Source organism: Enterobacter soli ATCC BAA-2102 (assembly GCF_001654845.1).
Taxonomy (GTDB): domain Bacteria; phylum Pseudomonadota; class Gammaproteobacteria; order Enterobacterales; family Enterobacteriaceae; genus Enterobacter; species Enterobacter soli.
In genome coordinates, this window is record NZ_LXES01000049.1 from 52,544 (window position 1) to 110,214 (window position 57,671).

The following is a 57,671-nucleotide window of genomic DNA, read 5'->3' on the forward strand; positions in this document are numbered from 1 at the left end:
CTTTCCCAACGGCTATCACTGTCCGTCATGACGAGGACGCGTGTACCAGGCAATCCCACCCAGAATCAGACCAACGGCACCCAGAACCAAAAACCCCAGCAATGCACCAAGCCATTTACCGCTGGTTGACCCTAAATCGCCCTCCACAACGGAACCGGAAACGGCGGGAATTTTACTGACCACCCACACATAGCGGACCATGGCCCACATGAAGTATCCGCAAAATGCATAGAACACCCACAGCGCCAGTTTGCCTCCCAGGCTACGATCGATTTTTTGTTCCATTTTCAACCCCGATTCACGGTAACCGTGTTACCACTTTCACACCGCACATTCTTTTTTGTGACTTTTATCACATTTTGTCACTAAATGCTGTCTCAGGCGACGATTTCCGCACGTCAGTTTGCGTTAAGTTGATCTCAGGCAAATTTGCCCCCGTAGTGTCCGCCGCCATGCGTAGCGATGGTGTTAATCAAGACATTAATATCGTTCGCGTTCATTTCATGGTTCCACTAAAACAACACAACATCAGGGGAAAGGTTATTTACCCACTCATCCCAAGCCTTCATTAATATGAATAATTTTTTCACCAAAACCGTCAATGAAACCACGGAATTATATAAACCTGACAAATACCAGTGAGGCCAGGTACGCATCATTCATTTACAAAATCAATAAAACCACCCTCTAAAATACAAGCAACGCCATGAAAAAAAAGCATAAATCACAATTATCATTCCTTGGCATTTATAGGCCTGAAAAATAATGAGATAAGTAGAAATATATTGAAATAAAAAATAATCATTTTATTACATTTATTTTTGAACAAATACTGCATCACATAGAATAGTATTTACCCCGTAATTACAGAGAGTGATTACGTATATTCATAGAAATTATATTTATAGGGAATATATAATGAAAAGAAAAGTTCTGGCAATTCTTGTACCCGCAATGTTAATGGCAGGCGCAGCAAATGCGGCTGAGATTTATAACAAAAATGGCAACAAAGTTGATTTATACGGCAAGGTTGACGCCCGCCATACCTTCTCCGATAACCCAGGCGATGATGGCGACGAAACCTACGTGCAGGTTGGTTTCAAAGGCGAAACCCAGATTACTAACGATCTGGTTGGTTATGGCCAGTGGGAATATAAGACCTACGCAAATGATACTGAAGGCGCGGGTGATAAATCATTCAACCGTCTGGCGTATGCTGGCCTGAAGTATGGTGAATACGGTTCATTTGATTACGGTCGTAACTACGGCGTTGTCTATGACGTTGAAGCCTGGACGGATATGCTGCCAGTATTCGGTGGTGATTCTTACACCTGGACCGACAACTTTATGGTTGGCCGTGCTAACGGTCTGGCAACTTACCGTAACGCTGATTTCTTCGGTCTGGTTGACGGTCTGAACTTCGCGTTGCAATACCAGGGCGCTAACGAAGGTCAGGATGCAACAGAAGATCAGGAAGGCACCAAAAACGGCCATAACGATGTGCGTTTCCAGAATGGTGACGGTTTCGGCATGTCTACCTCCTATGACTTCTCTGGCGCTCTGTCTGGCCTGAGCCTGGGTGCGGCATACTCTTCTTCTGACCGTACCAACAAGCAAGTTGCATTCGGCAAAAGCTTAGAAAGAACCGGTTATGCTGGCGGTGAAAAGGCAGAAGCCTGGACCGTTGGTGCGAAATACGATGCTAACAGCATCTACCTGGCAATGATGTATGCTGAAACCAGCAACATGACGCCAATCGGTAACTATGGCATCGCCAACCAGACTCAGAACTTTGAAGCGGTTGCGCAGTACCAGTTCGACTTCGGTCTGCGTCCTTCTCTGGCATGGGTTTACTCAAAAGGTAAAGATCTGGACGGTAAGGGATTCAATCAGGATCTGGTTAACTACATTGACCTAGGTATGACCTACAGTTTCAACAAAAACTTCTCCACTTATGTTGATTATAAAATCAACATGCTGGATCAGGACGAAGCTCTGTATGAAGACTACGGCATCTCTACCGATGACATCGTTGGTATCGGCATGACCTACCAGTTCTAATCCCCTAAAAACACCAAAGCCCGCTTCTGCGGGCTTTTTTGTCTCACACTTTAGTGACTAAGGCGCTTCCTGCAAGGCCACCCGAATAAATCCGTTATTCTGTGAAAGCAGTTCGTGGGCGTTCCACGCATCCAGACCGGTCAGCACCATCAACACGGCGGTTTTACAATTGTGATTGCAGCTTTCCAGCGCGGCTTTCGCTACCGCCCGGGTACAGCCCCCCGCTTCCATCACTATCGCAATTTGCCGCTCTGCCCATTTGGTACTGCTGGCTTCAAGATCCACCCGAAGATTGCTGTACACACGCCCGCTACGAACCGCCAGCCCGGTGGTGACCATATTAAGGATCATTTTTTGGGCGATCCCAGCTTTGGTATTGCTAAAACCTGCCACCACATCAGCGCCCAGCTCCGGTGCGATCACCATGCTCGCCAGCTGCGCCGCTTCACTTTGCGCATCGCTAGTGACAACCGCCAGCGGCGACCCCAGCGACCAGGCGTGGCGCATCGCTCCCCACACCCACGGCGTTTTACCGCTGACTGTCAGGGCCAGCATCATATCGTGCTCGCCAAATTTGATCGCCTGGAGATCGGCCACACCCCGCTCATAACTTCCGGCACAATCACCCGCCGTCAGGGCAATGACGGGATGCTTGCCTGGTGCATACTCTTTCGCCGCCTGCTCGGCCATCCGCCCGGAAGGGCCCGCCCCCACAATCACCAGGCGGCCGCCATGGCTCAGGGTTGCCGCAGCATTATCCACCACGCGTGCAATGGTGTTTAAAAATGGGGTAATGGCAGAGGAGATGTTTGCGTCTTCCTGGTGAATGACTTGCAGCATGTCCAGCGTGGACAATCTATCAATGTTAATCGTGCTGGAATGCCGTCTTTCCTTGACTGAACCGGTAAGCATAGTGCTCATAAACAGCCTCCTTATTATGAGTTCACGCACACTATAAAGGGTTTTATATGGATGACATGCGAGGAGGTTCACGAAAAGAGGAGCAAAGGCAAGTTTTACATAGCTTTAAGAAACGCGCGTCATCGGCGATAATTAGCCCTTTCTTATTCATCGCGGAGTGTTGATGAGCGATTTGCAGCCTTTTTCCCCGACGCGCAAGCGCCCCATGAAGCTGAACACGCTGGTCACCCTGATGGTCTGCGCCATTATCGGCTCGGTCCTGCTGGTGGTGTTCGCGCTCTATTCCGTGCAAATCACCCGGGCAACGCGCGATGATGTTAAAGATACCGCCCTGGGGATTGCCAGAACGATGGCCGACAGCCCGGAGGTCAAGCGCGGACTGATGCAACCGCCGCAGGCCGATATCATTCAGCCCATCGCTCAGGCCGTCACGCAACGTAACGATCTGCTGTTCACGGTGGTAACCGATATGCGGGGAATTCGCTACTCCCACCCGAACGAAGCGCTTTTAGGGCTGCATTTTATTGGGGATGACCTGACCCCGGCGCTGGAGGGAAAAGAGAATGTCTCCGTCAATCGGGGTGTACTCGCAGAGGCGCTGCGCGTGTTTACCCCGATCTATGATGCACAGCACGAGCAGATCGGCGTGGTCGTGGTGGGGATTTCACTCAATAAAGTTGAAGAGCAAATCACCCGCGGGCGGCAAAATGCCCTCTGGACCATCCTGTTCAGTATCCTGATGAGCTCTATTGGGATCTGGGGCCTGGTCCGCGTCCTGAAACGCATCCTGTTTGGTCTTGAACCTTATGAAATCTCCGCGCTGTTTGAGCAGCGTCAGGCGATGTTGCAGTCCTTGCGTGAAGGAGTGGTTGCCGTAGACATACACGGCCGGGTCACGATGATTAACCATGCAGCCCGGCAGATTTTGCTGCTGCCATCAGGCCAGGCCACTGATAACACCGGTGAACCGCCCCACTCCCCGCTGCTGACAAGCTTGAGAGAAGTGTCGAAAACCGGGCTTGCCCGTCAGGATCAGGAGATCAGCTGTAACGGCCGTTTGCTGCTCTGTAACATGGTGCCCGTTAAGAGCCAGAATCAGGTGATTGGGGCCATCAGCACTTTCCGTGATAAGACTGAAATCAGCCAGTTGATGCAGCGCATTGACGGTATGGTCAACTATGTCGATGCCCTGCGTTCCCATACCCACGAGTTTATGAATAAGCTGCATGTTATCCTGGGTTTGCTGCACATGAAGCGTTACGACAAACTGGAAGAGTACATTATCCAGACCGCGCAAAATTACCAGACCGACATCGGCGCTATTCAGGGCAAGATTAAGTCTCCGGTGATCGCGGGCTTTTTGCTGGGCAAAATTAATCGCGCTAAAGAGGCCGGTTTTACCCTGACCCTGGCCGATGAGTGCCAGTTGCCGGATTGTACCAACGAAGAACAGGTCGCGGTGCTCATTACCGTGCTCGGTAATTTAATTGAAAATGCCCTGGATGCGATGACGGGCCAGCGTGAAGGCGAAATTAGCCTGCTGCTGCACTATCAGAATGGCTGGCTCAGCTGTGAAGTGAGCGATGACGGCCCCGGGATTGATCCTGTACGGCTGGAAGATATTTTTAACAAAGGCTACTCAACAAAAGGTGAAAACCGTGGCGTTGGGCTGTTCCTTGCTCGCCAGCAGATCCACAACCTTGGCGGAGACATCACCGTCGAGTCGGAACCTGGCGTTTTTACCCAATTTTTTGTTCAGATCCCCTGGGATAGCGAGAGGAATATCGCGTGATAAATGTATTAATTGTCGATGATGATGCCATGGTAGCCGACCTCAACCGTCTGTATGTTAACCGCGTTGAGGGATTTAGCTGCTGTGGCGTCGCCTCCACGCTCAACCAGGCCGAGGCATATATTAACAATCCGGCTCAGACTATCGATCTGGTGCTGCTGGACGTCTACATGCAGCAGGATAACGGGCTGGACCTCCTGCCGGTCATCCGCGCATCTGGCCGCCAGATTGACGTCATCATGATCTCTTCGGCGTCTGATGCGGTCACGATCCAGACCTCCATGCATTATGGCGTGGTGGATTACCTCATTAAGCCGTTCCAGTTCCCGCGTTTTGAAGAAGCGCTGAACGGCTGGAAGGCGAAACACAGCCTGATGGGATCGCACCAGTATTATGAACAGGCGGATGTCGACAGGCTGCTGCATGGCGGCGCGCCAGAGCTGGCAGACAGCAAGCGTCTGCCGAAAGGTTTAACCCCACAGACGCTGCGCACTATTTGCCAGTGGATCGACGCACACCCGGATGTGGAGTTTTCAACCGATGACCTGGCAAACGCGGTGAATATTTCGCGTGTGTCGTGCCGTAAATATCTTATCTGGCTGGCGCAAATCACCATTCTGTTCACCAGTATTCACTACGGCGCAACGGGGCGTCCGGTGTATCGCTACCGGCTCCAGCCGGAACAGATTGGCCTGCTCAGGCAGTACTGTCAGTAACGCGGTAACCGTTATCCAGTAACGTAAAGTGGAAGAGGTGTGAAGATGAGAAAACCACCTCTTTCGCTTTCGTGACGAAGATGGCTTCAATGTCTGGCCGCGCACGCAGCGCCGCACAGCCCTTCTCAACACCCATGCCAAACATCAGCGTGGTCCAGATATCACCGTCGATAGAGTTCTTTGAAACAATCGTCACGCTATCCAGCTCATTGTCCAGCGGATAACCGGTGCGCGGGTCAAGAATATGGTGATAGCGTTTACCGTCTTGCTCAAAGTAACGCTCATAGGTACCGGAAGTGACAACGGACATATTTTCCACGTCCATCGTGCCAATCAGTTCATCCGCAGCGAACGGTTTTTTCAGCCCCACGCTCCAGCCGCCTTCCGGCGATCCCAGCGTCTGGATGTTGCCGCCCAGGTTTACCAGCCCAAGGTCTGCGCCCTCTTTACGCAGGTAATCGCGCACCCTGTCGGCGATATAGCCTTTGGCGATGGCGCCCAGGTCAATCTCCATTCCCGCTTTGGCCAGCAATACGCTGCTGTTGGCTTCATCTAGCAGGACATCTTCGGGCCGGGTTATCGAAAGCAGTGAAGCAATGTCCTCGGCGGGCGGCACAGTGTCGCCCTTAAAACCGATTTTCCAGCGTTTCACCAGCGGGCCGATCGCCAGATTAAAAGCACTTCCCGGATACAGGCTGGCGGCTTTTGCGCAGCGAATAAGTTCGAATACTGGCTGGCTGACGGTAACCGGGTGACATCCGGCCGCATGGTTAATATCCATCACCTGAGATTGGGCGCGGTTTACGGTGAGTAAATCTTCATACTGTTTGATTAAACGGAAAACTCGGGAGGCAAGCGCCTCGTCGTGGGAAAAGAGTTTCAGAAGGATGGGCGAACCCATCAGCACGGCGGAATAACTGTAGACACGACTGGCAGAAGGCATGGACAGGGCTCCTTGGTTGACATGCCGGATGCGCTACGCTTATCCGGCCTACGGGTCAGGTGCCATTTGTACGTTTCATGCCCGGTAAGCGCAGAGCTACCGGGCATGAGGCCATTACATTTTCGAACGCATCGCTGCCTGATGTCCGGCAAGCGTACCAAAAATAATGATATCTGCCACTGCGTTACCGCCAATGCGGTTACCACCGTGGATACCGCCAACCACTTCACCTGCGGCGAACGCCCCCGGGATGACCTGGTGGTCGTTATCCAGCACACAGGTTTCGGTGTTGATGGTTACGCCACCCATTGTATGGTGCACGCCCGGTGCAATTTGAATGGCATGGAATGGCCCTTCGTTGATTGGCGCTCGCAGTGCGGTGGTGCGACCGAAGTCATCATCATGCTGTTTTTCAACAAAGCCGTTGTAACGCTCGAGCGTTGCCAGGAAAGCGTGATAATCCATTCCTAAGGTTTCAGCCAGGGCTTTCGGTGAGCTGGCACTGGTGACGAAACCTTTGGCGATATACTCATCCGCCGCTTTGTTTTTCGCACGGACATGCTCATCAAAGACGATGTATGCGTATTTTTCAGGTAGCGCAATAATCTGGGCTGAGACTTTATCGCGGGTCTCCATTTCATTGAAGAAGCGGTTCCCCTGCTGGTTCACCAGAATCGCACCGCCACCGCGGATAGACTCGGAAATCAGGTAAGAGGTTTTCTGCTCAACGGTTGGGTGGATCTGAATTTCGCCCATATCAACAGTGCCCGCGCCGATACGCTCCAGCAGCGCGATACCGCCGCCAGTTGCACCTTTATGGTTAGTGGTCACGAAACCGGCCAGGTCAGGGCGGTATTTCACTACCATCTGGCTGTTGGCGCTGAAGCCACCTGTCGCGACAATCACGCTTTTGGTTGCCACAGTGACAGTCTCATTCTCTTCGGTTGTCAGGCGTACACCGGTCACTTCGCCGTTTTCGAAAATGATGTCACTGACGGAGGTATCCAGCATTACGTCGATGTTGCGTTTGGTGACGTTACGGACCAGGCCGCTGATCAGATATCCCCCCACTGCGGAGCCATCTTTCGGACGGTGGGTACGGTCAATGCTCATCCCACCGGTGGTGGTGATGTCGGTCAGCATGATGCCGCGGGTTGCCAGCCATTCAATCGCCTCTGGCGCGTTTTCCACAAAGCGACGCAGCAGTTCCGGATTGTTCTTGTTGCCGCCGCCTTTGAGACTTTCCTGGTAGAACAACTCTTTGCTGTCCTGAATGCCTTTCACACGCTGGAAGCGGGTTTCGGCTGCATTCATCCCGGCAGACGCTTTAATGGTGTTACCGCCGATGGTTGGCATTTTTTCGACAATCAGTACGCTCGCGCCTTCGTCATGCGCCTGAATCGCCGCCGCAAGGCCAGCGCCACCACTGCCGATAACCACCACATCAACAGATTTGGTTTCGTTTGGATCGGCCCCTTCTTCCGCTGCCAGGGCTTTGCTGGATTTCAGCATTGCTTTGGAAACGGCTTTTTTCACCGCTTCGCTCTGGCTGGTGGCGCCGGTGATGGCATCCACGTGCGGAGTGTTGGCATCCAGAATGCGGGTACGGATCTCTTCAAAACTGGTCACAAATTCCACGTCCTGGCTCGGGCCAGACGCCAGTTCGATGTCCGCAATGCGGTCAGTTTCGAGGCTGACGTTAATCACCAGTTCGTTGACATCGTCCTGCACTTTTTCAGCGAAGATGCCCGGTTTGAATTTCGATTCGCCCATGCTCATATCGCGGATCATCGCTTCCACCAGCGAGAAGCGCCACAGCGGTTCAGGAATGCTCAGCGCTTCGCGTTGGGTGCTGTCCATAAACAGCTCAAGGGTCTCACCGGCAGCAATGCGGTCGGTCCAGTCAGGATAGGCGATGGTTGCACGGCCAACGGCAATCAGATCGTAACCGCTGTCTATCGCCTTGTTGGCATCAGCGGCATTCACCACACCGCCCACGCCCATGACAGGGATTTGCGCCAGGGTATCGGAACGCATTGCACAGTATTTTTCGATAAGCGGGGTCGGGTCTTGCGTGTCGACTATTGACGGGCGCAGCGTTGCCCCCACGGAGAAGTGCAAATAATCTACGCCACGGGCCGCCAGTTTTTCCAGCAGGTACATGGTGTCATCAAAACGGATGCCAGGGACTTCCATCTCTTCCGGTGAGAAACGGTAGCCAATGATGAACGCATCATCTGCGTACTGGCGTACCATTTTATGAGTGATGTCCAGTACCGCCAGCGGGAACTTCGCGCGGTTATCGCGGCTGCCGCCCCACTCGTCGGTGCGCTGGTTAGAGTTCGGGGAGTAGAACTGCTGGATCAGGTAAGTATTTGCGCCGTGGATTTCGACACCATCGAAACCCGCCTGAATAGCACGACGTACGCCTTCACCAAACTTGCCGATCATGCCTTCCACTTCTTCAGTGGTCAGGGCAACCGGGGTGGCGGCACCTTCACGCGGTGCGGCTACTGCGCTCGGCCCAACCGGTGTGCGACCGCCGATCAATTTTGGGTCGACCATACGGCCGCCGTGGTAAATCTGAAGAAGTGCTTTAGAGCCTTTGGATTTGATCGCCTCGGCGATTTTTGCCAGGCCTGCGATCTTTTCGTCGTTATCGATACCGATAGCGCCCGGGAAGGCAAGCCCCAGATCGTCGATAAAGCAGCATTCAACAATGATGGTACCGATGCTGCCGGAGCGGGCCCGATAGTACTCCACCAGCTCGCTGGTCACCGTACCGTCGTAATAGCCGGTACAGGTTGTCATCGGCGCCATTAATAAGCGGTTTTTAAGTTCAGTACCGTTTGGCAGAGTGAAAGGGCTTAGGATGCGTTCGTTAGTACTCATAATAGAAACTCCAAACTTTAAAATTTAAGAATTCGTTATCGGGCTTAGTTTTATTTCGATTTTTTATGCCGATGTCATGATATTAATATAATGATTTTTTTAGTTTCTAAAGTTATTACGTTAGTTAAATAACTATTTAATCCCTTCGGTAACATTAATAACACATTGGTGTTAGTAATATAAATTACTTCATTCACAATAATTTAAACACCGTTAACCTTTCACTTACCTGTTAGCGCCTAAACAAACCCAACAAAATTCAATAAAATCAATAATATAAAAAAATACCGACCTACCAAATGTTATCAAAAAGAAACAATTTAAATAATAAAACCAATAATATCCACATAGCTCTACAGGGTTATTTATTAAAGATTAAAAATACTCCCGTGATTCTATTTTATTGATCGCGATCAACAGATCTGGCATCCAAAGGCGCAATATATAAACATCATCATTTTTTAATTTAACGCATCCAGAAATGCGTTGAGTCGTTATTAATGAAATTACAAAAACGCACCTTTAATAACTAAAAAAAGAAAAGAAACTAAAGAAAGCGAATTTGTCATTTCAGTGTAAACCGAATTTTAGACAACTTAAGACGTGAAACTATGAATACAAAAACTGCTGTAACGCCCCCGGTGGCGAGTAAGGCATCTGACGGAAACGCAAAACGTCTGCTGATGATGGCTCTGCCCATTATCGTTGCCGTACTGCTTCTGTTTGTTCCTGTGCCGGAAGGATTGCCTCCTTATGCATGGCACTACTTCGCTATCTTTGTGGGTGTAATCGTTGGGTTAATCTTCGAACCCCTGCCAGGCGCCGTTATCGGCCTGACCGGTGTTGTGGCCATCGCCCTGTGCAGCCAGTGGGTGCTTTTCAGCCCTGAACAGCTGGCCGACCCTAAATTCAAACTGGCGGGCGCCTCCTTCAAATGGGCGGTGAGTGGTTTCGGTAACTCTACCGTCTGGCTGATTTTCGGTGCGTTCATGTTCGCGGCAGGTTACGACAAAACCCGCTTCGGTCGCCGTCTGGCGCTGATTCTGGTGAAGTATCTTGGCCGTCGCAGCCTGACGCTCGGTTACGCTATTACCTTCGCGGATCTGCTGCTGGCACCGTTTACGCCATCCAACACCGCACGTAGCGGTGGGACAATCTACCCGATCATCGCTAACCTGCCGCCGCTGTATGGTTCAAAACCTAACGACCCAAGCGCGCGTAAAATCGGTTCCTACCTGATGTGGGTAGCAATCACCGCGGCCTGTATCACCAGTTCTATGTTCCTTTCTGCTCTGGCGCCTAACCTGCTGGCGCTGGCGCTGGTGAAAAGCATCGTCGGGATTAACATCTCCTGGGGTACCTGGTTTATCGCCTTCCTGCCGCTGGGCGTGCTGTTGATACTGGTAATGCCGCTGCTGGCCTACTGGTTCTACCCACCCGAAGTCAAAGTGAACGACGAAGTGCCGCTGTGGGCAAGCCGTGAACTGGAAAAACTGGGCAAACTGTCCCGCAATGAAATCCTGCTGCTGGTGTTCGTGTGCTGTGCGCTGCTGATGTGGATCTTCGCCGCCGCGTGGATCGAACCGGCAATGGCTGCTCTGTTAATCGTGGGCCTGATGCTGTGGACTGGCGTACTGGAATGGAATGACATCACCGGCAACAAAGCCGCGTGGAACACCTTCGTCTGGTTCGCCACCCTGGTTGCGCTGGCCGATGGTCTTTCCTCTACCGGTTTTATCAGCTGGCTGGGGAAAGAAGGTGGCCTGCTGATGAGCGGCATCTCTCCGGGTGTTGCGACTATCGTTCTGCTGCTGGCGTTCTACCTGCTGCACTATCTGTTTGCCAGCACCACCGCGCACACCACGGCACTGCTGCCAGCGATGCTGACCATCGCCGCCACTATTCCGGGCATGAACATGGAAGTGTTTGTCCTGCTGATGGTGACCTCGCTGGGTATCATGGGGATCATCACCCCATACGGTACTGGCCCAAGCCCGATTTATTACGGTAGTGGCTACCTGCCAACCAAAGACTACTGGCGCCTGGGCACTATCTTCGGTGCCATCTTCCTGGCGGCCCTGCTGCTGATTGGTTATCCGTGGATGTCCATGATGTTCTGATTTCTGACCGCCGGACTCATCCTCCGGCGGTTTTATTTTTTGTGGAGCAAGTTATGTCAAACAAACCGTTTTACTACCAGAACCCCTTCCCTCTCGCGCATGACGACACCGAATACTATCTGCTGACCAAAGAGCATGTTTCTGTTACTGAGTTCGATGGCCAGGAAGTCCTGAAAGTGGAGCCGGAAGCGCTGACTCTGCTGGCACAGCAGGCCTTCCACGATGCAGCCTTTATGCTGCGCCCTTCTCACCAGAAGCAGGTCGCCGCCATTCTGAACGATCCGCAAGCAAGCGAAAACGACAAGTACGTTGCGCTGCAATTCCTGCGTAACTCTGAGATCGCCGCCAAAGGCGTACTGCCAACCTGCCAGGACACCGGCACGGCAATCATTATGGGTAAAAAAGGACAGCGCGTCTGGACCGGCGGCGGTGATGAAGCTGCATTAAGCCAGGGCGTGTACAACACCTATATCGAAGACAACCTGCGTTATTCACAGAATGCCGCGCTGGATATGTATAAAGAGGTGAATACCGGCACCAACTTGCCAGCGCAGATCGATCTTTATAGCGTCGACGGTGACGAGTACAAATTCCTGTGCATGGCAAAAGGCGGCGGTTCAGCCAACAAAACTTATCTGTACCAGGAAACCAAAGCGCTGATCACCCCGGCGAAGCTGAAAAACTACCTGGTTGAGAAGATGCGTACTCTGGGAACAGCGGCCTGCCCGCCTTACCATATTGCCTTCGTTATCGGCGGTACCTCTGCTGAAAGCACCCTGAAAACCGTGAAGCTGGCGTCGACCCGTTACTACGATGGTTTGCCAACGGAAGGTAACGAACACGGTCAGGCGTTCCGCGATGTTCAGCTCGAACAGGAACTGTTGCAGGAAGCGCAAAATCTGGGGCTGGGCGCGCAGTTTGGCGGCAAGTATTTCGCGCACGATATCCGCGTGATCCGTCTGCCTCGTCACGGCGCGTCCTGCCCAATTGGCATGGGCGTCTCTTGCTCCGCTGACCGCAACATCAAAGCGAAAATCAACCGAGACGGTATCTGGATTGAAAAACTGGAACATAACCCAGGCCAGTACATTCCGGATGCACTGCGTCAGCAGGGTGAAGGCGAGGTGGTCAGCATTAACCTGGACAAGCCAATGCACGAGATTCTGGCGCAGCTTTCTGCTCATCCGGTATCTACCCGCTTGTCACTGAACGGTACCATCATCGTGGCGCGCGATATCGCTCACGCCAAACTGAAAGAGTTGCTCGACAACGGCGAAGAACTCCCGCAGTACGTAAAAGATCATCCGATCTACTACGCAGGCCCGGCCAAAACGCCAGAAGGCTATGCCTCTGGTTCGTTAGGCCCAACCACCGCAGGCCGTATGGACTCCTACGTGGATTTACTGCAATCGCATGGCGCGAGCATGATCATGCTGGCTAAAGGTAACCGCAGCCAGCAGGTGACCGATGCCTGCCACAAACACGGCGGCTTCTACCTTGGCAGCATTGGCGGCCCGGCGGCGGTACTGGCGCAAAACAGTATTAAGAGCCTGGAGTGCGTGGCATACCCTGAGCTGGGCATGGAAGCTATCTGGAAAATCGAAGTAGAAGACTTCCCGGCGTTCATTCTGGTGGATGACAAAGGTAATGACTTCTTCCAGCAGATCCAGAACAAACAGTGCGCGGGTTGTGCCCAGCGTTAAGCACCATCGCGTAACCTGGTAAAACAGACTGTATTTTCTCAAAGCCTGCTCCCGCAGGCTTTTTTATTCCCATCGCTTTCATATAAAAGTCCCCCTTCGCTTGTTGCTAATTGTGTGAACTCAAAGGGATAAAATTGGGTGCCAACCAGCAGATGACATGATAAAAAGGCATCGTAAAGTGAGACAGACTCAGGCTGGCAGGTTTGGAGCAACGCTGGCAGTGAGAGGGGAATTTATCCTTCCGGTAGAGTAACCTTTACTCTGGTTATCAACACAAGTCCGTTCAGACGCTCCGGCAACCCTGTTTTGGTGGTTGCCTTCATGCCGGATTGTTTGGCATGTTAACAGACCTGACCTTTCAATTTTGTTCAAGTAACGAGTTTGCGAGCAAAGCGATGATTAAGTGGCCCTGGAAATCGAATGAAGCAGGCCGAAATACGGCGCTGCCCTGGGATGAAGCGCTGGCTATCCCTGTACTGGCTAATCTCCCGCCGGATGACCAGGCAAGACTGGTTCAGCTTGCCGATCGTTTTTTGCAGCAAAAGCGCCTGGTTGCACTACAGGGATTTGAACTGGATGAGCTGAAAAGTTCGCGTATCGCCCTGCTCTTTTGCTTACCGGTTCTGGAACTCGGCATCGAGTGGCTCGATGGATTCCACGAGGTGCTGATTTACCCGGCGCCGTTTGTTGTGGATGACGAATGGCAGGATGATATCGGGCTGGTACATAACCAGCGTGTCGTCCAGTCTGGGCAAAGCTGGCAGCAAGGGCCGATTATCCTCAACTGGCTGGATATCCAGGACTCTTTCGATGCGTCCGGCTTTAACCTTATTGTGCATGAAGTGGCGCATAAGCTTGATACCCGTAACGGCGACCGGGCCAGCGGCGTACCGCTAATCCCCTTGCGCGAAGTGGCGGGATGGGAACACGACCTGCACGCGGCGATGGATAATATCCAGGATGAGATTGATCTGGTTGGTGAGAGTGCTGCCAGCATCGATGCCTATGCAGCGACCGATCCTGCGGAGTGTTTCGCCGTACTGTCGGAGTATTTCTTCAGCGCCCCCGAACTTTTTGCACCGCGTTTCCCGGCTTTGTGGCAACGATTCTGCCATTTTTACCAGCAAGATCCGCTACAGCGTTTACGTAAAAATGGCGAGCATGGTGGGAATTTATCCACTCAAGTACACTAAAACGACAGTTTGAAGCTTAATTAATCATTTGAATCAGCATGTTAATTTTAGTGTTGACACAAATTCGCGAGGCCATTAACATGCGCCTCGTTCACACGATTCCTCTGTAGTTCAGTCGGTAGAACGGCGGACTGTTAATCCGTATGTCACTGGTTCGAGTCCAGTCAGAGGAGCCAAATTTGAAAAGCCTGCTTAGGAAACTAAGCAGGCTTTTTGCTTTTCTGCGTCAGTAAATCACATCGAAAGCTTCAGCTCAGAATGGCTTCCAGTCTGGCCAGCACTTCATTCACAACAGCGTCGGGTATGCGTTCGAGCCGCTTACCACTCCGGGCTTCCATATCAATGGTTCTGGGTTGATCGCAGCGAATAACACCCGTTGTTTTTGTTACTGCGCTGTCCAGTGAGACGGCAAAGCCAGCTTCGCGGGCAAAGTTTCCGCCGCTGGTGACAGGAACAACAACGGGTAACCTGGTGAACACGTTAAATGATGCCGGAGAAACAATGAGTACAGGACGTTTTCCGCTTTGTTCGTGACCGCTGGTAGGATCCAGTGAAACAAGCCAGATTTCCCCTCGGTCCATTTACAGGATCTCCTTGCCCACCGCAGGCGCATCAATCCACCCCCGATCCTCTTCGCTTATTTCGGCGTGTGGATCGCACTGCGCCAGCAGTTCTTCGAGCGAATAACGAGGTCGTTTCTGGGGTTCAATAATCAGGCAGCCATTATCAATGGTCATGCCCACTTCGCTGTTTGTCGACAATCCCAGCGTTTTCAGTACAGCGGGAGGGACCGCCAGCATGACGGATCCGCCAACCTTTTTCAGACGAGTGGTAAACATAGAACACCTCCGAATATTATATTTTAATATAACATTAGCGGAAGACGATGCACAATTATTAATCAGATTCATTGTGATTTCCTTAGCGAAATAAAACGAGAAGAAAGCCTTAATCCATCGGAAGACAGATCCGGAAGTGTTAAAAGTCGTCATTGCCGGTAAAACGGCGATCCTCCTGATACTTCATGCGCTTCTTTCATGTCATGACGCATTTCGTGCAGGCGGGCGATTAATTCGTGGTAAGAAGGCCGATAATAGAAAACTGTTTTTGCGGTTCAAAGGATTATGACGGATCGGATAAACGAAATGCGGCGCGGCTTCCGCCAGACGAGAAAGAGCTGATTGCGAAGTGTCGCGTTTTTTCAACCCGGTGATAATGTCGGCAGGATCCCAGTCAGAGGAGCCAAATTTAAAAAGCCTGCTTTTAAAGCAGGCTTTTTGCTTTTCTGCGTACTGACAATTGCCAGGTGACGGCTTTTTGCCTTACCCGGCCTGTTGAAACCTAATCTGGCTAAATCTGATAATCAATCGCCACTTCTTCTGGCTCCATCACCTGACGTTTGATCTCATCCACCGACAATCCCGCATTGCATAGCTCGATAAACCGCCACACATAGTTTCGCTGTAGCTGACCACGTTTCAGGCCCAGCCAGACGGTGTTGGCATCGAACAGATGTCGGGTATCGAGACGAACAAGATTTCCCACCTCACGCTCGCCACCGGACTGTTCCGCCACAAGGCCGATCCCCAGCCCCAGCTCAACATAGGTTTTAATCACGTCGGAGTCCTGCGCACTCAGCACCACGTCAGGCGTCAGCCCTTTGCGGTTAAACGCCTCATCAATACGTGAACGCCCGGTAATCCCTTGTCGATAGGTGATAAGCGGCCATTTGCCGATCTCTTCCAGGGTTAGCGGCGACACCTGGTTCAGCGGATGGTCTACGGGAAGCAATAAGCTGTGGTGCCAGCGGAACCATGGGAACGCCACCAGCAGCGGATCGTTGCTGAGACGTTCGCTGGCGATACCAATATCCGCCCCACCGTTTTGCAGCAAGACTTCGATTTCCTGCGGCGTACCCTGGATAAGCTCCAGACGCACATCAGGGAAAAGTTCGCGAAACGCTTTAATCACCGGCGGCAAACTGTAACGCGCCTGGGTGTGGGTGGTAGCGATGGTCAGCACACCGGAAGCATCGTTGGTGAAGAGATCCGCCAGGCGGCGCACGTTACTGGCCTCGTTGAGAATACGCTCAGCGATGGTCAGTAACGCTTTACCGGGCTCCGTCATGCCAAGCAGGCGCTTACCACGACGAATGAAGATCTCAATCCCAAGTTCCTCTTCCAGCTCGCGGATGTGGCGGCTGACGCCAGACTGAGAGGTATAAAGCATGTTGGCGACTTCGGTGAGGTTGTAATCCCGCCGCGCGGCCTCACGGATAATTTTAAGTTGCTGGAAATTCACGATTCACTCCGGCGCATCTGACATAGCTCTATTGTTAGAGTTAGCTGACCCGCAGAACAAATAATAAAAACCAGCATCTTATGCTTTTATGGAATATCAGCTCACGAGTTGCAGCTCGCGGTTTTCCAGCGACGGTTTGCTCACCAGAGACATCAGGATCTCTTTTACTGCCTGCGCCTGTGGCGACAGAGAGCCGCGCGCGGACATATTCAGCGACAGCGGTAAGCTCATGGATGGCGTCGTGATCCGCGCCATCCAGCCATTCGCCGCGCTGCACAGTGAGCGAGCCGCTGACTCTGGCAGCACGGTGACACCCATTCCGCTGGCAATAGCGGCCGTCAGCGTGGAGATAGAGTCGATTTCACCGATGATTTTTGCCGTCAGACGGCGCAGTGAAAACGCTTCATCCACGCGCACACGCACGGCGCTGTAATCACGTGGCAGGAAGAGATTCATCTCTGCAACGGCGGTCAGGTCAATGCTCTGTCCCGGGCAATCGCGGGTTCCCACCAGATACAGATCTTCTTTCAGCAGCGGCTGGCTGGTGATGCCGGCAACCGGAGAGCGGTCATACAGCACAGCCATATCCAGCTGCCCGCCCAGTAGTTTTTCGTTCAGCACTGAACCGCTGTTTTCGTGCAGATAAACCAGCACGTCGGGTAATTCAGAGCGGACTGCCTGCAACAGTGGCATGGTAATAGAAGAAGCGGCAGTACCTGGCGCCAGCCCGATAGAGACATGTCCGCTCAGCGTCTGGCCAACATTATTCACGGCCAGCTGTGCTTGTTCACACTGGCGCAGAATGGTACGAGCGTGGGTATAGAGGATCTTGCCTGCTTCGGTTGGCGTCACACCACGCTTTGTACGGATCAACAACTGCTGATCCATCTCACCTTCCAGAGTGGCCACCTGCTGACTCAGCGCAGGCTGCGCGATATGCAACACTTCCGCGGCCTGGGTCAGGCTGCCGATATCGACGATTTTTACGAAGTATTTCAGTCGTCTTAAGTTCATTTTGCCCCCTGTTCGAAAATGCAGTGCCGGAACCGGCTCTAATTGTTGAAGAGGTTTTTGCAATATGAATGCCAGTTTTTATAAGAGGTCTGATATGTCTGCTAACCGCCTGAAAATAAGGAAATCTAATCGTCAGTGCCCGTTTTATTACCGAAACAGCGGTTTAGGATCTGCCCCATAAGGGGTATACCCGCACCAGAACGGTGCAATCCGTTGTCAAAAACACCACTTTGCTGATTTTGTCAGCAAACGATCAAAAGGTGGCGATCCACCCTTTGACAAGGGTAACTGACATCGATAATATGCGCCCCGTTCACACGATTCCTCTGTAGTTCAGTCGGTAGAACGGCGGACTGTTAATCCGTATGTCACTGGTTCGAGTCCAGTCAGAGGAGCCAAATTTGAAAAGCCTGCTTTTAAAGCAGGCTTTTTGCTTTTATGCGTTCTGTAAAACTGCCGGGTGGCGGCTTCACCTTACCCGGCCTACAGGAACTATCTGCCAATCTTCACCGGCATCCCCGAGCGGCGTTCCAGCACGCTGGCAGCCCCCTCATTGTTAAGCTCTGCACGCATTGCAGCGGAGATAGGCAGCGGCACTTTATTGGTTGATTCAAACTCCGCACGATTACGCGACAACGGCTCGTGCACTTCCAGCCAGCGACTGCCATCCGGTTCAGTGGTCATTTTGACCGGCTGATCGATTATCTGAACGCGCGTCCCGACCGGAACCTGGTCGAACAGGTATTTGATATCGTTATTACGCAGACGAATACAACCCTGACTCACGCGCAGCCCGATCCCAAAATTGGCGTTTGTGCCGTGTATGGCATACATCTGGCCAATATAAATGGCATACAGCCCCATCGGATTATCAGGGCCGGCAGGCACAAAGGCTGGCAGGGTTTTGCCTTCCTGAGCATAGGCCCGGCGCGTATTCGGTGTCGGTGACCAGGTCGGCCCCACCTGTTTGCGTTGCACGGATGTCACCCAGTTACGTGGCGTTTCACGCCCGGCCTGACCAATGCCAATGGGTAGCACCTCAACGGTGTTACCGCCAGGCGGGTAGTAGTACAGGCGCATCTCCGCCACATTCACCACAATCCCTTGCCGTACCGTATCAGGCAGGATCAGCTGCTGGGGGATAATGAGTTGTGAGCCGCCTCTGGGTAAAAAAGGATCGGCATCCGGGTTGGCCTCCAGCATATTGCTGAGCCCCTGATCGTATTGCGCAGCAAACGCTTCAAGCGGCAAGGTACTGCCATGTGGAACGGTAATAACCTGCGTGCTCCCCACCAGCCGGCTTCCTTCTGGGGGCAACGGGTAACTTAGCGCCAGCACGCTCTGGCTGACCATTAAGGCAGCAATACAACCAAACAAACTTACACGACGCATAATCCCTTCCTCAGTCGTTCCACGTATCAGATAAGTATAGTCTTTTTTGTTGTTCTTACCGTCCCGTACTGCCTCATTATGGGCACTTTTTGTGAATCATCAGGAAATAAAATCAGTTTCCTCATGCCCCCTGTCGCGGTAGTCTCATACGTTCCGCCAATATGACGGATGCAATGTGAGTGACCTTTTCTTATACCAATAATTAAAAATCAGTACAGACAGGACTACTATGGACTCCACCCTCACCTCCGCACGCCCTAATGAGGAGACACCTTCGCTCAATCGTGCCCGCCGCGCCGCTCTCGGTAGCTTCGCAGGGGCCGTCGTCGACTGGTATGATTTTCTGCTCTACGGCATCACTGCCGCCCTGGTATTTAACCGTGAATTCTTCCCCCAGATCAGCCCCGCGATGGGCACGCTCGCCGCGTTTGCCACCTTCGGCGTGGGATTTCTGTTCCGCCCACTCGGTGGCGTGATCTTTGGTCACTTTGGCGATCGCCTTGGGCGCAAGCGAATGCTGATGCTCACCGTGTGGATGATGGGCGGTGCCACCGCGCTTATCGGTATCCTGCCGTCATTTTCCTCTATTGGCTGGTGGGCGCCCGTTCTGCTGGTCACCCTGCGTGCGATACAGGGCTTCGCCGTTGGCGGTGAATGGGGTGGTGCTGCGCTATTGTCAGTGGAAAGTGCGCCTAAGAATAAGAAAGCGTTTTACAGCAGCGGTGTGCAGGTGGGGTATGGCGTTGGCCTGCTGCTCTCTACCGGGCTGGTATCGCTGATTAGTCAGCTGACGACCGACGAGCAGTTCCTGAGCTGGGGATGGCGCATTCCCTTTATCTTCAGCATCGTGCTGGTTATCGCCGCGCTGTGGGTGCGTAACGGCATGGAGGAATCTGCGGAATTTGAGAAGCAGCAGCAAGAAAAACCGGAAGTCAAAAAACGACTGCCCGTGATGGAAGCGCTTATCCAGCACCCTGGCGCTTTTCTGAAAATTATTGCCCTGCGTCTGTGCGAACTGCTGACCATGTATATCGTCACCGCTTTCGCCCTTAATTATTCGACGCAGAATCTGGGGTTACCGCGCGAGCTATTCCTCAATATCGGTCTGCTGGTGGGTGGCATAAGCTGTCTGACTATCCCCTGCTTTGCCTGGCTGGCCGACCGGTTTGGCCGCCGCCGCGTCTATATCACCGGCGCGCTGATTGGCACGCTTAGCGCATGGCCATTCTTTATGGCACTGGAAGCGCAGTCGGTCTTCTGGATCGTCTTTTTTGCCATCATGCTGGCCAATATCGCGCATGACATGGTGGTGTGCGTGCAGCAGCCGATGTTTACGGAACTGTTCGGCGCACGCTATCGCTACAGCGGTGCTGGTGTGGGTTATCAGGTTGCGAGTGTAGTGGGCGGCGGGTTTACCCCGTTTATTGCCGCCGCGCTGGTCACCTTCTCCGGGGGTAACTGGCACAGCGTGGCAATTTATCTGCTGGGTGGCTGCCTGCTCTCAGCGGCAACTGCCCTGTTGATGAAAGAGACCTCTCACTCTTGATCCTCTGGCGGAGGCCGTTGCTTCCGCCGCGGTTTTACGTGTCAGGGCTGTCGCGGCAGCCTTTTGTCATATCCCTGAATACCGACTTTTGTTTCACACTCCTGTGACATACTATCGGGTGTAGCCGCACACCTGTGGAACAAGGAGACAGAGATGAATAATAAGGGCTCCAGCCTGACCCCGGCTCAGGCACTGGAAAAACTCGATGCGCTGTACGAACAATCCGTGAATGCGTTGCGCAGCGCCATAAGTGAGTACATCGAAAACGGAAAACTTCCCGACGATAAGGCCAGAAGCAATGGCCTTTTTGTTTATCCATCACTCTCCGTCACCTGGGACGGAAGCGCCACCAACACGCCAAAAACCCGTGCCTACGCGCGCTTTACGCACTCAGGCTGCTACACCACCACCGTCACCCGCCCTGCTCTGTTCCGCCCTTACCTTGAAGAACAGCTCACGCTGCTGTTTCAGGATTACGGTGCACACATCAGTGTTGAACCCTCCCGGCATGAGATCCCGTATCCCTACGTGATTGACGGCTCGGCGCTGACGCTTGACCGTTCAATGAGTGCAGGGCTAACGCGCCACTTCCCGACCACAGAGCTGTCGCAGATTGGCGATGAAACCGCGGACGGTATTTATCACCCGGCTGAATATTCCCCGCTTTCGCATTTTGATGCCCGTCGAGTGGATTTCTCTCTGGCCCGCCTGCGCCACTACACCGGCACGCCAGCGGAGCATTTCCAGCCTTTCGTGCTGTTTACCAACTACACCCGCTATGTGGATGAGTTTGTCCGCTGGGGTTGCAGCCAGATCCTCGACCCGGATAGCCCGTACATCGCGCTCTCCTGCGCGGGGGGAATTTGGATCACAGCCGAAACCGAAGCGCCCGAGCAGGCGATTTCCGACCTGGCATGGAAAAAGCACCAGATGCCTGCCTGGCACCTGATCACCGCTGACGGTCAGGGGATCACCCTGATCAACATCGGCGTTGGCCCCTCAAACGCCAAAACTATCTGCGACCATCTGGCGGTGCTGCGCCCGGACGTGTGGCTGATGATTGGTCACTGCGGCGGCCTGCGTGAAAGCCAGTTGATTGGCGATTACGTCCTGGCTCACGCCTATCTGCGTGACGATCACGTGCTGGATGCAGTGCTGCCGCCCGATATCCCGATCCCAAGCATTGCCGAAGTCCAGCGTGCGCTGTATGACGCCACCAAAGAGGTCAGCGGGATGCCGGGCGAAGAGGTTAAACAGCGCCTGCGTACCGGCACGGTTGTCACCACCGATGATCGCAACTGGGAGCTGCGCTACTCTGCCTCTGCACTGCGTTTCAACTTAAGCCGCGCGGTGGCTATCGATATGGAAAGCGCCACTATTGCCGCGCAGGGTTACCGGTTCCGCGTCCCTTACGGCACGCTGCTTTGCGTGTCTGATAAACCGCTACACGGGGAAATCAAACTTCCCGGCCAGGCAAACCGTTTCTATGAAGGCGCGATTTCCGAACACCTGCAAATCGGTATTCGTGCCATCGACTTACTGCGTGCGGAAGGCGATAAACTGCATTCCCGGAAATTGCGTACCTTTAACGAGCCACCGTTCCGCTAATAACTAAAAGGAAAAACAATGCACACCACATCATCGCTCGCTGCACTGCGTCAGTGGCTGGAAGCAAACCATCTCGACGGGATGATCGTCCCGCGAGCCGATGCCTGGCAAAGCGAGTACTGCGCGCCATACGACGAAAAACTGGCCTGGCTGACGGGTTTTGACGGCTCAGCCGGGCTGGCGCTGGTACTGAAAGACAAGGCGCTGCTGTTCGTCGATGGCCGCTATCAGGTCCAGGCGCGCGTTCAGGTCAATCTGGACGACGTTGAGATCCACCATCTGCACAATGAACCGCTGGCGCAGTGGCTTTCGCAAAACGTTAATGAAGGGACGCGCATCGGTTTTGAGGCGCTGCTGATGACGAATGCGGACTTTCAACAACTGTCAGCCACGCCGTGCGAGCTGGTGCCGTTGAACACTTCCCCGTTCGATACGCTGTGGGCGGGTCGTCCTGCGGCACCGGCGGGGCTTATCCGCGAAATGCCGGTTGAAGTCAGCGGCGAGAGCAGCGCTGATAAACGCCAGCGTGTTGCGAAGATCCTCGCTGAGAATAATGCGGATTATCTGGCCATTACGCTGCCGGACAACATTGCCTGGCTGCTGAACGTGCGTGGTTCTGATATCCCGACCAGCCCGGTTCCCCTCTCGTTTGCCCTGCTCAATCGTGACGGATCCGTTGAGTGGTTTGTTAACGACAACAAACTGAGCGAACTCTCCGACACGGTAAAAGAGGCATTCACGCTTTCACCGCAGGATGCTTTTATCGGGCGTTGTCAGCAGATTTCACAGGGTAAACGCGTGATGGTCGACGCCGATTCTGCGCCTGTGGCCTTGCGTTTTGCCATTGAGCCGCAGGGGGAAATTGTCTGGCAGACCGATCCTATTACCCTGATGAAAGCGGGTAAAAACCCGACTGAGCTTGCCGGATACCGTGAATGCCATCACCAGGACGGCGCGGCGTGGGTGAATTTCCTTGCCTGGCTGTCACGCGAAGTGCCACAACGCGCTGCCGCGGGCAAACCGCTGACGGAACTGGAGGTTCAGGCACGGCAACTGGCGTTCCGCGAGCGGCAGCCAGGTTTTATCGAACAGAGTTTTGCCACCATTTCCGCTTCGTCCAGCAATGCGGCGATGTGCCATTACCACTCAAGCGAAGCCAGCAACAAGCCTATTGGTCATGATCATTTTTACCTGAATGATTCCGGCGGTCAGTACCACAACGGCACCACGGACGCTACGCGCACGCTGGCATGGGGCAAGGTTGAGCCGCAGCAGCGTTTGCACTACACCGCCGTGCTGAAAGGCTTTTTATCGCTGATTACGCTGCAATTCCCGTCCGGGACTCAGGGGCACCAGCTGGATGCGTTTGCGCGCCGCCCGCTGTGGGAACTGGGTCTGGATTACGATCACGGTACCGGACATGGGGTGGGCCATCAGCTGCTCATCCACGAAAACCCGCACCGTTTAGCGAAGAAGGTTAACCCCTGGCCGTTGGTGGCAGGCAATATCATGACCATTGAACCCGGCTATTATCTGGCTGACAGCCACGGTATTCGTATTGAAAACCAGGTTGAAATTGTCGAGAGCCGCCCGGGTTTCTGTAAGTTTGCCTCTCTGACCTTGATCCCGATTGACCTGAGCCAGGTTGAGCTGCATTTGTTGAACGAGCAGGAAAAACAGTGGCTGGACGATTACCACCAGCAGGTCCGCGATGTGTTGTCGCCGCTGGTAGACAGCGATGCACGGCCGTGGCTGTTTGAAGCGACGGCACCGATTCGTGTTAACCGGTAGAGTGTAGTGCCGTTTTGATGCCGGGTGGCGGCTTCGCCTCACCCGGCCTACTTTCCCGTAGGCCCGCGTCACCGGGCAGTTTTACAGAACGCAGAAAAGCAAAAAGCCTGCTTTAAAAGCAGGCTTTTTAAATTTGGCTCCTCTGACTGGACTCGAACCAGTGACATACGGATTAACAGTCCGCCGTTCTACCGACTGAACTACAGAGGAATCGTGTGAACGGGGCGCATATTATCGATGCTCCCCGATGATGTCAAAGGCAGAATGCAGATTTCCGATCGTTTGCCGAATTATTCTCCACTTCGTGCATTTGGCAGGCATTCTTTGGATTCTGTCTCGACACTTTCGGCTTTTTGGCGGGGATATTTCCATAGCCAGCGCCCGCTCACCATTCTCCAGTAGAACAGCACTCCGCGCACTGCCCAGTCGAGGAACATCCCCAGCCAGACACCGACTACGCCCATTCCCAGCATAATCCCGAGCGTATACCCCGCCACCACGCGACAACCCCACATTCCCAGCATCGATACCCACATGGCAAAGCGGGCATCACGTGCACCTTTTAGCCCGGCAGGAAGCACCCAGGAGGCCGCCCAGATCGGCATAAATGCAGCGTTAAGCCAAATCAGGATCTTAACGACCTCTTTTACATCGTCTTCATGGGTGTAGAACGATGCCATCAGCCCGGCAAAAGGCGCACTGCCCCACGCAATTGCAGTCAGCCCGATGGTCGAGAGCCAAAAAACGTGGCGCAGCTGGCGTTCAGCCTGCCCTATCTGCCCTTTCCCAAGCCTTTTGCCGGTGATAATTGTCGAAGCAGAGCCAAGGGCGTTACCCGGCAGGTTGATGAGCGAGGCGATAGAGAAGGCAATAAAATTCCCCGCGATAACATCGGTCCCCATTCCTGCCACGAACATCTGCGTGAGCAGCTTACCGCCGTTAAACAACACCGATTCGATACTGGCCGGGATCCCAATCCCCATGACTTCCCAGATAATGGCGAAATTGAGCGGCCGGAAGTAGCTTTTCAGCGTGAGGCGCAGTGATGGCGTCATACCGGTCATCAGTACCCCAATAATGGCCGCCGCGCCGATATAACGTGAAATCGTCAGCCCAAGCCCTGCCCCGGCAAAACCCAGCCCATTCCACGAGAACACACCGTAAATCAAAATACTGCTGATGATGATGTTCAGGATGTTCATGCCGCCGTTAATCAGCAGCGGAATTTTGGTATTCCCTGCCCCGCGTAACGCCCCGCTACCAATAAGCGCTATCGCCGCCGCCGGATAACTCAATACCGTCATTTCCAGATAGGTCAGCGCCAGCGCTTTAACTTCTTCCGTTGCCTCTCCCGCCACAACATCGATGATCTCCTTGCCGAAATAGTGGATCACCGCCGCCAGAATGATGGAGAAAAGGGTCATGATCATCAGCGACTGTCTGGCTGCCTCACGAGCGCGTTTGGGATCCAGTTTCCCCAGACTGAACGCAACGACAACCGTTGTCCCCAGGTCAATCGCGGCAAAGAAAGACATCACCACCATGTTAAAACTGTCTGCCAGCCCTACGCCGGCCATCGCCTCTTTGCCCAGCCAACTCACCAGGAAGGTGCTCAATACCCCCATCAGCAGGACACAGGTATTCTCCAGAAAAATGGGTACAGCAAGAGGGGTGATTTCACGCCAGAAGAGAACACGATAACTTTTACGTTTTGCGTACCAAGGCGTGCGCATAATCGCCTGGCGTATGGGAGCGGTGACGTTCAAAATGGACCTTAGCGAGAAAGTTGAAACTCCATTTCAAATGATGATGGAGAAATGCTCATCCTGCAAAGTATTTTCCATAAAAATATGTTTGGAATTACAACAAACTGACGACAGATTCAGCAATTGAACATTTTTACCTAAGATCAGGTTTGACAAAACTTTTTTCGCCGCTAAGATAAGCCTCCACAACGATTCCTCTGTAGTTCAGTCGGTAGAACGGCGGACTGTTAATCCGTATGTCACTGGTTCGAGTCCAGTCAGAGGAGCCACATTCTGAAAAGCCTGCTTTTAAAGCAGGCTTTTTGCTTTTCTCCGCCAGGCTACACGCCCCTCCTCCATCGAAGCGATTGCAGCCCCTGCAGTTCCCCCTTATGTTAAGCAATTCTCTTGTTGAATGGTGATGAAGCATGAACCCTTTGTTTGTCTACGGCACGCTGCAACCAGGCCACTCAAACGCGCATATTCTGGAAAACATTGGTGGTGAATGGCTGCCTGGATACGTGAAAGGCACCTTTTACGCGCGCGGATGGGGTGCGGCGGCCGATTTCCCGGGGATTGTCCTGGATGAACACGGCGCGCGCGTTGACGGTTATCTGTTTGTCTCCAACAACCTTGAAACGCACTGGGCGATGCTGGACGAGTTTGAAGAGGGTTACGACCGGGTAGAAGTCAGTGCCACTACGGTGGAAGGTCAGCAGGTTACGGCGTGGATTTATCAATTACAGCAGCGTGCTGCGCGTTAAAACTAAAAAGGCTCTCTGTTACCAGAGAGCCTTTCTCACGTTCAGCAACGATTACTCGCTTTTTGCTTCACCGTTTTTGATTTCGCCCATTACTTTCAGCTTTTTGGAGATGTCGCGACGTTCTTTGGACAGCTCAGCATTTTTGATGATGTAGTCATCAACGCGGTCTTCATAGTCGCTCTTCATGCTGGCGATAATGCCCTGAATAGCTTCAACGCTCATACCTGGCTTGATGTAGTCGCTCAGGTTATCCAGCAGCAGAACACGTTTCTGGTTGTCACGGATCTTCTTCTCAACGTCCTGGATTTCACGCTGCAATTTGTTTTTGCGGCGGAACAGGCGGACGAATTCCAGAACATCCTGGAACGAAGGCTTGGTAGTTTCCATTTTTACACCCCTGATAATGTGAGATTCGGATTCGTTAAAGCAACCGTTGTAACAGTAACCTTACTGACAGCGCTCGCGAATGACAATGAGTATATCGTTTAAAGCTATCATAACCCCAATTGCTGCTGAATCGAAGCAGCAGGCGTCACATAAGGCGATGGCTGCTTTTTATTTGCGCAGCGCCCGGCAGATCAGATGCGACAAAAGTTCCAGCTGGCGTGCCAGCTCCATGCTCAACCAGACATAGCCGTGGATCGGCGTTTCAGCCACATTGTCGCTCTGGCGTTCGTTGATAAGCTGCTTCAGCTCGGCAACGATTTCAGTCAGGCGCTCGCTGTTCGCCAGAATAGGCTGCGGGTTCCCTTCATAGAGTGCGTGAGCAATGGTTAACAACGTCTGTTGCGTCATCTGCTGCGTCTCTTTCAGCGTGTGTGCGTTAAGCATCAGCAGATGGCTGGGTCGAGAAGCCCAGTGCGCGTTGATTTGCAATTCAAGCATACAGACAAGATTACGACTCACCGTCTGAATCGCTTCGAAAACAGATTTCTGGATGTGCGTTTCCTTGCTGGCCGGGGTAATCAGCCCCCGCATCTTAACCACGTCATTGAGGATTTTTTGCAGATGCTTTTCAAGGCGCGGGCGCTCAACCAGATTAGGGGAAAAACCGGTCTGATAGACCCGGTTAAAGGCCATGACGTAGTTTGCCATCTGAATACGCCAGTGCAGGAAAGCGCGCTGCGGCCAAATGCCGGTGAACAGCATAGCCAGCAGCGAGCCAAGAATAACGTCTCCGCTTCGCCAGAGCGCGGTGGTCATATCCCCCGCGGGGGCACCCACCACCACCGAAAGCGTGATGCCAATCAGCAGTGCCTGATACGGTTTTTTCCCCAGCGCCAGCCAGCCGCAGAGGAACATAGCGCCGGCGCACCACGCCAGCATGACCGGAAACGAGATAAGTTCCAGTTTCAGGGCAATAAGACCCAGTGCAGAGCCTAAAACAGTGCCACCGATACGCTCAAAAGCCCGCGGGACGACATTTCCCCAGAACGAGATTGGCCCCATGATGACCACCAGCGTGATCAGCGGCCACGTCCCTTCCGGGACATTCAGCAAGCGCACCAGTACAAAAGTTAGTACAAAGGCCAGCGCGATGCGGCAACCATGCACAACGCGGTAGTGTTGATACAACCGAATTTCAAACGGCGTTAATGATTTGTCGGGACGCACACCCGCTCTCCAGCAGCTCGGCAAACCACAATTGTACTGTGTTTTCAGCCGGGCGGATCACACCCGGCTGAAAAACCCTGCGTTTACCAGGATTAACCCGCTTTGTGCTCAACGGCAACGTACATTTCAATGTCCCAGTAACCGTCTGCATTACCATCGTTCAGATAGCGTTCAAAGCAGGGCTTAGGAGCACACTGATAGTGGTGGTCCTGCAATAGAGAGTTGAAGAATTGATACCAGGGCGTCGCAAAATCAAAATTCTCAACCCTGGCAGTAGCAACAGCGTAATCGCCGGCGGCGATTTCAGTCATCATCACCCCTTCGCTGTTCTCGGGAATGGCAAAATCTTCCGGCACCGTTACCGCCGTGTCACAGCGCAATTTCTCTGCCGGGACGACATCCGGGTTATCGTAATAAACAGCAACCCATTCCAGTGGCTGGATCTGACGCCCGTCAACCCACATGACCAGTTGTTCAAAGCCCTGTTTTACCGTTTTTTCCCACGGCCCGACCAGGTGAAAGCCCGCGATTTTACGTTTCTGTTGCTGCCTGATGCTGTAGTCCATGCTGCCTCCGTTTATTACTGTATATTTATACACTATAAATCAGATTTTATATGCACAACAAATGAGGAGTGTTTATTATGTGAGCAGACTCGCATCCCTGCCAGTCTACTGAAAGCGGTTAACCCACGCGGTTAGATTTTGTGGTGCAGGTAGTCGCCAAGACGTGAGAATAAGCCCCCTTTATCAACGCTTTCCAGCGTGACCAGCGGCCAGTGCGCCACAACCTTATCCCGGTCGTAGAGCTGAATTTCCCCTACTCGCTGATGCGCTGCAATCGGCGCTTCCAGCTCTTTTTTATCCAGCACATATTTCGCTTTGATGTTTGGTACTTCTGCTTTAGGCAAAGCCAGCCAGAAATCCTGATCCGTGCCGAGCGTTACCTGCTCTTTATCGCCGTACCAGATACGCTCTGTACCCACTTTTTTACCATTATGCAGGATCTGCACCGTATCGAAATTCTGTTGCCCCCAGTGCAGCAGCTTACGTGCCTGATCTTCACGGCCTTTCGGGCTATCGGCCCCCATCACCACCGCAATTAAGCGGCGCTGACCGTCTACGGCAGAGGCAATCAGGTTAAAGCCTGCCCCGGATGTGTGCCCTGTTTTCAACCCGTCCACGTTCATGGTTTTATCCCACAGCAGGCCGTTACGGTTCTGCTGGGTGATCCCATTCCAGGTCAGGCTCTTTTCGCTATACATATGGTAAAAATCAGGTTCGCCATGAATGATTGCCCGGGACAGAACCGCCAGGTCATAAGCGGAGCTGTGCTGTCCCGGCGCATCCAGACCATGAACCGTTTCGAAGTGCGTGTCGCGCAGATTCAGCTTTTGCACGTAGTCGTTCATCATGTTGACGAACTGCGGCTGGCCGCCCGCCACATGGTCTGCCAGCGCCACACAGGCGTCGTTACCGGAATCGACAATTAAGCCCCGGCTCAGGTCACGGACGGACACACGATCGCCTGGTTTCAGGAACATCAGAGATGAGCCATCAAACACCGGGTTCCCTTTCGCCCACGCATCGCGACCTACGGTGACGATATCGTCCGGGGAAATTCGGTGGCCATCAATGGCACGATCGACAACATATCCCGTCATCAGCTTTGTCAGGCTCGCCGGATTGCGTTGCTGATGTTCGTTGCCCGCCGTTAAAATTTGACCAGTGGTGTAATCCATCAGTACCCAGGATCCTGCCTGGATAGCGGGTGGCTGCGGTGAAAAATCCAGCGGATCGGCAGCCAGCGCAGATGAGATACTCGAAGCGAGTAAAGAAACAGCAATAAACAGACGGCGTTTCAACGGTATATCCTCAGGTCATTAAAAATCGTTGACCTTTTTACGGGACTTCTGATGTCGTTACCTGCCTTAATTGCAAAAAAATGTGACAAGCAACATGTTTTACCTGAAGCCATCTCGCAAATTTCGCGCCTCAGGGCGCTTTTTATTCGGCCTGTACACCACGATCGTTTACCATAGTGGCGTCAATTTTTAACAGGATGGTATTACTGGTGTCTGACTCTTCCGCGCGCCCAACATTTTTATTCCACGATTATGAAACCTTTGGCACCCACCCGGCGCTGGACAGGCCATCCCAGTTTGCCGCCATCCGTACCGATGAAGATTTCAATATCATTGGCGAGCCGGAAGTTTTTTACTGCAAGCCCGCTGATGACTACCTGCCGCAGCCCGGTGCTGTGATGGTGACCGGCATTACGCCGCAGGAAGCGCGGGATAAAGGGGTTAACGAGGCCGGCTTTGCTCGCCGCATCCACGATCTGTTCACCGTTCCGAATACCTGTGTGGTGGGTTACAACAACATCCGCTTTGATGATGAAGTGACGCGCAACATCTTCTACCGTAATTTTTACGATCCGTACGCCTGGAGCTGGCAGAACCGCAATTCGCGCTGGGATTTGCTCGATATCATGCGCGCCTGCTATGCGCTGCGCCCGGAGGGGATCAACTGGCCGGAAAACGACGATGGCTTGCCCAGTTTCAGACTGGAACACCTCACTCGCGCCAACGGCATTGAACACAGCAATGCCCACGATGCGATGGCGGACGTTTACGCCACTATCGCCATGGCAAAACTGGTGAAGGCTGCGCAGCCGCGCCTGTTTGAGTACCTGTTAAGCCATCGCAGCAAACACAAGCTCACCACGCTGATTGATGTCCCGCAGATGAAACCGCTGGTGCATATTTCCGGGATGTTTGGTGCCTGGCGCGGGAATACCAGCTGGGTTGCCCCGCTGGCCTGGCACCCTGACAATCGCAATGCGGTGATTATGGTCGATCTGGCGGGCGATATTTCACCCCTGCTGGAGCTCGACAGCGATACGCTGCGCGAGCGGCTGTATACCCCAAAAAACGAACTCGGCGATCTGCCCGCGGTTCCGGTCAAACTGGTGCACATCAACAAATGTCCGGTACTGGCGCAGGCTAATACACTGCGCCCGGAAGATGCCGACCGGCTGGGGATAAACCGTCAGCACTGCCTGGATAACCTCAAAGTGCTGCGTGAAAACCCAGAGGTGCGCGAAAAAGTGGTCGCTATTTTTGCCGAAGCAGAGCCATTTGTGGCATCTGAAAACGTCGATGCACAACTGTATAACGGCTTTTTCAGCGATGCGGACCGCACCGCCATGAACATCATCCTGAACACCGAACCGCGTAACTTGCCGGCGCTGGATATCACCTTCGCTGACAAACGCATCGAGAAACTGATGTTTAATTACCGGGCGCGCAACTATCCCGGTACGCTGGATGAGGTGGAGCAAGAACGCTGGCTCCAGCATCGCCGTAACGTCTTTACACCAGAGTACCTTCAGCACTACGCCCAGGAACTTGAGTCGTTATATAACCAGTACGAAGGCAATGCTGAAAAACAGGCTCTGTTGAAAGCCCTGTTCCAGTACGCACAAGAGATAGTCTGAATGACAGGTATAAAAAAGCCGGAGGCGATGTCTCCGGCTTTTTTTTGCCCGCTGACGCGGGCCTAAAGATTTACTGGCAAGTCGTTATGCAACGTCTTCGTACTGAGGAACCGGGTTGCGGAAGCTTTTGGTTACGCAAGCCAGATAAATCAGACCAATAGCGCCCCAGATCAGACCCAGAACCATTGAGCTTTCTTCCAGGTTAATCCACAGCGCACCAACGGTCAGCGCACCACATACCGGCAGGAACAGGTAGTTGAAGTGGTCTTTCAGCGTTTTGTTGCGCTTCTCACGGATCCAGAACTGAGAGATCACGGAGAGGTTAACGAAGGTAAATGCCACCAGCGCACCGAAGTTAATCAGCGCAGTTGCGGTTACCAGGTCAAAGTTGATGGCCAGAAGTGCTATAGCACCCACCAGCAGCACGTTCCAGGCCGGAGTACGCCATTTCGGATGAACGTAGCCGAAGAAACGGGTCGGGAACACACCGTCACGGCCCATCACGTACATCAGACGAGAGACACCTGCGTGCGCCGCCATACCGGAAGCCAGAACGGTGACGCTTGAGAAGATCAGCACGCCCCACTGGAAGGTCTTGCCTGCAACGTACAGCATGATTTCAGGCTGTGACGCATCCGGATCTTTAAAGCGAGAGATATCCGGGAAGTACAGCTGCAGGAAGTAAGAAGCACCAATGAAAATGATGCCGCCAATCAGCGCGGTCAGGAAGATGGCGCGAGGGATCACACGCTCTGCATCTTTCGTCTCTTCAGACAGAGAAGAGATACCGTCGAAGCCCAGGAACGAGAAGCACAGGATAGTCGCACCGGTAATCATCGGCACAACGTGCGCACCTTCAGACCAGAACGGACGCGTGCTGGCCAGCGTACCTGCGCCTTCACCGTGGGACACACCGTAGATGATCATGCCAACAATGACGGAAACAATGCCCATTTGCAGGATAACAATCAGGGTGTTGAAGTTCGCAACGGTCTTGATGCTGCGCAGGTTAGAGATGGTCATAAAGGCCACCAGCGCAACAACGAAGATCCACGATGGTACGGAAGGCACCAGCGCTTCGAAGTAAATTTTTGCCAGCAGAATGTTGATCATCGGCATGAACAGGTAGTCCAGCAGAGATGACCAGCCCACCATAAAGCCAACCGCCGGGCTAATGGATTTCTGAGCGTAGGTGTAGGCAGAGCCAGCAGACGGGAAACGGCGAACCAGTTTACCGTAGCTCAGCGCTGTAAACAGAATGGCGACCAGCGCAAAGGCGTACGCCGTTGCAACGTGACCGTCAGTAAGGCCTGATACGATACCGAATGTATCGAACAGCGTCATTGGTTGCATATAGGCTAGGCCCATCATAACAACCGGAATCAACGTAAGTGTTTTACGTAATTCCACGCGAGAGGTTTTTGGAGTTGCGTTAAGCGACATGGTTAATCTCCTTTACGGTGATAACCGCCACGTAAGCGAAAAATTGCCCCATTTTCTGTATTCCTCAGCGACAACAACTGTCGGATTTTAGTAAATATCTATCCGGTACGAAGCCCGGCCTCTTGGTTTTTAGTTTCGTTTCGTACATGCAAAAAAAAATAACCGACGCCTTTTATATCGTCGATTATTCATTTGTTTGCAGCGGCCGCATTTTGCCCTATTCCAGATACAAAAGGCAATACATTGAGAAGCACAACAATAATTTCTTTTCACTAACCGGTTGATTTCTCAACATCAGGTGGAGTGTAAACCGTAGCAATAGCACTATTTGCTAAAATTTCGGCTCGCCACCAGGCGCTTGCAAGCCCGGCGGTTTGTTCATTCCAGCCTACCCACACAGATTCATTATTACTTTGCGCGACGACCTGTTTCTCAACCAGTGCACCGCTTTCAATATATCGTTGCGCCAAATAACGCGGAAGGTAGCCGCATCCGAGCCCGCTTATTTGCAGCTCAAGCTTGGTTTTAAAATCGAATACCGTAATCGCTTCCTGGCAATCAAGCTGCTGCGAAGGCGTCGTATATTCAGGGTGTGAGCTGTCCCCCACCACAATTGCCCTAAAGCCTCTGATGGTACGCCGATTAATCGGCTCAGGCTCTTGCGCTAACGGATGATGAGGCGCAACGGCAAATACCTGCTCCAGGATGCCCAGCCGCGCAAAACCGAAATCGCTCAGTTGAGGTGGCTCATGCAACGCGCCAACAATGATATCCGCCCTCCCCTGGGTTAACGCATCCCAAGAGCCACCAAGGACGCCATTAATAAAGATTAACCGGGTTACGCTATGGCGCTGATAAAACGCTTCGATAAGCGGCGTCAGAAGAGAGAAAGGGAACGTATCATCAACACCTATCACCAGCTCATTTTCCCAGCCCTGATGAAGCTTGATGGCTTGTTTTTCCAGTTCACGCACCGTGTGAAGAACTTCCCGCCCTTTTTCCAGCAGCATCTGTCCGGTACGGGTAAAACGCGCACGATGCCCGGAGCGATCGAGAAGCTGGATATTCAGATCGCTTTCCAGTTTATGTACGGTGTAACTCAGCGCGGAAGGCGTTTTGTAGAGCTTCGCCGATGCAGCGGCGAAGCTCCCCTCTTTTTCCAGCGCATCCAGGATAATAAGAACATCCAGCAACGGTTTCATGTTCGCCCCCAAGCGGCGTGCGCCCCCCGCTGATGGCATTATTCCATGGGCATCACCAGCGGATCGGGATACTGATACTCAAATCCCAGTTCATGACAAATACGATTGCCATCAATGACTTTGCCTTTACTTTCACCCTGCGCATCACCAAAAACAGGTGGTGCAAGACCCAACTGACGCGCCATCAGCGGATAAAATGTGCGTCGCGAAGGATGAGAGGGTGCACATATATTATAGATGTGCCCACCCTTCGGAGCCTGTAACAACAGCTCAATTGCACCGATGACATCCTCAAGATGCACAAGATTGACGCCATGTTGCCCGTCAGGCGCCGATTTCCCGGCAAAGAAACGCCCAGGATGACGCCCCGGCCCCACCAGCCCCGCCAGACGCAAAATATCCACCTGAGTACCGGGCAGATTATGCAGCCAGTCTTCCAGTTCTTTCAGTACCCGGCCACTGGCGGTAACCGGCTGGCGCGCAGTGCTCTCTTTCACGGTGCCATCGATATCACCGTACACCGATGTCGAGCTGGTAAAAATTATGCGCGGAACATGGTGTGCAAGTGCGCTATCGACAATCTCTTGTACCGCCTGTAAGTAGAAGGACTCACCGGGGCCACTGCGTCTTGCCGGGAGCGTTATAACCAGCGCATCAACGCCCATTAACACATCCAGATCGTCAGCGTCACACACCAGCTCCGGTTCCAGGCGCAGTTCGATACCATCGATACCGCACATCCGCGCCGCTTCGACCCCGTCCGCAGTGGTTTTACTCCCGGTCACTTGCCAGCCTTTCGCTGCTAATGACATTGCCAGTGGCATTCCTAGCCACCCTAAACCGACAATCGCGACCTTTTTCATGTGAATTCTCCTGACTCTCAATCGTCTGTATTAAGGCTACGCCAGCCCCGCAGAACACACAATTCATAGCATCAATATGAAATGAATTAATGATCAAAAAAAGCCCTTGCATTCTGCGGTGCAACTGGTTTAGGTTAAAAGGCATCAAATGAATAAGCATTCATCGAGAAAATTTATGACACGCGTTCAATTTAAACACCACCATCATCACCATCATCCTGACTAGTCTTTCAGGCGATGTGTGCTGGAAGACGTTTGGATCTTCCAGTGGTGCATGAACGCAAGAGAAAGCCCCCGGAAGATCTTCTTCCGGGGGCTTTTTTTTGGACTGAATTCAGACAGGTTAAAACAGGTTAACGAGGAATAAAGAATGTTAGATAACTCACGTTTACGCATAGCTATGCAAAAATCCGGCCGTCTTAGTGATGATTCACGCGAATTGCTGGCTCGCTGCGGGATTAAAATCAACCTGCACACTCAGCGCCTGATTGCCCTGGCTGAGAATATGCCAATCGATATTCTGCGCGTGCGTGATGACGATATCCCGGGCCTGGTGATGGATGGCGTGGTTGATCTTGGGATCATCGGCGAAAACGTGCTGGAAGAAGAGTTACTGACCCGCCGCGCACAGGGTGAAGACCCGCGCTACTTCACCCTGCGTCGTCTGGACTTCGGCGGTTGCCGTCTGTCTCTTGCCACCCCCGCGGATGAAGCATGGGATGGCCCGGCGGCACTGAATGGCAAACGTATTGCAACCTCTTACCCTCACCTGCTGAAGCGTTACCTGGATCAAAAAGGCGTGCAGTTCAAATCCTGTCTGCTGAACGGCTCTGTTGAAGTTGCTCCGCGCGCTGGCCTCGCCGATGCCATTTGCGACCTGGTGTCTACCGGCGCAACGCTGGAAGCAAACGGCCTGCGTGAAGTGGAAGTGATTTACCGCTCCAAAGCCTGCCTTATCCAGCGTGATGGCGAAATGGACAGCGCCAAGCAGCAGCTTATCGACAGACTGCTGACCCGTATTCAGGGTGTGATTCAGGCTCGCGAATCAAAATACATCATGATGCACGCGCCAACCGAACGCCTGGATGAAGTGATTGCCCTGCTGCCGGGTGCTGAGCGCCCAACCATTCTGCCGCTGGCGGGCGATCAGCAGCGTGTAGCAATGCACATGGTAAGCAGCGAAACCCTGTTTTGGGAAACCATGGAAAAACTGAAAGCACTGGGCGCAAGCTCTATTCTGGTGCTACCAATTGAGAAGATGATGGAGTAATTGCCATGAGCTTTAACACAATCATCGACTGGAATACGTGTACTGAAGAGCAACAGCGTGACCTGCTGATGCGCCCGGCGATTTCCGCCTCCGAGAGTATCACCCGTACCGTGGCGGAGATCCTGAACAACGTCAAATCCCGCGGCGATGATGCGCTGCGTGAATACAGCGCAAAGTTCGATAAAACCGAGGTTGGCGCGCTGAAAGTCACCGAACAAGAAATTGCGGATGCCAACAGCCGTCTGGGTGACGAGATCAAGCAGGCGATGGCCGTGGCGGTGAAAAACATCGATACCTTCCACACCGCGCAAAAGCTGCAAATTGTTGATGTGGAAACCCTGCCAGGCGTGCGCTGCCAGCAGGTAACGCGCCCGGTAGCCTCTGTGGGGCTCTATATTCCTGGCGGTTCGGCGCCGCTGTTTTCAACCGTATTAATGCTGGCCACCCCGGCGCGTATTGCCGGATGCCAGAAAGTCGTCCTTTGTTCCCCACCGCCGATTGCTGATGAAATTCTGTATGCCGCTAAGCTCTGTGGCGTGCAGGAGATCTTTAAAGTGGGCGGCGCGCAGGCGATTTCTGCTCTGGCCTTCGGCACCGAATCCGTCCCGAAAGTCGACAAGATTTTTGGGCCGGGCAATGCGTACGTAACTGAAGCCAAGCGCCAGGTCAGCCAGCGTCTGGACGGCGCGGCAATCGATATGCCTGCCGGCCCGTCCGAAGTGCTGGTGATTGCCGACAGCGGTGCAACGCCTGATTTTGTGGCGTCCGACCTGTTATCTCAGGCTGAACACGGCCCCGATTCTCAGGTGATTTTGCTGACGCCGGATGCCGACATGGCCAGACGCACAGGCGAAGCCGTGGAACGCCAGCTCGCTGATTTGCCCCGTGCCGACACCGCCCGCCAGGCACTGTCCGCCAGCCGTCTGATTGTGGCGAGCAGTATTGAGCAGTGTATTGCCATCTCTAACCAGTATGGCCCGGAGCACCTGATTATTCAGACCCGCAACGCACGTGAACTGGTTGATGGTATCACCAGCGCGGGCTCTGTCTTCCTGGGCGACTGGTCGCCTGAATCGGCTGGCGATTACGCCTCCGGAACAAACCACGTGCTGCCCACTTATGGCTACACGTCCACCTGTTCCAGCCTGGGGCTGGCGGATTTCCAGAAACGCATGACAGTGCAGGAACTCTCCCGCGAAGGTTTTGCATCCCTGGCATCCACCATTGAAACCCTGGCCGCAGCAGAACGTCTGACCGCCCACAAAAATGCCGTTACGCTGCGCGTTGCAGCCCTGAAGGAGCAAGCATGAACATTGAAGAATTAGCTCGCGAAAATGTCCGTCGACTGACTCCGTATCAGTCTGCGCGCCGCCTGGGCGGTAACGGTGATGTGTGGCTGAATGCCAACGAATTTCCGACGGCGGTGAAGTTTGAGCTGTCTCAGCAAACGCTTAACCGCTACCCGGAGTGCCAGCCAAAAGCCGTTATTGAGAACTATGCCGCCTATGCTGGCGTAAAGCCTGAGCAGGTGCTGGTCAGCCGCGGCGCCGACGAAGGCATTGAGTTGCTTATTCGTGCCTTCTGCGAGCCTGGCAAAGATGCCGTCATGTATTGCCAGCCAACCTATGGCATGTACAGCGTGAGCGCGGAAACCTTCGGTGTGGCCTGTCGTAACGTGCAGGCGCTGGACGACTGGCAGCTGGATCTTGAGAAGATTGCGAAAAACCTCGATGGCGTGAAAGTGGTGTTTGTCTGTAGCCCAAACAACCCGACCGGGCAGATTATCAATCCACAGGACATCCGCACGCTGCTGGAAATGACCCGTGGCAAAGCCCTGGTTGTTGCGGATGAGGCTTACATTGAATTTTGCCCGCAGGCGTCTCTTGCCGGCTGGCTCGAAGAGTACCCGCACCTGGTCGTGCTGCGCACGCTGTCGAAAGCCTTTGCTCTTGCTGGCCTGCGCTGCGGTTTTACGCTGGCCAATAAAGAGGTTATCGACCTGCTGTTGAAAGTGATCGCACCATACCCGCTTTCTACCCCGGTTGCAGATATTGCCGCTCAGGCACTGACACCGCAAGGGCTTGAGGCAATGCGCGGCCGCGTCGCACAAATCCTGAATGAGCGTCAATATCTGGTCAATGCGCTAAGAGAGATAGCCTGCGTTGAACAGGTTTTCGACTCTGAAACAAATTACATCCTGGTGCGTTTTATCGCCTCCAGCGCGGTATTTAAATCCTTGTGGGATCAGGGCATTATCTTACGAGATCAAAACAAACAACCTTCCCTGAGCGGCTGCCTGCGTATTACCGTCGGGACCCGTGAAGAGAGCCAGCGCGTTATTGACGCCCTGAATGCGGAGAAAGTATGAGCCAGAAGTACCTTTTCATCGATCGTGACGGCACTATTATTGCCGAGCCGCCAACTGATTTTCAGGTCGATCGTCTCGACAAACTGGCTTTTGAAGCTGACGTCATCCCGGTATTGCTCAAATTGCAAAAAGCCGGGTTTAAGCTGGTGATGATCACCAATCAGGATGGTCTGGGCACCAGCAGCTTCCCGCAGGCGGATTTTGACGGCCCGCATAATCTGATGATGCAAATTCTGACCTCTCAGGGTGTGGAATTTGAAGAGGTGCTGATCTGCCCGCACCTTCCGGCGGATAACTGTGATTGCCGTAAGCCGAAGACAAAACTGGTAGAGCGCTACCTGGCAGAAGCCGTGCTGGATAAAGCCAACAGCTATGTCATCGGCGATCGCGCCACGGATATCACTCTGGCTGAGAACATGGGTATTTCTGGCCTGCGCTACAACCGCAGCGAGCTCAACTGGGCGCAGATTGGCGAGCAGCTGACTAAACGCGATCGTTACTCGCACGTTGAGCGTAATACCAAAGAGACGCAGATCGACGTGAAGGTCTGGCTGGATCGTGAAGGCGGCAGCAAGATCCACACCGGCGTCGGGTTCTTCGATCACATGCTGGATCAAATTGCCACCCACGGTGGGTTCCGCATGGAAATTGCGGTAAAAGGCGATCTGTACATCGACGATCACCACACCGTTGAAGACACCGGTCTGGCGCTGGGGGAAGCGCTCAAGCTGGCGCTGGGTGACAAGCGCGGTATCAACCGTTTTGGCTTTGTTCTGCCAATGGACGAGTGCCTTGCGCGCTGTGCGCTGGATATTTCTGGCCGTCCGCATCTGGAATACAAAGCTGATTTCACCTACCAGCGCGTAGGCGATCTCAGCACTGAAATGGTTGAACACTTCTTCCGTTCGCTTTCCTACACCATGGGTCTGACACTGCACCTGAAAACCAAAGGCAAGAACGACCATCACCGTGTAGAGAGCCTGTTCAAAGCGTTTGGTCGCACCCTTCGTCAGGCAATTCGTGTGGAAGGTGATGCCCTGCCCTCGTCTAAAGGAGTGTTGTAATGAACGTGGTCATTCTGGATACCGGATGCGCCAACCTGAATTCCGTGAAATCGGCTATTTCGCGCCACGGCTATGAGCCTGTGGTCAGCCGTGACCCGGACGTGGTGTTACGCGCCGACAAACTCTTTTTACCCGGCGTGGGCACGGCGCAGACAGCCATGGATCAGATCCACCAACGTGAGCTGGTTGACCTGATTAAAGCCTGTACCCAGCCCGTGCTGGGGATCTGCCTGGGAATGCAGATTCTGGGTCGTCATAGCGCAGAGAACAACGGCGTCGACCTGCTGGGAATTATCGATCAGGATGTGCCGAAAATGACCGACCACGGTCTGCCACTCCCACATATGGGCTGGAACCGTGTGTACCCGAAAGCAGGAGACAGACTGTTTCGCGGCATTGAAGACGGTGCTTATTTCTACTTTGTGCACAGCTACGCCATGCCGGTGAACCCGTACACCATTGCCCAGTGCAACTACGGCGAGCCATTTACCGCTGCGGTTCAGAAAGACAATTTCTACGGCGTGCAGTTTCACCCGGAACGCTCTGGTGCCGCAGGCGCGCAGTTGCTGAAAAACTTCCTGGAGATGTGATGATTATTCCCGCATTAGATTTAATTGACGGCACGGTCGTCCGGCTCCACCAGGGTGATTACGCGCAGCAACGTGATTACGGCAATGATCCGCTGCCGCGTTTGCAGGATTACGCCGCGCAGGGTGCAGAAGTGCTGCACCTGGTGGATCTCACCGGTGCGAAAGACCCGGCTAAACGCCAGATCCCTCTGCTCAAAAAACTGGTCGCGGGCGTGAATGTGCCCGTTCAGGTGGGCGGTGGCGTGCGTACTGAAGAGGACGTTGCGGCCCTGCTTGAAGCGGGTGTGGCGCGCGTTGTCGTTGGCTCTACCGCCGTAAAAGATCCCGAAATGGTTAAAGGCTGGTTCCGCCGTTTCGGTGCGGATGCGCTGGTGCTGGCGCTGGACGTGCGTATTGACGAACAGGGCACCAAACAGGTGGCCGTCAGCGGCTGGCAGGAAAACTCCGGCATGACGCTCGAGGAGCTGGTTGATATTTATCTGCCGGTGGGCCTGAAACATGTGCTTTGCACGGATATCTCTCGCGACGGGACGCTGGCAGGCTCGAATGTTTCTTTGTACGACGAAGTCTGCGCACGTTATCCGCAGGTGGCGTTCCAGTCCTCTGGTGGCATCGGGGATTTGGCCGACATCGCCGCTCTGCGCGGTACGGGTGTTCGCGGCGTGATTGTTGGACGCGCCTTACTGGAAGGAAAATTTACTGTGACGGAGGCGATTCAATGCTGGCAAAACGGATAATCCCTTGCCTGGACGTACGTGACGGCCAGGTGGTGAAAGGCGTGCAGTTCCGCAACCACGAAATCATTGGTGACATCGTCCCGCTGGCAAAACGTTATGCCGATGAAGGTGCAGACGAGCTGGTATTTTACGATATCACCGCATCAAGCGATGGCCGCGTTGTGGACAAAAGCTGGGTCGCGCGCGTGGCGGAAGTGATTGATATTCCCTTCTGCGTGGCGGGCGGGATAAAGTCTGCGGAAGATGCAGCCAAAATTCTCTCCTTCGGGGCGGATAAAATCTCCATCAACTCACCGGCTCTGGCCGACCCTGAATTAATCACCCGTCTGGCAGACCGCTTTGGCGTGCAGTGCATTGTGGTGGGCATTGATACCTGGTTTGACGACGCAACGGGCAAGTATCACGTTAACCAGTATACCGGCGACGAAAGCCGTACCCGAGTAACCCAGTGGGAGACGCTGGATTGGGTGCAGGAAGTCCAGAAACGTGGCGCAGGTGAAATCGTACTGAATATGATGAACCAGGACGGCGTACGTAACGGCTACGACCTGGAGCAGTTGAAAAAAGTGCGTTCGGTGTGCCATGTGCCGCTGATCGCCTCCGGTGGCGCGGGAACCATGGAGCACTTCCTGGAAGCCTTCCGCGATGCATCCGTAGACGGTGCGCTTGCCGCATCCGTGTTCCATAAGCAAATTATCAATATTGGTGAGTTAAAAACGTACCTGGCAAATCAGGGCGTGGAGATAAGGGTATGTTAACAGAGCAACAACAGGCGCAGCTGGATTGGGAAAAAACTGACGGATTATTGCCAGTCGTTGTACAACATGCCGTATCAGGCGAAGTCCTGATGCTGGGATATGTGAACCAGGAAGCGCTGGCTAAAACGGTCGACAGCGGTAAAGTCACGTTCTTCTCGCGCACTAAACAGCGCCTGTGGACCAAAGGTGAAACCTCGGGGCATTTCCTGAACGTGGTCAGCATTACGCCAGACTGCGATAACGACACCCTGCTTATCCTGGCAAACCCGATTGGCCCGACCTGCCATAAAGGCACCAACAGTTGCTTTGGTGACGCCAGCCACCAGTGGCTGTTCCTGTATCAGCTTGAGCAGCTGTTAGCGGAGCGCAAAACGGCGGACCCACAAAGCTCTTATACTGCGAAACTGTATGCCAGCGGCACGAAACGCATTGCGCAGAAGGTCGGTGAAGAAGGGGTAGAAACGGCTCTGGCGGCGACCGTAAATGACCGCGAAGAGTTGACCAACGAAGCCTCAGATTTGATGTATCACCTGCTGGTGCTACTGCAAGACCAGGATCTCGACTTAACCGCGGTTATCGAGAATCTGCGTAAACGCCACAAATAAAAAAAGACCGGGGAAACCCGGTCTTTTTTTGTCAGCTTATCAGGCTTTTGGTGTGTAGCTGCGTAACGCGTTACGAACCAACACCACACAGGAACCGATAATCCCACCCAGCAGCACTGCCAGAATCAGCAGAATGGCTTTTTTCGGGCTGTCGCGCGTCACCGGCAGGTCTGGCTGCATGACATAGCGGTAAGCATGGATAGTGGACGGATCAACGTGAAGTTTCTCGATATCCAGTAAGTTCTGTTTGGTCTGGTAATACGCTGGCGAGAATACCAATGGGCGCGTCGATTCGTGGTCAATCATCGATTGCAGCGCTTCGCTTCCCAGCAGGAACATGGTTTCCTGGGTGACATCCTGAGTCTGCTGGATCTGCGGGGTCACAACCTTGGCGGCTTGCGCAAATTTTAACGCTTCGGAGATCTGCTGAATACGCAGGTCTTTTTGTTCCTGAGCTACTTTCTCCTGGTTTCCGAGAGAGTCGTTCAGCGCTGAAATCTGCTGTGTAATGTTATCTTTCAGGTCAACGCCCAGCTCTTTTGCTGTCTGTTCATCGACCTGGCGAATATATTGATTCAGCTGCTTCTGCGCCCCTTCTGCCGTACTACTGACATAAGTGATGACCAACGGCAGCGCCTGCCCTTTCACCGCAGGTTCAATGGATAATTTTTCAGGAACCAGCTGGTTATCAAGCGCCTGAGAAAGCGCTGAAATTGACGCGTTGAAACGACCGATAACGCGCGACTGAACATCCGATAACGATGGCGCAGCATTGCCATACAGAATGTTAAGTGCACCGTTGTATGTCGCGACTTGTGCAGCATCTGGCTGGGTGATAATCGCCGTGGAGGTCCATTTCTCTTTTGCGACAAAGATGTAAATAACCGCCAGAACGATGGCAACAACGACGCAGGTGACGATTGTCTTTTTGCCGTGCCAAAGTTGCATTACTAAATCAAGTAAATCAAATTGCTCCGGGTCATTGCTTCTACTGACCGCGTTATTGTTGTTATGCGTCATACAATCCTTAACAGGTAAAAAGCACAAAAAAATATTATTTGTATAGTTTATCCTGTACTGACGATTTTTCTATAGGAATCCTATGAGTTATCCGCTAACTGGTGAAGTTTTGCTAACCTGGCACTTAGCGGTATGATGCACACCATCATTTGCGCATAGCGCATCGCGATATTTGTTACTGAAGAGGATTGGTATGAAATTTTTGGTCACCGGAGCCGCTGGTTTTATTGGCTTTCACGTCAGCGAACGACTTCTGAAGGCGGGCCATCAGGTTGTGGGTATTGATAACCTGAACAGCTACTACGATGTGAGCCTGAAGCAAGCCCGACTGGATCTTTTGGCGTCTGAGAATTTTACGTTCCGCAAACTCGACCTCGCCGACCGTGAAGGGATGACTGCACTCTTTGCTGAAGAGAAGTTTGACCGGGTGATTCACCTGGCCGCTCAGGCTGGCGTGCGTTATTCGCTGGAAAACCCTCATGTTTATGCAGAATCAAACCTGATTGGTCACCTGAACGTTCTGGAAGGCTGTCGCCATAACCAGGTTCAGCATTTAGTCTATGCTTCTTCCAGCTCCGTGTATGGCCTGAACAGCAAAATGCCATTCTCTACCGATGATTCAGTGGATCACCCTGTGTCTCTGTACGCGGCCACCAAGAAAGCAAATGAGCTGATGGCGCACACCTATTCGCATCTTTACGGTCTGCCAACCACCGGGCTGCGCTTCTTTACCGTTTACGGCCCGTGGGGTCGCCCGGACATGGCTCTGTTTAAGTTCACCAAAGCGATGCTCGAAGGTAACAGCATCGATGTGTACAACTACGGCAAGATGAAGCGCGACTTTACCTACATCGATGATATCGTCGAAGGTATCATCCGCCTTCAGGACGTTATCCCACAACCGAACCCAGAGTGGACGGTTGAAACGGGTTCTCCTGCGTCAAGTTCCGCGCCGTACCATATCTACAATATCGGCAACAGCGCCCCTGTTGAGCTGATGGATTACATCACTGCTCTCGAAGAAGCCCTGGGCACCGAAGCGAAAAAGAATATGATGCCTGTACAGCCAGGTGATGTGCTGGAAACCAGCGCAGATACCAAACCACTTCAGGATGTGGTTGGCTTTAAACCACAAACTTCTGTGAAAGAAGGGGTTAAGAACTTTGTGGACTGGTATCGCAATTTCTACAACGTCTAAAAACAACAATGCCCGGCAATGCCGGGCATTTTTTTACGCGTTATCTGCAACTGCTATCAGTCACTGCCAAACAGATCGCGGGTGTACACTTTATCCGCCACATCGGCCAATTCATCCGCCATACGGTTAGAGATAATCACATCCGCTTCTTTTTTAAAGGTATCCAGATCGCGAACCACGCGGGAGTGGAAGAACTCATCTTCTTTCATTGCTGGCTCGTAAATCACAACCTGCACACCCTTCGCCTTGATACGCTTCATGATCCCCTGAATAGAAGAGGCGCGGAAGTTATCAGAGCCGCTCTTCATGATCAGACGGTATACGCCCACCACTTTCGGGTGACGCGCAAGGATAGAATCAGAGATGAAGTCTTTACGCGTGCGGTTGGCATCAACAATCGCTGAAATCAGGTTGTTTGGCACAGCCTGATAGTTCGCCAGCAGCTGTTTCGTATCTTTCGGCAGGCAATAACCACCGTAACCAAACGACGGGTTGTTGTAGTGGTTGCCAATACGCGGATCCAGGCAGACACCCTCGATAATCTGACGCGTATTCAGACCCAGGCTTTCTGCATAGCTGTCCAGCTCATTGAAGTACGCAACACGCATCGCCAGATAGGTGTTCGCGAAGAGTTTAATCGCTTCGGCTTCGGTGGAATCGGTAAACAGTACCGCGATATCTTTCTTAATCGCCCCTTCCTGAAGCAGTGCAGCAAAACGCTCAGCACGCTCAGAACGCTCGCCAATCACAATACGGGACGGATGCAGGTTATCGTATAACGCCCTTCCCTCACGCAGGAACTCTGGCGAGAAGAAGACATTATCAATACCCAGCTTTTCCTTAATGGATTTGGTGAAGCCCACAGGAATGGTCGATTTGATGATCATCACCGCGTTCGGGTTGATCGCCGTAACATCTTTAATCACCGCTTCGACGCTGGAGGTGTTGAAGTAGTTGGTTTTCGGATCGTAATCGGTTGGCGTTGCGATGATGACGTAGTCCGCGTTGCGGTATGCGTCTTCTTTATCCGTCGTTGCGCGGAAATTCAGAGGTTTATTGGAAAGATAATCCTGGATCTCCTTATCAACAATCGGGGAGACTTTCTGATTAAGCATATCCACTTTGGCCTGCACGATATCCAGCGCGACCACTTCGTGATTCTGCGCAATCAGAATACCGTTTGAAAGACCAACATAGCCTGTTCCGGAGATTGTTATTTTCATCGTTCAACTTCTTCAAGTATGAGTGTCAGGAAGCGCGTTCGCACCACCGCAATAAACAACTGTTGAGGTTTTTACCTCTTATGTTGATCGGCTGTCAAGGCGAATGCCTTACTACAGGAGAGAGAAAATACAGAGGTTTATTCTGCGTTAAGAGAGCCTTGTTGCACGAAGCAAGTCAACAAGGGGGCGGAGCGTTAAAAAAAGCCCGGTGAATTTCACCGGGCCTGGCTATCAGACTGGTTTAAATCAGATTAATCCAGCCATTCGGTGTGGAACACACCTTCTTTATCAGTGCGTTTGTAAGTATGCGCACCGAAGTAGTCACGCTGCGCCTGAATCAGGTTGGCAGGCAGAACGGCAGCACGGTAGCTGTCGTAGTACGCCACAGCGGCAGAGAAGGTTGGAACCGGAATACCGTTTTGTACCGCATAAGCCACTACGTCACGCAGGGCCTGCTGATATTCGTCAGCAATTTTCTTGAAGTACGGTGCCAGCAGCAGGTTCGCGATACCCGCATTTTCAGCATAGGCATCGGTGATTTTTTGCAGGAACTGTGCGCGAATGATGCAACCAGCACGGAAGATCTTCGCGATTTCACCGTAGTTCAGATCCCAGTTGTTCTCGTCAGACGCTGCGCGCAACTGAGAGAAACCTTGCGCATAAGAGACGATTTTACCCAGGTACAGTGCACGACGCACTTTCTCGACGAACTCAGCTTTCTCGCCTGCTGGTTTAGCCTGCGGGCCAGACAGCACTTTAGAAGCCGCAACGCGCTGCTCTTTCAGAGAAGAGATGTAGCGTGCAAATACGGATTCAGTGATCAGAGACAGCGGTTCGCCCAGGTCCAGAGAGCTCTGGCTGGTCCATTTACCGGTGCCTTTGTTCGCAGCTTCATCCAGAATCACATCAACCAGGTATTTACCTTCTTCATCTTTCTTGGTGAAGATATCCTTGGTGATGTCGATCAGGTAGCTGTTCAGCTCACCTTTGTTCCAGTTGGTGAAGGTCTCAGCCAGCTCTTCGTTCGACAGGTTCAGGCCGCCTTTCAGCAGGGAATATGCTTCTGCAATAAGCTGCATATCGCCGTATTCGATACCGTTGTGCACCATCTTCACATAGTGACCCGCACCGTCTGGACCGATATAGGTCACGCACGGCTCACCATCTTCAGCGATAGCTGCGATTTTAGTGAGGATTGGGGCAACCAGTTCGTAAGCTTCTTTCTGGCCGCCAGGCATGATAGATGGGCCTTTCAGCGCGCCTTCTTCACCACCGGAAACACCGGTACCGATGAAGTTAAAGCCTTCAGCAGACAGTTCACGATTACGACGAATGGTGTCCTGGAAGAAGGTGTTACCGCCATCAATAATGATGTCGCCCTTTTCCAGATATGGCTTCAGGGAATCGATGGCTGCGTCTGTGCCAGCGCCTGCTTTAACCATTAACAGGATACGACGAGGCGTTTCCAGCGATTCAACAAACTCCTGAACCGTGTAGAACGGAACCAGTTTCTTGCCTGGGTTTTCGGCAATCACTTCTTCGGTCTTTTCACGGGAGCGGTTGAAAACGGACACGGTATAACCACGGCTTTCGATGTTGAGCGCCAGGTTGCGCCCCATCACTGCCATACCGACAACGCCGATCTGTTGCTTGGACATTACATACTCCTGTCTTGGGGATAATCACTGCGGTGCGATGCAGTTTGAATGTGTCTATGATGTTAACTCAAGCCTGTTACTTATGGATAGCCTTTGGTGTGCTAACGCTATCAACAGTAGAAAATGGGGTAAATAAGTGAACAGGTAGCCGTTACTCTTTAATCAACATTGCCAGATATTGACCATATGACGTCTTCTTGAGTTTTTCCGCCTGAACAGCGATGTCATCCACCGTCAGCCATTTTTTGCGAAACGCAATTTCTTCAAGACAAGCCACCTTCATTCCCTGGCGCTTTTCAATGGTGTGAATATATTGAGACGCTTCGATAAGGCTATCGTGATTCCCGGTGTCAAGCCACGCGAATCCGCGCCCAAGAAGCCTCACTTCCAGCTCTCCGCGATCGAGGTACATCTGATTCAGGGTCGTGATTTCCAGCTCACCTCTGGCAGAAGGTTTCACCTCTTTCGCCATATCTAGCACGTTATTATCATAGAAATAGAGACCAGTCACCGCCCAGTTCGATTTTGGCTTCAGCGGTTTTTCTTCAATGGAGATGGCTTTGTAATGCTCATCAAACTCCACCACGCCAAAACGTTCAGGATCCTGGACCTGATACCCAAATACCGTGGCGCCTTTAGTTTTGCTGGCCGCATCTTCCAGCTTCTTACTGAAGCCGTGGCCAAAGAAGATATTGTCGCCTAGCACCAGGGCGCAGGTGTCGTTACCGACAAACTTATCACCGATGATAAACGCCTGAGCAAGGCCGTCTGGGGAGGGTTGCACTGCATAGGTGAAATTCACGCCAAACTGGGAGCCGTCTTTCATCAAACGCTGAAAAGCGGGCATATCTTCTGGCGTGGTGATGATTAAAATATCGCGGATCCCGGCCAGCATCAGGACTGACACGGGATAGAAAATCATCGGTTTGTCGTAAATCGGGAGTAACTGTTTCGACACACCTTGTGTAATTGGATACAGACGGGTCCCTGACCCACCCGCTAATACAATTCCTTTCATCGCGCTATACCTCGATTATTTGCTCAGACCAAGACGCTCGCCAGCATAGGAGCCATCGAGCACCCGCTGCCACCATCCTTCGTGGGTGAGATACCAGTTGATCGTTTTCTCTATGCCACTTTCGAACGTTTCCAGCGGCACCCATCCGAGTTCGCGTTTAATTTTGCTGGCATCGATGGCGTAGCGGAGATCATGTCCAGGACGATCGGCCACAAAGGTAATCAGCTCTGCGAAACTAAGAACATTCGCGGGCTTTTTATCAATAATTTTATCGAGAATGGCGCAAATGGTTTTTACCACTTCGATGTTTTTGCGCTCGTTGTGACCACCAATACAGTATGTCTCCCCCTCTTTGCCTTCCGTTGCGACTTTGTATAGTGCGCGGGCATGATCCTCGACATATAACCAGTCACGGACCTGTTCGCCATTGCCATACACCGGCAGAGGTTTACCCGCCAGCGCATTGAGGATGATCAGAGGGATCAGTTTTTCAGGGAAATGATACGGGCCATAATTATTGGAACAGTTGGTGATCACCACCGGCAAACCATAGGTACGGTTCCATGCGCGCACTAAATGGTCGCTGCCTGCTTTTGATGCGGAATACGGGCTGCTCGGCGCATAAGCCGTTTGCTCAGTAAACAGGCCTTCAGCATCATGCAGATCGCCAAATACTTCATCAGTTGAAATATGGTGGAAACGGAAAGTGTCTTTCTGTTTACCGTCCAGTGATGCGTAATGGTTACGCGCCGCTTCAAGCAGCGTAAAAGTGCCAATCACGTTGGTCTGGATAAAAGCTGCCGGACCATCAATAGAGCGATCGACATGACTTTCTGCGGCCAGATGCATGACGATATCAGGCAGGAACTCGCTGAAAAGTGTGCCAATACCTTTAGCATCGGTGATGTCCGTACGCGAAAATGAATAACGAGGATTATTTTCTACGGATGCCAGGGACTCAAGGTTGCCAGCGTAGGTTAAGCAATCTACAACGCAAACCGTATCCTGAGTATTGTTAATAATATGACGAACAACGGCAGACCCAATAAACCCTGCGCCACCGGTTACGAGTATTTTCATATTTCATTCACTTTCAGTCATTTAACCAAAGGAGACATCGACGCAAAAGCAAGCAACCAGAGGTTACTCGCCCAGCCCTCAGAGTCTCTCTTCAAAAGGTACCTTGTAAGTGGCCGATACAAACACCGCCATTTTCAACGGCTATATTGCGTTGAAAATTAATAAGCCCCTTTTCTGAACAGAACCACGTTTACGGTTTTGAATAAGATGACGATATCATTCCACAATGACCAGTTTTTCACGTACCAGGAGTCGAAGTACACGCGGGTGGTGTAATCAACATCGTTACGCCCACTGACCTGCCATAGCCCGGTCATTCCCGGCTTCACCATCAGGTAGTAGTCAACATCATCAGCATAGCGTTCCAGCTCTTCATGAATAACCGGACGCGGGCCAACCAGGCTCATCTCGCCTTTGAGCACGTTAAATAGCTGCGGTAATTCGTCGAGGCTTGTTTTACGAATAAAGCGGCCGATAGACGTAATGCGTGGGTCATCCTTAAGTTTGAAATCTTTTTCCCACTCGGCCCTGGCTTCAGCATCGTTTTCAAGCAGCTTCTCGAGGATCTCTTTAGAGTTGATATCCATTGAGCGGAATTTGTAGCAATCGAATTTCTCACCACGACGGCCAATCCTGGTATGGGCGTAGATTGCCGGGCCACCATCACGAGAAACTTTGTACCAGAGGTAGACAAACAGTGGCGATGAAACAAGAAGAATACCTAACGTACAGACGATATCGAAGGTTCGTTTGATAAAACGCGAGGTCGCTTTAGAGAGGTTATTATGAACCTGCAACAGTAATACTTCATGGCTAAAGATGAAGGACATACTGGTACCGTAAAGCGGGAATCCACGCAGCGAAGGAATGATAATAACGTTACGGCATTTATGTTTGGCTAAGAAGCGTAACCAGTTTTCAAATTTATCCTTTTCATCAAAATCGCAAGCGACGACGAACTGGGTCGAAAAAGCATTGTACTGGGTGAGAAGAGTGGCTTCATCTTTAATGACTGGGCACTCTTCCATCATATCTGCCGTTGCATCAAAATCGCAAAACGCATCGATTTTGAAGCCAGAGACTTCATGACTTTGCAAGGCATAATAAGCTTCCCGGGCATTACGACCTGCACCTAAAATCACGGTACGTTTTTTCCAGTAGCCCAGTTTATCCAACAAAACTTTGGTGATTTCCCGTGATACCGGCACCATAATGATGGCATAGATCCAGCAATAGGCCCAGATATAGCGTGAGAAGTGCCACTTGGAGAACGCAACCAACGCCAGGTCAAATACTGAAAAAATGACAATAGTACGCAGTGTTTCTTTCAGCTCAGACCAGAAAGGTTTTTTCTGCGCATAATGACGCAGACGAACACCAAACCAAAAGACACATAACGCAGTCAGGATCAGATGCGACAGCAGTCGGACATCAATCTGACGAATTGGCATAAAAGTATTTAAATCGCCAATAAAAAACATGATAGTTAAAAAAGACAGGCCTAACGAAATATTAAGCCAGAAAAAATCGGACGCAATTAATGCGGCCCGACATATAAACTCTCTCTTTTGATCTTTAAATACGCTACTTTTCATTATTCATTCCCTGGCATAAATCATCTGATTTATGCCCGTGGTCATTATTTCTCGGGGTGAGTATAGCCGTTCTGCACTCTGGCAGCCTGAGTGTTAATCAATGACTCAGAGTATTGAGCCCAGGCATTATCAACATAGCTGCTAATCTCATCACGGAAACGTTGCTCAGAGAAGCTCAACGCATGTTCGCGGCAATCTTCCGGCTTAATTTCACTCGCGTATTTCTCAAAAGTATTCACAGCGTCGCAAATGGACTCCGCCGTTTGTTCGAAGAAGAACAGACCCGTTGGTTTTTCGCTACCCAGTGGCTTAACGGTTTCAAGGCATCCGCCTTTGCCATAGGTGATAACCGGGGTACCGCTAGCCTGCGCCTCTACAGGAGAGATACCAAAGTCCTCTTCAGCAGCGAAGACATAGGCTTTCGCACGCTTCATGTAGTCCACAAGCGCCGCATCGTCCTGATAACCCAGTAAGGTGATGTTGCTGGTCGCCAGTTGTTTAATCTTGTCCATTTCTGAACCATCGCCGATAACGATGAGTTTTTTATCCGGCATTTTCGCAAACGCACTGACGATAAGATCGACACGCTTATAAGGAACCATACGACATGCGGCCAGATAAAAGTCTTCTTTGCTGTCGCTGAACTCAAACTTATCCGTATTCACTGGCGGATAAATGACGTCTGCTTGTCTGCCATAAACTTTATTGATACGACGGGCAATAAACTGCGAGTTACCGATGAAATGGTTGACACCTGCCGCTGTACGGTAGTCCCAGATACGGATTTTGTGCAGCAGATACTTGGCAAGCCAACCCTTAAGGCCTTTGTTTAAGCCTGACTCACGCAGATACTGGTGCTGGAAATCCCACGCATAGCGTATTGGCGAGTGAACATAAGAAACATGGATCTGGTCCGGCCCCGTGATCACCCCTTTAGACACCGCATGACTACTTGAAATCACCACATCATAGGCGGACATATCAAGTTGTTCGATTGCCAGTGGCATCAATGGCAGGTAGGACTGGAATTTTTTAGCGGCAAAAGGTAAACGCTGGATGAAGGTCGTCGCGACTTTTTTATTATTCAGAAAATGTCTGTCTTTTGGTTTTAAAAAATCACATACGGCAAATACATCCGCTTCTGGATAGCAACGCAGAATTTGCTCAACTACTTTTTCAGAACCGGCATAGGAACTGAACCACTCATGAACGATTGCTACTTTCATTACGCTTCTCATCAATTAACTTAAACATTTTTTCAGTGCGGGACTGGTAGGTATACTGTTGGGCAAGTTCCTGGCATTTCTCAACAGAAATCCGGTTACCTGACGTAATATCTTCCAGTGCTGAAATAAAATCTGTTGGCGTGTGAGCAATACGAACATAGTCTTTAAAGTCACATAATGACGCTAAGTCCACGCTCACAACGGCCTTCCCCGCAGCCAGATATTCAAAGAACTTCATTGGGAACATCGAGGCGGTGTATTCATTCAAATTGTTCGGCAACAACGTTGCCGTGAACCCTTTCAGATACCCCGGTAACTGCTGGTACGATCTTGGGCCAATCAGATGAATATTCTTATGACGGGTTAACTGAGTCGCATCGGTATTCGGGTCACCCTCGCCGACATCGCCGATCATCACGATAGACCATTCCGGATGCGCCTTCGCTATCTCTTCCAGCAGCGAGAAATTAACCTTATAGCCACTGATTGCACCGATGAAACCAATTCTTGGCTCCGGGATCTGGCTCAGGTCTGCGGGTACAGGCAAAGTCTCGTCAAGCGCGGTAGAAAAGTGGTTATAGTCGGCCACATTCGAAAAGTAATAAACCTCATCGCTCCATTTCTGTCTTGATTTAAGCAGCGTCAGGGAAGTCACGAAGGTGATATCCGCGCGACGTACCAGCTCTTCTTCCGCATCCTGGAGGATGTCTACCGGCATTCCCGGCTGCGCTTTAATTTCATCCACGCAATGATAAACAACGTAACCAAAATCACTCGGCTCAAGAAAACGAGTGGTTAGTGGGTTGTAGGTCCAAAGTGTTTCATCTTTGAACTTCAATCGCCAGCACCAGAACTTGAGTGCACTGCTGAGAATCAGCTTGTTGAGCTTACGGACAAACGCATAGTTATTGAATGGGATCGATATTGGCGACCAGACCCAGATATTGTCACGCACCTGACGAGGGGCTTTAATCGCTTTTAATACGCGACGGAAGATACGCGAGAGATCTTTCTTGTTCACGCTTGGGCGGCGCAGCCCCAGAGATTCAATATACAGCACGCGATGCCCGCGGTTTGCCAGCTCTACGGCAACATGCTGTTTGTTTGTCCAGAAAGGGTTGTCCCAGTCTGCTGTCGATAAGACGACGATGTCGTTAATGTCTGTAGTATTTTTCATAAGATTAATATGTTATCTCAGTCCCTTTTTGATGAAAATCCCTTTAATACCCTCGCGGTACATGGGGAACAACATTGCCCATAACAGACTAAACATTACGAATAATGTGCCATTCACCAGCAATCTGACCATCACATTACCAGGTTCAGTAATGACGTTTCCTAAAGCCAGCATCAGTAAGGCGTATATCACTAACCCAGGGACAATCTTCAACGCCGCAGGGATGAGATCTTTTGCGATTTTAAGATACCATGCACTGCAAACGAACATGACCAGCCCATAAATAGAGTTACCGATCCCAAGACCGAATGCACCCCAAATCTTGTATGTGGCCAGGTTAACCAGTGCATTACTCAACAGCGCCACGATCATCACAATCAGGACCTGCTTATTATTGAGATGTGCGCTGAGCGCTTTAATGAAAATGTAACCGATAACCTGTGCCCACAGGCCGATACACATCCCCTGGATGATGTCCGTTGTTACTGTTACTGAGTGTTCATTGAACTGCCCACGCATAAAGAGCAGAACCACAATGTCCCTGGCATACACAAAGATGAAAAAGGACATATTCATCGAGAGCAGTGCCAGCCAGTTATAAATCGTGGTGACTTTTTCCCGGACAACTTCAGGAGATTGCGAAGACCAGACAGGCAAACCCGCAAAAGCAATAGGAACCGACAGGATGAAGGTGACGGTATCGGTAATAAAGCGGGCGTAATCCAGACCGGATACCACATCAATACTGAGCAAAGAAGCCAGCGCCCTTTCGAGCGTGATGTTTCCCTGAAGGATTAAGGGCAGCAGCAGTAATGGCCGTAATGTTATCCAGAAGCTATGCATCACCAGCTTAACTTCCGTCATTTCAAACCGTTCCGGCAGGTTAAGAATATTGCCTTTTTTGGCTCTGATCACCGCCCAGAAGCTAAAGACGATGTAACTGCCTGTAAAGCCCCACGCCAACAGCAAATAATTATTATAATAATAGGCAGCAACAACCCCTAACAGCATCCCCACGTTCTGAATGGAGGCACGCATGGACATGGGTTTATAGTCCCCATGCGCCATTGATATGTAGTTTATCAAGCCAGAACAGAGATAGAATGGGCAGCAAATCGCCATTATCTTGAACAGTTCATTGGTCATTTCACGGGCATTACCATTAATACCCGGCGCCATAACGCCGACCCAATAATCTGACAAGAAGAACAGAACAAAAAATAGCAGCAGCGAAATCACAGCAAAGAACATGAACATGCACAACTTGAACGTTGAAGCACGAAACTCGTTTTCTGTGAGATACTTTTTATATAACGGAATAAATGCTGAATTCAGGCTGTCGCTTGTCATGAAGTTGATGGGTACTAAGGTGCCGGTCTGGGCAATTCGGTAAGCCCCGTTGATATCACCTGTACCAAAAAATTTCGCCATCAAAACTTCTCGTATCAATCCGAGAACTTTTGAGAGCATGTTTCCGCCAAGCAACTGGCTAATGGCTTTTTTCATTTAGAGATTCTTTGAAATAATGAAATATATTCACCCACGGCGTAACTCAGTGTGTTTTTAACCGGAATATATGATTCTCTTTCCATGTTGCTAACCGATTCAATATAAGCAAGCACTTGTCCTGTAGGGATTTCATTTGGGTTGCATTTGAAAATCTTTTCACCTTCGCTAAATGTCAGGTGTTCGGAGATAATTAATGGCAATCCTGCACTCATCGCTTCAAGTACGTTTAAGGGTAATCCTTCCACTCTTTTCGTCAGGAACAAAAAGATATCGGCGCATTGCATAAGCGTCGCTAATTCGTTTCGTGTTTTCGCGCCCATGAACAGCACGTTCTGGCTCAATGCAAGCTCGTCAACCTTCTTCCGCAACTGCGGTTCATAGGATCCATTGCCGCAAATCAGCAGTTTTGCATCAGGCTTGATTTTTTTGACCTGAGCAAACAGCTCAATATTTTTATCTACCCCTTTTTGCTCATGCAACCGCGAAGCAGACATAAATACCAACGCATCAGGCGCGATGCCTAATTGCTCCCGCAAGGCAACTTTTTGCGATGTCTCATCGGAGAAAAGCTGTTCATCAATGCCATTCTCGATCTTCGCCACTTTGCTCTTGCCACAGATAAGACGAGTCGGGAAATTCGTTAAATCAGCCCGGACAGCTTCACCCACCGCCACAATCCAGTCGAAGTGGGAATAGTGCTTAGCATCTGAGTAAAAACCGAGTACGTTTTTTACACTGGACAAGACTTTTTTAATCTGCCGGGTTTTCAGTTTGGAAACGAATTCACCGACCGATGTCCCGTGGGCCTGCATGATGAATTTCGCTTCAGGGAACAGCTTTTTATGCTTTAGCGTACTAAATGCGCCAGCACTGATACTTATCACCGCGCAGACATTTTCTTTATGGCTCCAGCGCGCTGCTAATTTTTCTGTTTCAGACCACCATCCTTTCGAATACGCAGCCCTCGGAATATTTTTAATCTTAATAATTTCAGGAAGATGCTCTGAAGCAGGAACCTCTGCATCAAAATCTGTCGTCACAACCTTAACATCGAACCCTTTTACCTTTAACTGCACAGCAAGATCCCATGCCACCACTTCCATGCCACCAAGATGGTGGAATGGAAGGGAGCGAGCAAAAATAATAACTTCTTCAGCCATGAATCAGTTCCTGATAAATTTTTTCTAACTTTAAGGTTTGCGTCGATAAATTGAATTTTTCGCTGATAAAGTGGCGTGCATTCCTGCCCATTTCAGCGCGTTTTTGTTCGTCATTCAGCAGGAATGAAATTCTGTCCGCCAACTGCTTGTCATCACGCTCAGTGACCAAAAAGCCGGTGTGCTCATCGATGATGGCTTCCGGAATACCACCATGATGGGTACCAATCACAGGAACACCCGTTACTGCCGCTTCCAGCAGTACCATGCCCAGCCCTTCTGCATCCCCTGTTTTAGCTGTGATGCTGGGTAAAACCAGCATACTGGCTTTGCGCATCCATGCCATAACATCTGGGTGTGGCAACGCGCCGGTAAAGGTCACGTTCTGCTCCAGCCCTAATGATGCAACCTGCGCCTTCAGTCCTGCCATTAACGGCCCGTCACCGATGATGACCAGTTTCGCATCCGCGTACTGCGCTTTAACATGCTTAATGGCATTTATTAAAACGGCCGTCCCTTTTTTCTCAACCAGTCTCGCCACATGCAGAATAACGCCCTGATCGTCCTCTTTTTCACGAGGCTGGTATTTATCAACATCAATACCGATATAGTGCTGGACTAACTTATTTTCAGGGAAGCCATGACGCAGGGCTTGCTGAGCGATGAAATCAGAAACGCAGATGAACTTATCGCCCTGACTTTTCACTTTGTTCTGGTGAATGAGATAGTTAATCCATGCCGGTGAGCGCGATGCCAGCAGATCTTTGTTGCTGACGGTCACATCAAACCCGTGAAGGGTTGTCACCAGAGGGATATTTTTCTGTTGCGCCAGTTTTAACGCATAAAGCCCGTCTATCGCAAAGTGTGTATGAATGAGATCTAAAGATTGCTCTCTCAGGACAGCGTTATAAGGCCGTGCTGATGTGGTTATCGCATTCAGCATCTCAGCAATTTTACCTTGCAAATCGCCGTGTTCATTTAATACACAGGCGATCGCGCCTTCAGGTTTTTTACCAATGACACGCCTGCCGATATAACGCTTTTCGAAATGCTGAATAGCCTCAGCCTGCTGCTGGATAAAAACCTCTGAACCTTTAAATAGCTGATTCCTGAAAATACCGACAGTTTTCATTCTTATCCCTTATTTTTTCGAGTTATCGGTACGTTCCCTGCCATACATAACCCCAGCATGACTGCCAATACCACCATCTGATGCTGTTCACCGATCAGGCCGAAGTTTTCACCGAAACCGTGCGCAAACTGCCAGGAGAGCACCATTAATAACGAGAAGCCGAG

General features: G+C 51.8%; 51 protein-coding genes, 4 tRNA genes, 1 pseudogene and 1 other annotated feature (1 of these 57 cut by a window edge). Of the genes and pseudogenes, 24 read left to right on the forward strand and 32 right to left on the reverse strand.

What is annotated here, in order from left to right; all coding sequences use genetic code 11:
- Nucleotides 1-15: 15 nt before the first annotated feature.
- The gene (drpB, locus tag M987_RS19935; RefSeq protein ID WP_014070873.1) at nucleotides 16-285 is read right to left on the reverse strand and encodes a cell division protein DrpB; all 270 of its coding nucleotides are present in this window, start codon (nucleotides 283-285) and stop codon (nucleotides 16-18) included.
- Between the two features lie 633 nt (nucleotides 286-918).
- Here drpB and ompC point away from each other — a divergent pair.
- On the forward strand, nucleotides 919-2,061 hold the full coding sequence (gene ompC, locus M987_RS19940; RefSeq protein ID WP_014070874.1) for a porin OmpC: 1,143 nt from the start codon (nucleotides 919-921) through the stop codon (nucleotides 2,059-2,061).
- 57 nt (nucleotides 2,062-2,118) lie between these two features.
- Here ompC and M987_RS19945 read toward each other — a convergent pair whose 3' ends face one another.
- Nucleotides 2,119-2,982, reverse strand: coding sequence for an N-acetylmuramic acid 6-phosphate etherase (locus M987_RS19945; RefSeq protein WP_014070875.1), 864 nt, complete (start codon nucleotides 2,980-2,982; stop codon nucleotides 2,119-2,121).
- A gap of 163 nt (nucleotides 2,983-3,145) precedes the next feature.
- Here M987_RS19945 and M987_RS19950 point away from each other — a divergent pair, with 163 nt between their 5' ends.
- Both M987_RS19950 and dcuR read left to right on the forward strand, forming a co-directional pair.
- Nucleotides 3,146-4,774, forward strand: a complete 1,629-nt coding sequence (locus tag M987_RS19950; RefSeq protein WP_014070876.1) for a sensor histidine kinase — start codon at nucleotides 3,146-3,148, stop codon at nucleotides 4,772-4,774.
- Nucleotides 4,771-5,490: a two-component system response regulator DcuR gene (gene dcuR / locus M987_RS19955; protein ID WP_014070877.1), complete on the forward strand. Its 720-nt coding sequence runs from the start codon at nucleotides 4,771-4,773 to the stop codon at nucleotides 5,488-5,490. The genes M987_RS19950 and dcuR overlap by 4 nt, the downstream gene beginning before the upstream one ends.
- Here the strand turns inward: dcuR and M987_RS19960 are convergent.
- Both M987_RS19960 and M987_RS19965 read right to left on the reverse strand, forming a co-directional pair.
- Nucleotides 5,471-6,433 carry an FAD:protein FMN transferase gene (locus M987_RS19960; RefSeq protein ID WP_014070878.1) on the reverse strand — a complete coding sequence of 321 codons (963 nt, stop codon included), beginning with the start codon at nucleotides 6,431-6,433 and terminating at the stop codon, nucleotides 5,471-5,473. The genes dcuR and M987_RS19960 overlap by 20 nt on opposite strands.
- A gap of 114 nt (nucleotides 6,434-6,547) precedes the next feature.
- Nucleotides 6,548-9,325 (reverse strand): flavocytochrome c, encoded by a 2,778-nt coding sequence (locus M987_RS19965; protein ID WP_014070879.1) that lies wholly within the window; start codon nucleotides 9,323-9,325, stop codon nucleotides 6,548-6,550.
- Between the two features lie 611 nt (nucleotides 9,326-9,936).
- Here M987_RS19965 and M987_RS19970 point away from each other — a divergent pair.
- The 4 genes from M987_RS19970 (at nucleotide 9,937) to M987_RS19985 (ending at nucleotide 14,517) form a co-directional block, all read left to right on the forward strand.
- Nucleotides 9,937-11,445, forward strand: coding sequence for an anion permease (locus M987_RS19970; protein WP_014070880.1), 1,509 nt, complete (start codon nucleotides 9,937-9,939; stop codon nucleotides 11,443-11,445).
- Nucleotides 11,446-11,498: 53 nt separating this feature from the next.
- A complete protein-coding gene (fumA, locus tag M987_RS19975; RefSeq protein WP_014070881.1) occupies nucleotides 11,499-13,148 on the forward strand; it encodes a class I fumarate hydratase FumA in 1,650 nt (549 codons plus the stop codon).
- A gap of 395 nt (nucleotides 13,149-13,543) precedes the next feature.
- Nucleotides 13,544-14,341, forward strand: a complete 798-nt coding sequence (gene mtfA, locus M987_RS19980) for a DgsA anti-repressor MtfA (RefSeq protein ID WP_041162249.1) — start codon at nucleotides 13,544-13,546, stop codon at nucleotides 14,339-14,341.
- A 100-nt stretch (nucleotides 14,342-14,441) separates the two neighbouring features.
- Nucleotides 14,442-14,517 (forward strand) — tRNA-Asn (locus tag M987_RS19985).
- Nucleotides 14,518-14,589: 72 nt separating this feature from the next.
- Here M987_RS19985 and M987_RS19990 read toward each other — a convergent pair.
- From M987_RS19990 to nac, 5 genes are all read right to left on the reverse strand, one after another.
- Nucleotides 14,590-14,922, reverse strand: coding sequence for a type II toxin-antitoxin system PemK/MazF family toxin (locus M987_RS19990; protein WP_014070883.1), 333 nt, complete (start codon nucleotides 14,920-14,922; stop codon nucleotides 14,590-14,592).
- On the reverse strand, nucleotides 14,923-15,180 hold the full coding sequence (locus tag M987_RS19995; protein WP_014070884.1) for an AbrB/MazE/SpoVT family DNA-binding domain-containing protein: 258 nt from the start codon (nucleotides 15,178-15,180) through the stop codon (nucleotides 14,923-14,925).
- Nucleotides 15,181-15,381: 201 nt separating this feature from the next.
- Nucleotides 15,382-15,546 (reverse strand): hypothetical protein, encoded by a 165-nt coding sequence (locus M987_RS25230; protein ID WP_342626508.1) that lies wholly within the window; start codon nucleotides 15,544-15,546, stop codon nucleotides 15,382-15,384.
- A gap of 145 nt (nucleotides 15,547-15,691) precedes the next feature.
- Nucleotides 15,692-16,642, reverse strand: coding sequence for an HTH-type transcriptional regulator Cbl (gene cbl, locus M987_RS20000; RefSeq protein WP_014070885.1), 951 nt, complete (start codon nucleotides 16,640-16,642; stop codon nucleotides 15,692-15,694).
- A 96-nt stretch (nucleotides 16,643-16,738) separates the two neighbouring features.
- Nucleotides 16,739-17,656, reverse strand: a complete 918-nt coding sequence (gene nac / locus M987_RS20005) for a nitrogen assimilation transcriptional regulator NAC (protein ID WP_014070886.1) — start codon at nucleotides 17,654-17,656, stop codon at nucleotides 16,739-16,741.
- A 322-nt stretch (nucleotides 17,657-17,978) separates the two neighbouring features.
- Here nac and M987_RS20010 point away from each other — a divergent pair.
- Nucleotides 17,979-18,054, forward strand: a tRNA-Asn gene (locus tag M987_RS20010).
- Nucleotides 18,055-18,148: 94 nt separating this feature from the next.
- Here the strand turns inward: M987_RS20010 and ldtA are convergent.
- Nucleotides 18,149-19,048 carry a L,D-transpeptidase gene (gene ldtA / locus M987_RS20015; RefSeq protein ID WP_014070887.1) on the reverse strand — a complete coding sequence of 300 codons (900 nt, stop codon included), beginning with the start codon at nucleotides 19,046-19,048 and terminating at the stop codon, nucleotides 18,149-18,151.
- 229 nt (nucleotides 19,049-19,277) lie between these two features.
- Between ldtA and shiA the strand changes: the two genes are divergently transcribed.
- The 3 genes from shiA to M987_RS20030 all read left to right on the forward strand — a co-directional run bounded on the left by shiA (nucleotide 19,278) and on the right by M987_RS20030 (nucleotide 23,993).
- Entirely contained in the window at nucleotides 19,278-20,594 is a 1,317-nt protein-coding gene (shiA, locus tag M987_RS20020; protein ID WP_014070888.1) for a shikimate transporter, read from the forward strand.
- A 153-nt stretch (nucleotides 20,595-20,747) separates the two neighbouring features.
- The gene (locus M987_RS20025) at nucleotides 20,748-22,202 is read left to right on the forward strand and encodes an AMP nucleosidase (RefSeq protein WP_014070889.1); all 1,455 of its coding nucleotides are present in this window, start codon (nucleotides 20,748-20,750) and stop codon (nucleotides 22,200-22,202) included.
- Between the two features lie 18 nt (nucleotides 22,203-22,220).
- Nucleotides 22,221-23,993 (forward strand): aminopeptidase P family protein, encoded by a 1,773-nt coding sequence (locus M987_RS20030; RefSeq protein ID WP_014070890.1) that lies wholly within the window; start codon nucleotides 22,221-22,223, stop codon nucleotides 23,991-23,993.
- Between the two features lie 134 nt (nucleotides 23,994-24,127).
- Here M987_RS20030 and M987_RS20035 read toward each other — a convergent pair.
- Both M987_RS20035 and emmdR read right to left on the reverse strand, forming a co-directional pair.
- Nucleotides 24,128-24,203, reverse strand: a tRNA-Asn gene (locus M987_RS20035).
- A gap of 80 nt (nucleotides 24,204-24,283) precedes the next feature.
- Nucleotides 24,284-25,791, reverse strand: a pseudogene (gene emmdR / locus M987_RS20040) (multidrug efflux MATE transporter EmmdR).
- Nucleotides 25,792-25,952: 161 nt separating this feature from the next.
- Here emmdR and M987_RS20045 point away from each other — a divergent pair.
- Together M987_RS20045 and M987_RS20050 are read left to right on the forward strand one after the other, a co-directional pair.
- Nucleotides 25,953-26,028 (forward strand) — tRNA-Asn (locus M987_RS20045).
- Between the two features lie 138 nt (nucleotides 26,029-26,166).
- Nucleotides 26,167-26,502 carry a gamma-glutamylcyclotransferase family protein gene (locus M987_RS20050; RefSeq protein ID WP_014070892.1) on the forward strand — a complete coding sequence of 112 codons (336 nt, stop codon included), beginning with the start codon at nucleotides 26,167-26,169 and terminating at the stop codon, nucleotides 26,500-26,502.
- 51 nt (nucleotides 26,503-26,553) lie between these two features.
- Here the strand turns inward: M987_RS20050 and M987_RS20055 are convergent, their stop codons facing one another.
- From M987_RS20055 to dacD, 4 genes are all read right to left on the reverse strand, one after another.
- Nucleotides 26,554-26,889: a DUF496 family protein gene (locus M987_RS20055; protein ID WP_008499467.1), complete on the reverse strand. Its 336-nt coding sequence runs from the start codon at nucleotides 26,887-26,889 to the stop codon at nucleotides 26,554-26,556.
- A 168-nt stretch (nucleotides 26,890-27,057) separates the two neighbouring features.
- Complete coding sequence (locus M987_RS20060) at nucleotides 27,058-28,116, reverse strand: FUSC family protein (protein ID WP_014070893.1); 1,059 nt, start codon at nucleotides 28,114-28,116, stop codon at nucleotides 27,058-27,060.
- Between the two features lie 92 nt (nucleotides 28,117-28,208).
- Complete coding sequence (gene sbmC / locus M987_RS20065) at nucleotides 28,209-28,682, reverse strand: DNA gyrase inhibitor SbmC (protein WP_014070894.1); 474 nt, start codon at nucleotides 28,680-28,682, stop codon at nucleotides 28,209-28,211.
- 131 nt (nucleotides 28,683-28,813) lie between these two features.
- Entirely contained in the window at nucleotides 28,814-29,986 is a 1,173-nt protein-coding gene (dacD, locus tag M987_RS20070) for a serine-type D-Ala-D-Ala carboxypeptidase DacD (protein ID WP_140418969.1), read from the reverse strand.
- Between the two features lie 203 nt (nucleotides 29,987-30,189).
- Between dacD and sbcB the strand changes: the two genes are divergently transcribed.
- Nucleotides 30,190-31,614, forward strand: coding sequence for an exodeoxyribonuclease I (gene sbcB, locus M987_RS20075; RefSeq protein WP_014070896.1), 1,425 nt, complete (start codon nucleotides 30,190-30,192; stop codon nucleotides 31,612-31,614).
- Between the two features lie 84 nt (nucleotides 31,615-31,698).
- Here sbcB and M987_RS20080 read toward each other — a convergent pair whose 3' ends face one another.
- The 4 genes from M987_RS20080 to M987_RS20090 form a co-directional block, all read right to left on the reverse strand.
- Nucleotides 31,699-33,057 carry an APC family permease gene (locus tag M987_RS20080; RefSeq protein ID WP_014070897.1) on the reverse strand — a complete coding sequence of 453 codons (1,359 nt, stop codon included), beginning with the start codon at nucleotides 33,055-33,057 and terminating at the stop codon, nucleotides 31,699-31,701.
- Nucleotides 33,047-33,109: a membrane protein YoeI gene (yoeI, locus tag M987_RS24765; protein WP_128738933.1), complete on the reverse strand. Its 63-nt coding sequence runs from the start codon at nucleotides 33,107-33,109 to the stop codon at nucleotides 33,047-33,049. Before yoeI ends, M987_RS20080 begins: the two co-directional genes overlap by 11 nt.
- Before the next feature lie 220 nt (nucleotides 33,110-33,329).
- Nucleotides 33,330-34,259, reverse strand: a complete 930-nt coding sequence (locus tag M987_RS20085; RefSeq protein ID WP_041162250.1) for a LysR substrate-binding domain-containing protein — start codon at nucleotides 34,257-34,259, stop codon at nucleotides 33,330-33,332.
- Nucleotides 34,260-34,297: 38 nt separating this feature from the next.
- Nucleotides 34,298-35,122 (reverse strand): SDR family oxidoreductase, encoded by an 825-nt coding sequence (locus tag M987_RS20090; RefSeq protein ID WP_014070899.1) that lies wholly within the window; start codon nucleotides 35,120-35,122, stop codon nucleotides 34,298-34,300.
- A 175-nt stretch (nucleotides 35,123-35,297) separates the two neighbouring features.
- Between M987_RS20090 and hisL the strand changes: the two genes are divergently transcribed.
- The 9 genes from hisL to hisIE all read left to right on the forward strand — a co-directional run bounded on the left by hisL (nucleotide 35,298) and on the right by hisIE (nucleotide 42,514).
- Complete coding sequence (gene hisL, locus M987_RS24770; protein ID WP_001364200.1) at nucleotides 35,298-35,348, forward strand: his operon leader peptide; 51 nt, start codon at nucleotides 35,298-35,300, stop codon at nucleotides 35,346-35,348.
- Nucleotides 35,324-35,447: a sequence feature (His leader region), on the forward strand. Its footprint overlaps the gene before it by 25 nt.
- A 45-nt stretch (nucleotides 35,448-35,492) precedes the next feature.
- Nucleotides 35,493-36,392 (forward strand): ATP phosphoribosyltransferase, encoded by a 900-nt coding sequence (gene hisG / locus M987_RS20095; protein ID WP_014070900.1) that lies wholly within the window; start codon nucleotides 35,493-35,495, stop codon nucleotides 36,390-36,392.
- Nucleotides 36,393-36,397: 5 nt separating this feature from the next.
- Nucleotides 36,398-37,702, forward strand: a complete 1,305-nt coding sequence (hisD, locus tag M987_RS20100) for a histidinol dehydrogenase (RefSeq protein WP_014070901.1) — start codon at nucleotides 36,398-36,400, stop codon at nucleotides 37,700-37,702.
- Nucleotides 37,699-38,760 carry a histidinol-phosphate transaminase gene (gene hisC, locus M987_RS20105; RefSeq protein WP_014070902.1) on the forward strand — a complete coding sequence of 354 codons (1,062 nt, stop codon included), beginning with the start codon at nucleotides 37,699-37,701 and terminating at the stop codon, nucleotides 38,758-38,760. The genes hisD and hisC overlap by 4 nt, the downstream gene beginning before the upstream one ends.
- Nucleotides 38,757-39,824 carry a bifunctional histidinol-phosphatase/imidazoleglycerol-phosphate dehydratase HisB gene (hisB, locus tag M987_RS20110; protein ID WP_014070903.1) on the forward strand — a complete coding sequence of 356 codons (1,068 nt, stop codon included), beginning with the start codon at nucleotides 38,757-38,759 and terminating at the stop codon, nucleotides 39,822-39,824. The genes hisC and hisB overlap by 4 nt, the downstream gene beginning before the upstream one ends.
- The gene (gene hisH / locus M987_RS20115) at nucleotides 39,824-40,414 is read left to right on the forward strand and encodes an imidazole glycerol phosphate synthase subunit HisH (protein WP_014070904.1); all 591 of its coding nucleotides are present in this window, start codon (nucleotides 39,824-39,826) and stop codon (nucleotides 40,412-40,414) included. Before hisB ends, hisH begins: the two co-directional genes overlap by 1 nt.
- Nucleotides 40,414-41,151, forward strand: a complete 738-nt coding sequence (hisA, locus tag M987_RS20120; protein ID WP_014070905.1) for a 1-(5-phosphoribosyl)-5-[(5-phosphoribosylamino)methylideneamino]imidazole-4-carboxamide isomerase — start codon at nucleotides 40,414-40,416, stop codon at nucleotides 41,149-41,151. Before hisH ends, hisA begins: the two co-directional genes overlap by 1 nt.
- Nucleotides 41,133-41,909 carry an imidazole glycerol phosphate synthase subunit HisF gene (gene hisF, locus M987_RS20125; RefSeq protein WP_014070906.1) on the forward strand — a complete coding sequence of 259 codons (777 nt, stop codon included), beginning with the start codon at nucleotides 41,133-41,135 and terminating at the stop codon, nucleotides 41,907-41,909. The genes hisA and hisF overlap by 19 nt, the downstream gene beginning before the upstream one ends.
- On the forward strand, nucleotides 41,903-42,514 hold the full coding sequence (gene hisIE, locus M987_RS20130) for a bifunctional phosphoribosyl-AMP cyclohydrolase/phosphoribosyl-ATP diphosphatase HisIE (protein ID WP_014070907.1): 612 nt from the start codon (nucleotides 41,903-41,905) through the stop codon (nucleotides 42,512-42,514). The genes hisF and hisIE overlap by 7 nt, the downstream gene beginning before the upstream one ends.
- Nucleotides 42,515-42,553: 39 nt before the next feature.
- Here the strand turns inward: hisIE and wzzB are convergent, their stop codons facing one another.
- A complete protein-coding gene (wzzB, locus tag M987_RS20135; RefSeq protein ID WP_014070908.1) occupies nucleotides 42,554-43,534 on the reverse strand; it encodes an LPS O-antigen chain length determinant protein WzzB in 981 nt (326 codons plus the stop codon).
- Between the two features lie 193 nt (nucleotides 43,535-43,727).
- Between wzzB and M987_RS20140 the strand changes: the two genes are divergently transcribed.
- Nucleotides 43,728-44,732, forward strand: a complete 1,005-nt coding sequence (locus M987_RS20140; RefSeq protein ID WP_014070909.1) for an NAD-dependent epimerase — start codon at nucleotides 43,728-43,730, stop codon at nucleotides 44,730-44,732.
- A 56-nt stretch (nucleotides 44,733-44,788) separates the two neighbouring features.
- Here M987_RS20140 and ugd read toward each other — a convergent pair whose 3' ends face one another.
- The 11 genes from ugd to M987_RS20195 form a co-directional block, all read right to left on the reverse strand.
- Nucleotides 44,789-45,955, reverse strand: coding sequence for a UDP-glucose 6-dehydrogenase (ugd, locus tag M987_RS20145; protein WP_014070910.1), 1,167 nt, complete (start codon nucleotides 45,953-45,955; stop codon nucleotides 44,789-44,791).
- 251 nt (nucleotides 45,956-46,206) lie between these two features.
- A complete protein-coding gene (gene gndA, locus M987_RS20150; protein WP_014070911.1) occupies nucleotides 46,207-47,613 on the reverse strand; it encodes an NADP-dependent phosphogluconate dehydrogenase in 1,407 nt (468 codons plus the stop codon).
- Nucleotides 47,614-47,764: 151 nt separating this feature from the next.
- Nucleotides 47,765-48,631, reverse strand: a complete 867-nt coding sequence (rfbA, locus tag M987_RS20155; RefSeq protein WP_014070912.1) for a glucose-1-phosphate thymidylyltransferase RfbA — start codon at nucleotides 48,629-48,631, stop codon at nucleotides 47,765-47,767.
- A gap of 15 nt (nucleotides 48,632-48,646) precedes the next feature.
- On the reverse strand, nucleotides 48,647-49,711 hold the full coding sequence (gene rfbB, locus M987_RS20160; RefSeq protein ID WP_014070913.1) for a dTDP-glucose 4,6-dehydratase: 1,065 nt from the start codon (nucleotides 49,709-49,711) through the stop codon (nucleotides 48,647-48,649).
- Nucleotides 49,712-49,869: 158 nt separating this feature from the next.
- Complete coding sequence (wbaP, locus tag M987_RS20165; RefSeq protein WP_014070914.1) at nucleotides 49,870-51,306, reverse strand: undecaprenyl-phosphate galactose phosphotransferase WbaP; 1,437 nt, start codon at nucleotides 51,304-51,306, stop codon at nucleotides 49,870-49,872.
- 44 nt (nucleotides 51,307-51,350) lie between these two features.
- Nucleotides 51,351-52,532: a glycosyltransferase family 4 protein gene (locus M987_RS20170; RefSeq protein ID WP_014070915.1), complete on the reverse strand. Its 1,182-nt coding sequence runs from the start codon at nucleotides 52,530-52,532 to the stop codon at nucleotides 51,351-51,353.
- Nucleotides 52,510-53,709, reverse strand: coding sequence for a glycosyltransferase (locus M987_RS20175; RefSeq protein ID WP_014070916.1), 1,200 nt, complete (start codon nucleotides 53,707-53,709; stop codon nucleotides 52,510-52,512). The genes M987_RS20170 and M987_RS20175 overlap by 23 nt, the downstream gene beginning before the upstream one ends.
- Before the next feature lie 12 nt (nucleotides 53,710-53,721).
- Complete coding sequence (locus M987_RS20180; protein ID WP_014070917.1) at nucleotides 53,722-55,215, reverse strand: lipid II flippase MurJ; 1,494 nt, start codon at nucleotides 55,213-55,215, stop codon at nucleotides 53,722-53,724.
- Nucleotides 55,212-56,378, reverse strand: a complete 1,167-nt coding sequence (locus tag M987_RS20185) for a glycosyltransferase family 4 protein (RefSeq protein WP_014070918.1) — start codon at nucleotides 56,376-56,378, stop codon at nucleotides 55,212-55,214. The genes M987_RS20180 and M987_RS20185 overlap by 4 nt, the downstream gene beginning before the upstream one ends.
- Nucleotides 56,371-57,507 carry a glycosyltransferase gene (locus M987_RS20190; protein ID WP_014070919.1) on the reverse strand — a complete coding sequence of 379 codons (1,137 nt, stop codon included), beginning with the start codon at nucleotides 57,505-57,507 and terminating at the stop codon, nucleotides 56,371-56,373. Before M987_RS20190 ends, M987_RS20185 begins: the two co-directional genes overlap by 8 nt.
- Nucleotides 57,508-57,509: 2 nt before the next feature.
- Nucleotides 57,510-57,671 carry the 3' end of an O-antigen ligase family protein gene (locus M987_RS20195; RefSeq protein WP_014070920.1) on the reverse strand. Its footprint extends 1,149 nt past the window's final position, so only the last 162 of its 1,311 coding nucleotides appear in the window; its start codon lies off the right edge, out of view — the gene reads right to left on this strand; the stop codon is at nucleotides 57,510-57,512.

What these genes read in the sequence shown, in the direction of transcription:
- drpB (WP_014070873.1), bottom strand. Translation starts at nt 285, where the DNA reads ATGGAACAAAAAATCGATCGTAGCCTGGGAGGCAAACTGGCGCTGTGG.
- ompC (WP_014070874.1), top strand. Translation starts at nt 919, where the DNA reads ATGAAAAGAAAAGTTCTGGCAATTCTTGTACCCGCAATGTTAATGGCA.
- M987_RS19945 (WP_014070875.1), bottom strand. Translation starts at nt 2,982, where the DNA reads ATGAGCACTATGCTTACCGGTTCAGTCAAGGAAAGACGGCATTCCAGC.
- M987_RS19950 (WP_014070876.1), top strand. Translation starts at nt 3,146, where the DNA reads ATGAGCGATTTGCAGCCTTTTTCCCCGACGCGCAAGCGCCCCATGAAG.
- M987_RS19960 (WP_014070878.1), bottom strand. Translation starts at nt 6,433, where the DNA reads ATGCCTTCTGCCAGTCGTGTCTACAGTTATTCCGCCGTGCTGATGGGT.
- M987_RS19965 (WP_014070879.1), bottom strand. Translation starts at nt 9,325, where the DNA reads ATGAGTACTAACGAACGCATCCTAAGCCCTTTCACTCTGCCAAACGGT.
- M987_RS19970 (WP_014070880.1), top strand. Translation starts at nt 9,937, where the DNA reads ATGAATACAAAAACTGCTGTAACGCCCCCGGTGGCGAGTAAGGCATCT.
- fumA (WP_014070881.1), top strand. Translation starts at nt 11,499, where the DNA reads ATGTCAAACAAACCGTTTTACTACCAGAACCCCTTCCCTCTCGCGCAT.
- mtfA (WP_041162249.1), top strand. Translation starts at nt 13,544, where the DNA reads ATGATTAAGTGGCCCTGGAAATCGAATGAAGCAGGCCGAAATACGGCG.
- M987_RS19990 (WP_014070883.1), bottom strand. Translation starts at nt 14,922, where the DNA reads ATGGACCGAGGGGAAATCTGGCTTGTTTCACTGGATCCTACCAGCGGT.
- M987_RS19995 (WP_014070884.1), bottom strand. Translation starts at nt 15,180, where the DNA reads ATGTTTACCACTCGTCTGAAAAAGGTTGGCGGATCCGTCATGCTGGCG.
- nac (WP_014070886.1), bottom strand. Translation starts at nt 17,656, where the DNA reads ATGAACTTAAGACGACTGAAATACTTCGTAAAAATCGTCGATATCGGC.
- ldtA (WP_014070887.1), bottom strand. Translation starts at nt 19,048, where the DNA reads ATGCGTCGTGTAAGTTTGTTTGGTTGTATTGCTGCCTTAATGGTCAGC.
- shiA (WP_014070888.1), top strand. Translation starts at nt 19,278, where the DNA reads ATGGACTCCACCCTCACCTCCGCACGCCCTAATGAGGAGACACCTTCG.
- M987_RS20025 (WP_014070889.1), top strand. Translation starts at nt 20,748, where the DNA reads ATGAATAATAAGGGCTCCAGCCTGACCCCGGCTCAGGCACTGGAAAAA.
- M987_RS20030 (WP_014070890.1), top strand. Translation starts at nt 22,221, where the DNA reads ATGCACACCACATCATCGCTCGCTGCACTGCGTCAGTGGCTGGAAGCA.
- M987_RS20050 (WP_014070892.1), top strand. Translation starts at nt 26,167, where the DNA reads ATGAACCCTTTGTTTGTCTACGGCACGCTGCAACCAGGCCACTCAAAC.
- M987_RS20055 (WP_008499467.1), bottom strand. Translation starts at nt 26,889, where the DNA reads ATGGAAACTACCAAGCCTTCGTTCCAGGATGTTCTGGAATTCGTCCGC.
- sbmC (WP_014070894.1), bottom strand. Translation starts at nt 28,682, where the DNA reads ATGGACTACAGCATCAGGCAGCAACAGAAACGTAAAATCGCGGGCTTT.
- M987_RS20080 (WP_014070897.1), bottom strand. Translation starts at nt 33,057, where the DNA reads ATGTCGCTTAACGCAACTCCAAAAACCTCTCGCGTGGAATTACGTAAA.
- M987_RS20085 (WP_041162250.1), bottom strand. Translation starts at nt 34,259, where the DNA reads ATGAAACCGTTGCTGGATGTTCTTATTATCCTGGATGCGCTGGAAAAA.
- M987_RS20090 (WP_014070899.1), bottom strand. Translation starts at nt 35,122, where the DNA reads ATGAAAAAGGTCGCGATTGTCGGTTTAGGGTGGCTAGGAATGCCACTG.
- hisG (WP_014070900.1), top strand. Translation starts at nt 35,493, where the DNA reads ATGTTAGATAACTCACGTTTACGCATAGCTATGCAAAAATCCGGCCGT.
- hisD (WP_014070901.1), top strand. Translation starts at nt 36,398, where the DNA reads ATGAGCTTTAACACAATCATCGACTGGAATACGTGTACTGAAGAGCAA.
- hisC (WP_014070902.1), top strand. Translation starts at nt 37,699, where the DNA reads ATGAACATTGAAGAATTAGCTCGCGAAAATGTCCGTCGACTGACTCCG.
- hisB (WP_014070903.1), top strand. Translation starts at nt 38,757, where the DNA reads ATGAGCCAGAAGTACCTTTTCATCGATCGTGACGGCACTATTATTGCC.
- hisH (WP_014070904.1), top strand. Translation starts at nt 39,824, where the DNA reads ATGAACGTGGTCATTCTGGATACCGGATGCGCCAACCTGAATTCCGTG.
- hisA (WP_014070905.1), top strand. Translation starts at nt 40,414, where the DNA reads ATGATTATTCCCGCATTAGATTTAATTGACGGCACGGTCGTCCGGCTC.
- hisF (WP_014070906.1), top strand. Translation starts at nt 41,133, where the DNA reads ATGCTGGCAAAACGGATAATCCCTTGCCTGGACGTACGTGACGGCCAG.
- hisIE (WP_014070907.1), top strand. Translation starts at nt 41,903, where the DNA reads ATGTTAACAGAGCAACAACAGGCGCAGCTGGATTGGGAAAAAACTGAC.
- wzzB (WP_014070908.1), bottom strand. Translation starts at nt 43,534, where the DNA reads ATGACGCATAACAACAATAACGCGGTCAGTAGAAGCAATGACCCGGAG.
- M987_RS20140 (WP_014070909.1), top strand. Translation starts at nt 43,728, where the DNA reads ATGAAATTTTTGGTCACCGGAGCCGCTGGTTTTATTGGCTTTCACGTC.
- ugd (WP_014070910.1), bottom strand. Translation starts at nt 45,955, where the DNA reads ATGAAAATAACAATCTCCGGAACAGGCTATGTTGGTCTTTCAAACGGT.
- gndA (WP_014070911.1), bottom strand. Translation starts at nt 47,613, where the DNA reads ATGTCCAAGCAACAGATCGGCGTTGTCGGTATGGCAGTGATGGGGCGC.
- rfbA (WP_014070912.1), bottom strand. Translation starts at nt 48,631, where the DNA reads ATGAAAGGAATTGTATTAGCGGGTGGGTCAGGGACCCGTCTGTATCCA.
- rfbB (WP_014070913.1), bottom strand. Translation starts at nt 49,711, where the DNA reads ATGAAAATACTCGTAACCGGTGGCGCAGGGTTTATTGGGTCTGCCGTT.
- wbaP (WP_014070914.1), bottom strand. Translation starts at nt 51,306, where the DNA reads ATGAAAAGTAGCGTATTTAAAGATCAAAAGAGAGAGTTTATATGTCGG.
- M987_RS20170 (WP_014070915.1), bottom strand. Translation starts at nt 52,532, where the DNA reads ATGAAAGTAGCAATCGTTCATGAGTGGTTCAGTTCCTATGCCGGTTCT.
- M987_RS20175 (WP_014070916.1), bottom strand. Translation starts at nt 53,709, where the DNA reads ATGAAAAATACTACAGACATTAACGACATCGTCGTCTTATCGACAGCA.
- M987_RS20180 (WP_014070917.1), bottom strand. Translation starts at nt 55,215, where the DNA reads ATGAAAAAAGCCATTAGCCAGTTGCTTGGCGGAAACATGCTCTCAAAA.
- M987_RS20185 (WP_014070918.1), bottom strand. Translation starts at nt 56,378, where the DNA reads ATGGCTGAAGAAGTTATTATTTTTGCTCGCTCCCTTCCATTCCACCAT.
- M987_RS20190 (WP_014070919.1), bottom strand. Translation starts at nt 57,507, where the DNA reads ATGAAAACTGTCGGTATTTTCAGGAATCAGCTATTTAAAGGTTCAGAG.